Origin of the sequence: Desertibacillus haloalkaliphilus, from assembly GCF_019039105.1 — a bacterium.
Lineage (GTDB): Bacteria > Bacillota > Bacilli > Bacillales > KJ1-10-99 > Desertibacillus > Desertibacillus haloalkaliphilus.
On sequence record NZ_JAHPIV010000001.1, the window covers coordinates 1 to 57,671 of the forward strand.

53 protein-coding genes (1 of these 53 running past the window's edge) are annotated in these 57,671 nt (G+C 40.5%); 12 read left to right on the forward strand and 41 right to left on the reverse strand.

Going from position 1 to position 57,671, the window contains the following annotated elements:
• A partial coding sequence (locus KH400_RS00005; RefSeq protein ID WP_217221107.1) for a hypothetical protein occupies nt 1–243 on the forward strand: 243 nt, incomplete at its 5' end.
• A gap of 100 nt (nt 244–343) precedes the next feature.
• Here the strand turns inward: KH400_RS00005 and KH400_RS00010 are convergent.
• The 4 genes from KH400_RS00010 to KH400_RS00025 form a co-directional block, all read right to left on the reverse strand.
• Nucleotides 344–1,255: a fumarylacetoacetate hydrolase family protein gene (locus KH400_RS00010; RefSeq protein WP_217221108.1), complete on the reverse strand. Its 912-nt coding sequence runs from the start codon at nt 1,253–1,255 to the stop codon at nt 344–346.
• 158 nt (nt 1,256–1,413) lie between these two features.
• Entirely contained in the window at nt 1,414–2,208 is a 795-nt protein-coding gene (locus KH400_RS00015) for an ABC transporter ATP-binding protein (protein ID WP_217221109.1), read from the reverse strand.
• Complete coding sequence (locus KH400_RS00020) at nt 2,195–3,202, reverse strand: ABC transporter permease (protein WP_217221110.1); 1,008 nt, start codon at nt 3,200–3,202, stop codon at nt 2,195–2,197. The genes KH400_RS00015 and KH400_RS00020 overlap by 14 nt, the downstream gene beginning before the upstream one ends.
• A 30-nt stretch (nt 3,203–3,232) precedes the next feature.
• On the reverse strand, nt 3,233–4,261 hold the full coding sequence (locus KH400_RS00025) for an ABC transporter substrate-binding protein (protein WP_217221111.1): 1,029 nt from the start codon (nt 4,259–4,261) through the stop codon (nt 3,233–3,235).
• A gap of 370 nt (nt 4,262–4,631) precedes the next feature.
• Here KH400_RS00025 and KH400_RS00030 point away from each other — a divergent pair, with 370 nt between their 5' ends.
• A complete protein-coding gene (locus KH400_RS00030; RefSeq protein ID WP_217221112.1) occupies nt 4,632–5,414 on the forward strand; it encodes a carbon-nitrogen family hydrolase in 783 nt (260 codons plus the stop codon).
• A 66-nt stretch (nt 5,415–5,480) separates the two neighbouring features.
• Nucleotides 5,481–6,026 (forward strand): GNAT family N-acetyltransferase, encoded by a 546-nt coding sequence (locus tag KH400_RS00035; protein ID WP_217221113.1) that lies wholly within the window; start codon nt 5,481–5,483, stop codon nt 6,024–6,026.
• 91 nt (nt 6,027–6,117) lie between these two features.
• Here the strand turns inward: KH400_RS00035 and KH400_RS00040 are convergent, their stop codons facing one another.
• Nucleotides 6,118–7,254: a zinc-dependent alcohol dehydrogenase gene (locus KH400_RS00040; protein WP_217221114.1), complete on the reverse strand. Its 1,137-nt coding sequence runs from the start codon at nt 7,252–7,254 to the stop codon at nt 6,118–6,120.
• Between the two features lie 139 nt (nt 7,255–7,393).
• On the opposite strand from KH400_RS00040, the gene KH400_RS00045 reads away from it, so the two are divergent.
• The gene (locus KH400_RS00045) at nt 7,394–7,936 is read left to right on the forward strand and encodes an AbrB family transcriptional regulator (RefSeq protein ID WP_217221115.1); all 543 of its coding nucleotides are present in this window, start codon (nt 7,394–7,396) and stop codon (nt 7,934–7,936) included.
• Complete coding sequence (locus KH400_RS00050) at nt 7,914–8,402, forward strand: AbrB family transcriptional regulator (protein WP_217221116.1); 489 nt, start codon at nt 7,914–7,916, stop codon at nt 8,400–8,402. Before KH400_RS00045 ends, KH400_RS00050 begins: the two co-directional genes overlap by 23 nt.
• A gap of 69 nt (nt 8,403–8,471) precedes the next feature.
• Here the strand turns inward: KH400_RS00050 and KH400_RS00055 are convergent, their stop codons facing one another.
• Nucleotides 8,472–9,104, reverse strand: coding sequence for a hypothetical protein (locus KH400_RS00055; RefSeq protein WP_217221117.1), 633 nt, complete (start codon nt 9,102–9,104; stop codon nt 8,472–8,474).
• A 195-nt stretch (nt 9,105–9,299) separates the two neighbouring features.
• Here KH400_RS00055 and KH400_RS00060 point away from each other — a divergent pair, with 195 nt between their 5' ends.
• From KH400_RS00060 to KH400_RS00070, 3 genes are all read left to right on the forward strand, one after another.
• Complete coding sequence (locus KH400_RS00060; RefSeq protein ID WP_217221118.1) at nt 9,300–11,075, forward strand: B12-binding domain-containing radical SAM protein; 1,776 nt, start codon at nt 9,300–9,302, stop codon at nt 11,073–11,075.
• A 10-nt stretch (nt 11,076–11,085) separates the two neighbouring features.
• Nucleotides 11,086–11,832, forward strand: a complete 747-nt coding sequence (locus tag KH400_RS00065; RefSeq protein ID WP_217221119.1) for an NADPH-dependent oxidoreductase — start codon at nt 11,086–11,088, stop codon at nt 11,830–11,832.
• A gap of 155 nt (nt 11,833–11,987) precedes the next feature.
• On the forward strand, nt 11,988–12,638 hold the full coding sequence (locus tag KH400_RS00070; RefSeq protein WP_217221120.1) for a glycoside hydrolase domain-containing protein: 651 nt from the start codon (nt 11,988–11,990) through the stop codon (nt 12,636–12,638).
• Between the two features lie 19 nt (nt 12,639–12,657).
• On the opposite strand, the gene KH400_RS00075 is transcribed toward KH400_RS00070, so the two are convergent.
• From KH400_RS00075 to KH400_RS00145, 15 genes are all read right to left on the reverse strand, one after another.
• On the reverse strand, nt 12,658–13,572 hold the full coding sequence (locus tag KH400_RS00075) for a CBASS cGAMP-activated phospholipase (protein WP_217221121.1): 915 nt from the start codon (nt 13,570–13,572) through the stop codon (nt 12,658–12,660).
• Between the two features lie 91 nt (nt 13,573–13,663).
• The gene (locus tag KH400_RS00080; RefSeq protein WP_246589100.1) at nt 13,664–14,935 is read right to left on the reverse strand and encodes a M48 family metallopeptidase; all 1,272 of its coding nucleotides are present in this window, start codon (nt 14,933–14,935) and stop codon (nt 13,664–13,666) included.
• 67 nt (nt 14,936–15,002) lie between these two features.
• Nucleotides 15,003–15,776: a TatD family hydrolase gene (locus KH400_RS00085; RefSeq protein WP_217221123.1), complete on the reverse strand. Its 774-nt coding sequence runs from the start codon at nt 15,774–15,776 to the stop codon at nt 15,003–15,005.
• Nucleotides 15,769–16,383 carry an NAD(P)H-dependent oxidoreductase gene (locus KH400_RS00090; RefSeq protein WP_217221124.1) on the reverse strand — a complete coding sequence of 205 codons (615 nt, stop codon included), beginning with the start codon at nt 16,381–16,383 and terminating at the stop codon, nt 15,769–15,771. Before KH400_RS00090 ends, KH400_RS00085 begins: the two co-directional genes overlap by 8 nt.
• Before the next feature lie 107 nt (nt 16,384–16,490).
• On the reverse strand, nt 16,491–16,964 hold the full coding sequence (locus tag KH400_RS00095) for a bacterial transcriptional activator domain-containing protein (RefSeq protein ID WP_246589101.1): 474 nt from the start codon (nt 16,962–16,964) through the stop codon (nt 16,491–16,493).
• A gap of 413 nt (nt 16,965–17,377) precedes the next feature.
• Complete coding sequence (locus KH400_RS00100; RefSeq protein ID WP_217221126.1) at nt 17,378–18,097, reverse strand: SDR family oxidoreductase; 720 nt, start codon at nt 18,095–18,097, stop codon at nt 17,378–17,380.
• A gap of 198 nt (nt 18,098–18,295) precedes the next feature.
• A complete protein-coding gene (meaB, locus tag KH400_RS00105) occupies nt 18,296–19,438 on the reverse strand; it encodes a methylmalonyl Co-A mutase-associated GTPase MeaB (RefSeq protein WP_438821093.1) in 1,143 nt (380 codons plus the stop codon).
• On the reverse strand, nt 19,422–21,617 hold the full coding sequence (scpA, locus tag KH400_RS00110; RefSeq protein WP_217221127.1) for a methylmalonyl-CoA mutase: 2,196 nt from the start codon (nt 21,615–21,617) through the stop codon (nt 19,422–19,424). The genes meaB and scpA overlap by 17 nt, the downstream gene beginning before the upstream one ends.
• Entirely contained in the window at nt 21,614–23,737 is a 2,124-nt protein-coding gene (locus KH400_RS00115) for a methylmalonyl-CoA mutase family protein (protein WP_246589102.1), read from the reverse strand. The genes scpA and KH400_RS00115 overlap by 4 nt, the downstream gene beginning before the upstream one ends.
• Nucleotides 23,738–23,934: 197 nt before the next feature.
• Nucleotides 23,935–25,485 carry an acyl-CoA carboxylase subunit beta gene (locus KH400_RS00120; RefSeq protein WP_217221128.1) on the reverse strand — a complete coding sequence of 517 codons (1,551 nt, stop codon included), beginning with the start codon at nt 25,483–25,485 and terminating at the stop codon, nt 23,935–23,937.
• A gap of 45 nt (nt 25,486–25,530) precedes the next feature.
• Nucleotides 25,531–26,040, reverse strand: coding sequence for an acetyl-CoA carboxylase biotin carboxyl carrier protein (accB, locus tag KH400_RS00125; RefSeq protein ID WP_217221129.1), 510 nt, complete (start codon nt 26,038–26,040; stop codon nt 25,531–25,533).
• Nucleotides 26,041–26,058: 18 nt separating this feature from the next.
• The gene (locus KH400_RS00130) at nt 26,059–26,709 is read right to left on the reverse strand and encodes a TetR/AcrR family transcriptional regulator (protein ID WP_217221130.1); all 651 of its coding nucleotides are present in this window, start codon (nt 26,707–26,709) and stop codon (nt 26,059–26,061) included.
• A gap of 43 nt (nt 26,710–26,752) precedes the next feature.
• Nucleotides 26,753–28,093, reverse strand: coding sequence for an acetyl-CoA carboxylase biotin carboxylase subunit (gene accC, locus KH400_RS00135; RefSeq protein ID WP_217221131.1), 1,341 nt, complete (start codon nt 28,091–28,093; stop codon nt 26,753–26,755).
• 296 nt (nt 28,094–28,389) lie between these two features.
• Nucleotides 28,390–30,027 (reverse strand): diguanylate cyclase domain-containing protein, encoded by a 1,638-nt coding sequence (locus tag KH400_RS00140; RefSeq protein ID WP_217221132.1) that lies wholly within the window; start codon nt 30,025–30,027, stop codon nt 28,390–28,392.
• Nucleotides 30,028–30,151: 124 nt separating this feature from the next.
• Nucleotides 30,152–31,003, reverse strand: coding sequence for a dimethylarginine dimethylaminohydrolase family protein (locus KH400_RS00145; protein WP_246589103.1), 852 nt, complete (start codon nt 31,001–31,003; stop codon nt 30,152–30,154).
• Between the two features lie 196 nt (nt 31,004–31,199).
• Between KH400_RS00145 and KH400_RS00150 the strand changes: the two genes are divergently transcribed.
• Nucleotides 31,200–31,379, forward strand: a complete 180-nt coding sequence (locus KH400_RS00150) for a hypothetical protein (RefSeq protein ID WP_217221133.1) — start codon at nt 31,200–31,202, stop codon at nt 31,377–31,379.
• A gap of 268 nt (nt 31,380–31,647) precedes the next feature.
• Here the strand turns inward: KH400_RS00150 and KH400_RS00155 are convergent, their stop codons facing one another.
• The gene (locus tag KH400_RS00155) at nt 31,648–35,049 is read right to left on the reverse strand and encodes an efflux RND transporter permease subunit (protein ID WP_217221134.1); all 3,402 of its coding nucleotides are present in this window, start codon (nt 35,047–35,049) and stop codon (nt 31,648–31,650) included.
• A 283-nt stretch (nt 35,050–35,332) separates the two neighbouring features.
• Between KH400_RS00155 and KH400_RS00160 the strand changes: the two genes are divergently transcribed.
• Nucleotides 35,333–36,037 carry a phosphatase PAP2 family protein gene (locus tag KH400_RS00160; RefSeq protein ID WP_217221135.1) on the forward strand — a complete coding sequence of 235 codons (705 nt, stop codon included), beginning with the start codon at nt 35,333–35,335 and terminating at the stop codon, nt 36,035–36,037.
• A gap of 138 nt (nt 36,038–36,175) precedes the next feature.
• Here KH400_RS00160 and KH400_RS00165 read toward each other — a convergent pair whose 3' ends face one another.
• Nucleotides 36,176–37,342: a cation:proton antiporter gene (locus KH400_RS00165; protein ID WP_217221136.1), complete on the reverse strand. Its 1,167-nt coding sequence runs from the start codon at nt 37,340–37,342 to the stop codon at nt 36,176–36,178.
• Nucleotides 37,343–37,837 carry a cation:proton antiporter regulatory subunit gene (locus KH400_RS00170; protein ID WP_217221137.1) on the reverse strand — a complete coding sequence of 165 codons (495 nt, stop codon included), beginning with the start codon at nt 37,835–37,837 and terminating at the stop codon, nt 37,343–37,345. It lies immediately after the preceding gene.
• Nucleotides 37,838–38,050: 213 nt separating this feature from the next.
• Here KH400_RS00170 and KH400_RS00175 point away from each other — a divergent pair, with 213 nt between their 5' ends.
• Complete coding sequence (locus tag KH400_RS00175; RefSeq protein ID WP_217221138.1) at nt 38,051–39,070, forward strand: ion channel; 1,020 nt, start codon at nt 38,051–38,053, stop codon at nt 39,068–39,070.
• A gap of 53 nt (nt 39,071–39,123) precedes the next feature.
• On the opposite strand, the gene KH400_RS00180 is transcribed toward KH400_RS00175, so the two are convergent.
• From KH400_RS00180 to KH400_RS00235, 12 genes are all read right to left on the reverse strand, one after another.
• Nucleotides 39,124–39,375, reverse strand: a complete 252-nt coding sequence (locus KH400_RS00180) for a DUF3006 domain-containing protein (RefSeq protein ID WP_217221139.1) — start codon at nt 39,373–39,375, stop codon at nt 39,124–39,126.
• Between the two features lie 2 nt (nt 39,376–39,377).
• Entirely contained in the window at nt 39,378–40,502 is a 1,125-nt protein-coding gene (locus tag KH400_RS00185) for an MBL fold metallo-hydrolase (protein WP_217221140.1), read from the reverse strand.
• A gap of 151 nt (nt 40,503–40,653) precedes the next feature.
• Nucleotides 40,654–42,372, reverse strand: a complete 1,719-nt coding sequence (gene cysI / locus KH400_RS00190; RefSeq protein WP_217221141.1) for an assimilatory sulfite reductase (NADPH) hemoprotein subunit — start codon at nt 42,370–42,372, stop codon at nt 40,654–40,656.
• A 27-nt stretch (nt 42,373–42,399) separates the two neighbouring features.
• Nucleotides 42,400–44,232 (reverse strand): assimilatory sulfite reductase (NADPH) flavoprotein subunit, encoded by a 1,833-nt coding sequence (locus tag KH400_RS00195; protein WP_217221142.1) that lies wholly within the window; start codon nt 44,230–44,232, stop codon nt 42,400–42,402.
• A 394-nt stretch (nt 44,233–44,626) separates the two neighbouring features.
• On the reverse strand, nt 44,627–46,363 hold the full coding sequence (locus tag KH400_RS00200) for a methyl-accepting chemotaxis protein (protein ID WP_217221143.1): 1,737 nt from the start codon (nt 46,361–46,363) through the stop codon (nt 44,627–44,629).
• A gap of 298 nt (nt 46,364–46,661) precedes the next feature.
• Nucleotides 46,662–47,126, reverse strand: a complete 465-nt coding sequence (locus KH400_RS00205; RefSeq protein WP_217221144.1) for a chemotaxis protein CheX — start codon at nt 47,124–47,126, stop codon at nt 46,662–46,664.
• 42 nt (nt 47,127–47,168) lie between these two features.
• A complete protein-coding gene (locus tag KH400_RS00210; protein WP_217221145.1) occupies nt 47,169–47,528 on the reverse strand; it encodes a response regulator in 360 nt (119 codons plus the stop codon).
• Nucleotides 47,529–47,584: 56 nt separating this feature from the next.
• Nucleotides 47,585–48,028 carry a chemotaxis protein CheW gene (locus KH400_RS00215; RefSeq protein ID WP_217221146.1) on the reverse strand — a complete coding sequence of 148 codons (444 nt, stop codon included), beginning with the start codon at nt 48,026–48,028 and terminating at the stop codon, nt 47,585–47,587.
• A gap of 27 nt (nt 48,029–48,055) precedes the next feature.
• Nucleotides 48,056–50,131 (reverse strand): chemotaxis protein CheA, encoded by a 2,076-nt coding sequence (locus KH400_RS00220; RefSeq protein ID WP_217221147.1) that lies wholly within the window; start codon nt 50,129–50,131, stop codon nt 48,056–48,058.
• 278 nt (nt 50,132–50,409) lie between these two features.
• Complete coding sequence (locus KH400_RS00225) at nt 50,410–50,871, reverse strand: thioredoxin family protein (RefSeq protein WP_217221148.1); 462 nt, start codon at nt 50,869–50,871, stop codon at nt 50,410–50,412.
• Nucleotides 50,868–51,305 (reverse strand): disulfide oxidoreductase, encoded by a 438-nt coding sequence (locus KH400_RS00230; RefSeq protein ID WP_217221532.1) that lies wholly within the window; start codon nt 51,303–51,305, stop codon nt 50,868–50,870. The genes KH400_RS00225 and KH400_RS00230 overlap by 4 nt, the downstream gene beginning before the upstream one ends.
• Before the next feature lie 74 nt (nt 51,306–51,379).
• Nucleotides 51,380–53,062, reverse strand: a complete 1,683-nt coding sequence (locus KH400_RS00235) for a putative bifunctional diguanylate cyclase/phosphodiesterase (RefSeq protein ID WP_217221149.1) — start codon at nt 53,060–53,062, stop codon at nt 51,380–51,382.
• A 171-nt stretch (nt 53,063–53,233) separates the two neighbouring features.
• On the opposite strand from KH400_RS00235, the gene KH400_RS00240 reads away from it, so the two are divergent.
• Entirely contained in the window at nt 53,234–53,935 is a 702-nt protein-coding gene (locus tag KH400_RS00240) for an SDR family NAD(P)-dependent oxidoreductase (RefSeq protein WP_217221150.1), read from the forward strand.
• Between the two features lie 68 nt (nt 53,936–54,003).
• On the opposite strand, the gene KH400_RS00245 is transcribed toward KH400_RS00240, so the two are convergent.
• The 5 genes from KH400_RS00245 to pstA form a co-directional block, all read right to left on the reverse strand.
• A complete protein-coding gene (locus KH400_RS00245; protein ID WP_217221151.1) occupies nt 54,004–54,369 on the reverse strand; it encodes a YisL family protein in 366 nt (121 codons plus the stop codon).
• Nucleotides 54,370–54,472: 103 nt separating this feature from the next.
• The gene (locus KH400_RS25235) at nt 54,473–55,174 is read right to left on the reverse strand and encodes a CBS domain-containing protein (protein WP_217221152.1); all 702 of its coding nucleotides are present in this window, start codon (nt 55,172–55,174) and stop codon (nt 54,473–54,475) included.
• 119 nt (nt 55,175–55,293) lie between these two features.
• Nucleotides 55,294–55,956 (reverse strand): phosphate signaling complex protein PhoU, encoded by a 663-nt coding sequence (gene phoU, locus KH400_RS00255; RefSeq protein ID WP_246589133.1) that lies wholly within the window; start codon nt 55,954–55,956, stop codon nt 55,294–55,296.
• A gap of 3 nt (nt 55,957–55,959) precedes the next feature.
• Nucleotides 55,960–56,760 (reverse strand): phosphate ABC transporter ATP-binding protein PstB, encoded by an 801-nt coding sequence (gene pstB, locus KH400_RS00260; RefSeq protein WP_438821095.1) that lies wholly within the window; start codon nt 56,758–56,760, stop codon nt 55,960–55,962.
• Between the two features lie 48 nt (nt 56,761–56,808).
• Nucleotides 56,809–57,671, reverse strand: partial view of a phosphate ABC transporter permease PstA gene (gene pstA, locus KH400_RS00265; RefSeq protein ID WP_217221154.1) — the 3' portion only. 22 nt of this gene lie beyond the right edge of the window; only the last 863 of its 885 coding nucleotides appear in the window; its start codon lies beyond the right edge, outside the window; its stop codon occupies nt 56,809–56,811.

Genomic DNA, 57,671 nt, shown 5'->3' on the forward strand with positions numbered 1-57,671 from the left:
GGCATCATTCCAGGTGCTGGACCTGCTCCGTATCCAGGCATCATTCCAGGTGCTGGACCTGCTCCGTGTCCGGGCATCATTCCAGGTGCTGGACCTGCTCCGTGTCCGGGCATCATTCCAGGTGCTGGACCTGCTCCGTATCCAGGCATCATTCCAGGTGCTGGACCTGCTCCGTGTCCGGGCATTGCTGCGCCCTTACTATTGCAATTACAAGCCATTGAAATACTCCTTCCTAAAAAATAGTTATTTGTTTAGAAGTACAGTAAATCATATGTCAGCACCAGCGGTTATGTGTATAAAAATAACTTATATTCAACTTTTATGGCTTGTTTCAGTGACCTTTTTATCTCTCAACTTGGTTACGCAATATTCCTAATCCATCAACCTCTATTTCTATCACATCACCGGCATTCAAAAACTTCGGTGGGTTGAAACCTTTACCAACACCAGCTGGCGTACCTGTTGCAATGATGTCACCCGCCTCTAACGTCGTCCCTTTTGAAATCGTCGATATGATCGTCGCGATATCAAAAATAAATTGTGATGTATTACCGGTTTGTCTGATTTCTTCATTGACGCGCGTTTCTATGTTTAATGAATGGGGATCGTTAATTTCGTCACGATAAACGAGATAAGGTCCCATCGGACAAGATGTATCTAAACTTTTTCCAAGTAAAAACTGTTTGTGGCGCTTTTGTAGATCTCTTGCTGTGATATCATTTAAAAGCGTATAACCGAATACGTAATCAAGTGCATCTTCTTTGGCAATCGCTTTTCCCTTTTTGCCGATTACTACAGCAATCTCACCTTCATAATCAAGCTGATCTGTGACGTCCTGATGACGTAACACCGTTTCATTAGGGCCAATGACTGCTGTCGGTGCCTTAGAAAAAAGCATCGGATGTTCGGGAATATCTGCCTCACTACCCATTTCAATCGCATGAGCCGCATAATTTTTCCCTACACAGAAGATATTTTTACTCGGTCTAGGGATCGGTGCTTTCAGATGAACCCGCTCATCTGAAAGCTCATAGGCGACTTGTCCCTTCTTCTCATTCGAAACACCCTGCATCAACTCACGCACTTCGTTTGGAAACTTTTCACCTAATTGGATGCATTCTAGTAATGTTGCAGGCAATGTAACATCTCTTCCTCCTGCTACCTGTAATGCTCGCAAATCAATGATGCGGTTACCCTGATCATCAATAAGACCAATCTTTTCAATATCTTCTACTTTAAATGTAACAAATTTCATCCTGATCGCTCCTTGTCTGTTTTTACGTTCATTATCGCTTCTCTATAAATCATTCTGTTACTATTTCGCTATTCGACAAAAAATTCCTTTATTGAGCTATATCGAAGGATTCAGAAAAAAAGTGCTTCAAAAGATCGACTTTTGAAGCACTCCCTCATCTATCCTAGTACAGCCTTATCATTTGCAATCTGTGTTCCTCGAATTCTTTGAAACTCTTGAAGTAGCTTTTCAATCGTTAATTGTTGCTTTTGAGCACCAGCGACATCGAAAATCACCTGACCTTTATCCATCATAATCAAGCGGTTTCCTAAGTCAAGGGCTTGCTGCATATTATGGGTCACCATTAACGTCGTTAACTTAAATTCCTCAACGATCTCTCCTGTTAACGTCGTAATCAATTCAGCACGTGACGGATCTAGCGCCGCCGTATGTTCATCAAGTAATAAGATTTTAGGTTCAGTAAATGTTGCCATTAATAATGATAACGCTTGACGTTCACCACCAGATAGCAATCCTACCTTTGCAGTTAATCGATCCTCCAACCCTAAATTTAACGTTTGCAGATACTCTCGAAAGAGATCACGGCGCTTTTTCGTTACCCCCACCTTCAACGTTCGGCGTTTATTCCTTGCATACGCCATCGCAAGGTTCTCTTCGATTGTCATCGTTGGTGCAGTTCCTGCCATAGGATCTTGAAAGACGCGCCCAATCAGCTCAGAACGTTTATATTCCGGTAAATGAGTGACATCTTTATCATCGATAATCACTTCACCGACATCCGGTGTCAGTGCACCTGATATCACGTTCATCAACGTTGATTTTCCTGCACCATTACTCCCAATCACTGTAATAAAATCGCCTGAAGCAAGCGATAAATCAATCTGCTGCAGTGCCTTTTTTTCATCAAGTGTTCCTTCATTAAACGTTAGACTCACATGATTAAGATTTAGCAACGTGCTTCTCCTCCCCGTCGGCATCCAATTGTTTTAACGCGGCCCGTTTTTTAACTCGCCGTTTCTTTTCTCTTCTAGCTTCTATGATCTTTGGCGTTACGAGTGCTGCAACGACAATGATAGCCGTAATTAACTTCATATCACCCGTTTCTAAAAAGTCAACACGCAGTGCAAGTGTGACAACAATACGATAAATAATCGCACCGCCAATGACTGCTAACGTTGTTCTCGCAATCGTTTTCGTTCCAAATAAGGCTTCACCAATGATGACCGAAGCAAGGCCGATAATAATCATACCAATTCCCATACCAATATCAGCAAAACCGCCGTGCTGTGCGATTAACGCACCAGATAGCGCGACAAATCCGTTAGAAATACCGAGACCAACAATCGTCAACGAATCGGTATTGGCAGAAAAACTACGAATCATTCGCTTATTATCACCAGTAGCACGAATCGCAAGACCAACCTCTGTTTTTAAGAAATAGTCAGTTAAAAACTTAATCATCAACACAATCACTAACACAAAGAAAAGAATCGCCCAAGTTCGCGGGGTTTGTGAAAGCCCGATAGCTGTTGCAATCGAATTGAAAAACTGATCGATCCCAAGTGCTTGCCAAACCTCGGTAACCTTCGTAAATATCGTGTCTTGGTTTAACAATGGCAGGTTCGATTGACCCATGATTCGTAGGTTAATCGAATACAAGGCAATCATCATTAAAATCCCAGACAACAATGGATTAATCTTCCCTTTCGTATGCAAAATTCCTGTCAAGCAACCAGCAATAAAACCAGCGATAATTGCAGTGACGGTTGCAACAAGCGGGGAGAAACCATTAATGATCATGATCGCAGCTACACCTGCTCCCGTCACAAAACTTCCATCCACCGTTAAGTCTGGAAAATCAAGAATTCGAAAGGAGAGGTAGACTCCTAAAGCCATTAGTGCGTAGATGATCCCAGCTTCAAATGAACCAAAGATTGATATAAACATAGATTCCTCTCCCTCTCTTTTGTGTACCTTCTATTCTACAAGTTCCTCTACTAACTCATCCCATTCATCGTTCCACTCAATCCCTTGTTCCTCTAGAGCTGTTTCATTCATCATTAGACGTAAGCTTTGTGGATATTGGGCTGGAATGTCTCCAGCTGTTTGTTCCCCACTCAAGATTTTGGCAGCCATTTCACCTGATTCATAGCCAATATCAAAATATTCAAATCCATAGGCCATGAAGCCACCACGTCGAACAGAATCAAACTCACCAACGACCAACGGTATTTGTTGATCTTCAGCAAGACCAACCACAGATTCTAGCGCTGAAACAACCGTATTATCTGTGACGACATAAAAAACGTCTGCTCTTCCAATTAACGATTCAGCGGCTTGTTGTACTTCAGCTGAAGTTGATACACTTACGGTTACCGGTTCTAAACTACTGTCTTCCATCGCTTCTTCAACTAAATCAATTTGTACAATAGAATTCGCTTCACCTGAGTTATAAATCAAACCGACAGCTGAGTCAGGAAAATAAGTATCTAAAAATGCGACTGACTTCTCAATCGATTCAGGATGAAGGTCAACAACTCCGGTAATATTCTCTCCCGGCTCGTCCATTGACCCTACTAATCCTGCAGAAACAGCATCAGTTACAGACGTAAAGATAATTGGAATCTCATCTGTTGCATTTAACGCCCCTAACGCACTCGGCGTTGAATTTGCAAAGATTAAATCGACTTGATCAGCAACAAAGTTATTCGCAATTGTTCCTGTATTATTTTGATCGTTTTGTGCTGATTGGAAATTATAGGTAATATTCTCGCCTTCAACAAAGCCATTGTCAGCTAGAGCTGTTTTAAAACCTTCATAAGCAGCATCTAGTGATGGGTGTTCGACAATTTGTGTCGCCCCGACTGTATACATTTCTTCTGTTTCCTGCGGTGGTGCCTCGCTGTCTCCATCATTTTGAGCGGTTTCATCGCTCGTTCCACATGCTGTTAGTGCTAGCGCACTAATAACAGCTGACCCAAAAAGAGTACGTAATCCTTTTTTCATAATGTTATCCCCTATAATTTTTAAAATATTCTAATAGTTAGTAATAATAATAGTACATTGGCCTATTAGTTGTAAACAAAAATATTTTCTACGATAAAGCGTTTTAGCAAACAAGTAATAAAGGAATCAAGAACATTCAATCTTTTCCCCAAATTCAATTAAAATGGTAAAATAATAGTAGTGTGTAAAAAGATGCAATTTTACAAACATCACCTTATATTTAGGTGCGTGTTCAAAAGATCGAAGAAATTCGAGGCGGCGTAGCTAAGAGCAATAGGGACGTATGCTTTTCATACGAGTGCAGCGCACAGGAAAGCCAACTTGAACACCTTTAACCTAAACAAGTTACATTTCGAAAGGAGTACAATCAATGAAGCTAAAACTAGCACTCTTACAAATGGATATTTCTTTTGGGAATCCTGCTGAAAATTTCACAAAAGCACAACAAATGATTAAAAACGCCAGTAAACAGCAACCAGATGTTATCGTTCTCCCAGAGTTATGGACAACAGGATATGATTTAACTCGCCTAGATCAAATTGCTGACCACAAAGGAGAAAAGACAAAACGTGTATTTTCCGAACTTGCCAAGCAATACAACGTGAATATTGTCGCTGGTTCAATAGCTAATCAAACAAACGAAGGTACGTTAAATACGACTTTTGCCTTTAACCGTAAGGGAGAAATCATTGGTGAGTACAGTAAAGTTCATCTGTTTCGACTTATGGATGAAGAAAAATACTTAATTGCGGGGGATGACAAAGGAAGTTTTACGATCGAGGGGATTCCAGCAGCTTCTGTCATTTGTTATGACATTCGCTTCCCTGAATGGATTCGCCGACATGTCCTTGATGGAGCGAAGCTTATGTTCGTTACAGCGGAATGGCCAAAGGCACGTGTTGATCACTGGCGTACCCTTTTGGTTAGCCGAGCGATTGAAAATCAAACTTATGTGATCGCTTGTAACCGTGTTGGAAGTGATCCTAACAACCAATTTGCCGGCCATTCAATGATCATCGATCCTTGGGGTGAGATCATTTCTGAAGGCAATGAAAACGAAATGATTGTTTATGGTGAGATTTCTAGTGATGATGTGACTTCTATCCGCAACCGCATCCCAGTATTTGAAGATCGCCGTCCTCAGCTATACTAACGCTCAGTCACATTTGCACGCGTGCCTCATAAAATGTATGAACAATATGACAAAGAAGGGATGAATATGAGTTTACCTAAGCGCGTGCAAATCAAGCATGACCACACCATTCATTTACGCGAAGCTACTACACCCGATGCTAAACAGCTTCTTGACTTAAGCATTGCCGTTGCTTCCGAGGGCGACACATTGATTGGTACCACGAGAGACTTTCAATTCACTGTCGACCAACAAGTTGAAATGATCCATTTTCATAAGGATCAACCAAAACATATAATGATTGTTGCTGAAGTCGATCAGGAAATTGTCGGTGTCCTCAATTGTTACAGCGAAGCTGCCGAGCGAATGGCACATATCGGTAGATTCGGTATGATTGTCAAAAAAGGCTGGCGAGATGTCGGGGTTGGCAAACAACTGCTTGATGCCTTACTAACATGGGCAAAACAAGAGCCTCAGCTCGAAAAGATTTGTCTTGAAGTGATTGCAACTAACGAACGAGCGATTAACCTCTATAGAGCGTTCAACTTTTTTGAGGAAGGTAAACTAACAAGGCAAGTGAAGTATCATGACAGCGAGTATGCTGACTTACTATTAATGGCAACCTTAACATAATGGAAGAAGAGCGAAGAAAAGAGGTCCTAAAAGGTATATATTTCTTTTGGGACTTCCCCTTTCGCTCCATCTTCATTTGTACAACCTACCTCTACGGTTTTAAGATCACTTTTATACAGTCATCATGTTTCTCGTCAAAAATATCATAGCCTCGTTGTGCTTCTGAGAGTGGGAGTTTGTGGGTAATAATATCTGTTGGATCAAACTGCTCACGCTTGATCATTTCGTATAATTCTGGCATGAAATGAATAACTGGTGCTTGTCCCATTTTTAAGGTAATGTTACGGGAAAAGAAGTCACCTAACGGAAACATATTATATCTCGTTCCATAAACGCCTAAAATGCTGACAATCCCACCTTTACGAACTGCTTGGCTTGCCGTTTGTATTGCTCCCATCGCTCCACCTTGAAGCCCAACGGCTGATTCAATCATTTCAACGGCTGTTTTTTTACCATCCATGCCAACACAATCAATGACCGCATCGGCTCCGCCTTTGGTAATTTCTTTTAAGTAAGTTCCAAAGTCATCAATTTTCGTAAAATCAAACACTTCGACATGATTGGTACGTTTCGCATGTTCTAGTCGATATTGAACGTAATCAACGGCAATCACGCGTTTGGCACCCTTTAACCACGCAAACTTTTGCGCAAATAAGCCAACAGGTCCACAGCCGAGGACAATGACTGTATCGCCGTTTTTGATTTCCGCTTGTTCAACGCCCCAATACGCCGTTGGAATAATGTCTGATAAAAAAAGGAGACTCTCATCTTCTAATTCACAATCTTCTGGTACAACAAAAGGAACAAAATTGCCATAAGGAACGCGTAATAACTCGGCTTGTCCACCTGGATAGCCACCGAATGTACCTGAATAGCCAAAATAAGCCCCTGCTTGGCCATGAAGGTTTGCATTATCACATTGACTTTCTAATTCGTGTGTACAAAAATAACATTGACCACAAGCGATATTAAAAGGGACGACAACGCGATCGCCTTTCTTGACTTTTGTCACTGCTGGACCTACTTCCTCAACGATCCCCATCGGTTCATGACCGATAATATAGCCTTCAGGAAAGTTGGGCATCATTCCGTGAACTAAATGAAGGTCTGACCCACAGATCGCTGTACTTGTAACTGACACGAGAATATCGTCTTCTTTAATTAACTTTGCATCAGGAACCTCTTTAACTTGTACATCTTTAATACCTTGATACGTTACTGCCTTCATACTTAAGCTCCTTTAAGTGTAATAGTCAAGCTACGTTTAATCTCCCTCATTGCCTCTTGTTTATTCTTGTTTATAACACACCGACTAAAGTACACTAGAAGTGTACTTACCATTATTTTCATGGAGGCTTACACATTGTATGGACTTCTTTCAATTCCTATTATTTATTTTCTTATCCATCATTGGGGGTTATATCGGCATGTGGCTCAGACTCCCTGTAGGTTCAATTATCGGAGCGATGTTTGCGGTTGGACTTGCAAAAACATTTATGGTTCTACAGCTTGAACAAACCGTTGTCATATCTTTTTTTATGCAAACAACTCTTGGATTAATGGTCGGTTTAAATTTTTTGAGTTTATCACTTAATGAACTACGAAAATTAAGTATTAGCTTAGTGGCGATCACAGGTAGTGTTTTTGTGATGACAATTGGAATTGGCTATGTCGTTGCTACGTTCACCGGTCTTGATACCGGTCTAACGATTCTGTCTGCAGCACCAGGGGGTATGATTGAAATGGCAACAATTGCAAAAGCCTTATCAATGCACGCACCAATTGTGATTATGCTTCATTTAACTCGTGTATTGTCTGTGATGACGATTTTTCCAATTTTGCTCGAATTTATTTATAGACGACAAAACAAACATGGGGGAAATCAGCTTGAAACGATGGGTCACAACTAGCGCACTTGCATTACTCGGCGGAACGATCGGTTTTTTTAGCGGTTTTCCACTTGGTGCATTACTAGGATCCCTTCTTGTGATTGCAGCCGTACAGTTAAAAACGAAGCAATTACCACCGCTACCAAAAAAAATAAAACGAATCATCCAGATGCTGCTTGGCGGCAGTATCGGTTTGACATTTAATGAGGAAACGTTTGCGGCTTTAGCATCGGTTTGGACTGCGGCACTATTGATCCCACTTTTGCAAATCATGATCGCCTTTTTACTTGCTTACTTTTTAAAGACAACTCTTAAATTTGATCCGTTAACAGCGATTTGTAGTACCGCACCCGCTGGAATGACGGAAATGATTGTCTTAGCTGAAAAGTATCCGATTTCGGTTCCAACCGTTGTCACGATCCACCTATATCGTCTGCTCTTAATTGTTACCGTGACACCATTTATTTTGTACTACTTTTTCAACTAAATCGGTCTTTACCTACAATCACCATCGATATATACGAACCGTTTGCAATGAAAAAACCAACCGCTTCAATTACGGTTGGTTTTCTACAACTGAGATGTCAAAGGTATGGCTGTCATAGATCCGATTTAACTGTTCAGTTGCAAATGTAACAGCCTCTTCAATTGTACCTGTTTGATCAAGAGCTCTTTCAATCATCGCTACGACCTCGTCACTCAATCGCTCATCATAATAAATATGAAAGTTAAATCGAGTCTCACCTTTGTCAATGATTCTGGAAGCCTGCAAGTCATGATGATACGCTCGCAACTCTTGGTAATCATCGACATTGACGCGAACCGTGACATGACCCTCTGTCGTTTGAACTTCCCGAACATACCCATGCGAATAAATCCCGTCAACGATGACATAGTCGTTAGTTAATGACAAAATCTTTTGTTGATGATCCACCGACTCCACATGTTCCTCAGTCACAAAAACGTCATTCAAATAGACATGTTCAACAAACGTTTGCTCGATCACAAAAAACATCACAACTAACACCAATACAAATAAAAATGCGGGTACCGTTTGATATTTCTTATTTTTTTCTAAATTTTTCTTTTTTAACATTTTTGCTAAACTATAAGAGAAGAGCGTTGTTAAAACAATAAAAATAAGTGCATAAATTACAATTAATGTCCATTGTGATGTTAGTAGCGTCATTTCATCAAATCCTTTTTCTTTTTTCCATTCTTAACAATAACAACATTGGCTAAGTCAATGCAACTCATACTTACGACCTTGTCGCCCGACATGTGCTCTTATTCACTGCTCATATGTACTTTTCGAATGATTTTTCACAAATGAAGCGATATGATATGATACTAGAAGTCTAATGATTGAATCGAGGGATAAACATTGAAAGTAATTGCAACGACATTAAACGCAAAATATATTCATACATGCCTAGCATTACGCTGCTTAAAAGCCTATGCAGAACCTGATTTACCTGTTGAGATTGTTGAATATACAATTAAAGATCCAGCTATGAATGTCGTATCCGATTTATATAGCAAAGATCCAGATGTCATTGGCTTCTCATGTTACATTTGGAACATAGAAGAAACAATCGAAATTGTAAAAATGCTAAAAAAAGTAAAGCCAGAGGTAAAAATCGTCCTTGGTGGTCCTGAAGTCTCTTATGATGTTAAGGATTGGCTTGAACGTATTCCTGAAGCTGATTATATCGTTGTCGGTGAAGGCGAAGAAACGTTTAAACAGTTACTTGAAGAATTAAATAGTGAAGAGAAGCTACATATGGTATTTGGTCTTGGGTATCGCAAGAATGGTGACGCTGTTGTAAACCCACCTCGCCCAAAACTAGATTTAAACCAGATTCCTTCACCATACCGTTTCCAAGAAGACAGAGCAGCTCTTAACAAGCGAGTGACCTATTTTGAGACAAGTCGCGGCTGTCCATTTAGCTGTCAATTTTGCCTATCATCCATTGAAGTTGGGGTTCGCTACTTTGATATTGAACGTGTCAAAGATGATTTACTCTATCTAATCAACAGCGGAGCAAAATTAATTAAGTTCGTGGATCGTACCTTCAACATCAAACGAGATTATGCACTGGAGATTTTTCAGTTTTTAATCGATAACCATGGCGGTGCTGTCTTCCAATTTGAAATTACAGCCGATATTATGCGTCCTGAAGTCTTAGATTTCTTAAATGAACATGCACCACCAGGCATTTTCCGTTTTGAAATTGGGGTCCAATCAACCAATGATGAAACGAACGATCTTGTGATGCGAAGACAAAACTTCGAAAAGCTAAAACGCACAGTCGCCCTCGTCAAAGAAGGAGGTAAAATTGATCAACACCTTGATTTGATTGCAGGGTTGCCGGAAGAAGATTATCACTCGTTTCGTAAAACCTTTAACGATGTTTTCGCCCTCCGCCCTGAGGAATTACAGCTTGGCTTTTTGAAAATGCTGCGCGGTACAGGTTTACGTTTGCGTGCTGAGGACCACGGTTACGTTTACATGGATCATTCACCTTATGAAATACTCGGTAACAATGTTCTTCCGTTCTCGGACATCATTCGTATCAAACGTGTCGAGGATGTTCTTGAGAAGTACTGGAACGACCATCGCATGGATCATACCATCGAATTTTTAGTTGAACATGAATTTGATTCAGCATTTGATTTCTTCCAAGCCTTTGGAGACTATTGGGACGAAAAAGGCTGGTCTCGCATTGGTCACCAACTAGAAGATCTCTTCAGACGCTTGCATCAGTTTTTGACGGATCGAAACGAAACAAAGCACCTAGAAACCATTATTGGGTTGCTTACCTATGATTATTTTCATAATCATAAGCATAAGCCAAGAACGTCTTGGACGACGTTTGCATTAACGAAAGAAGAGCAATCCAACTATTTAAAAGTGTTAGCAAGCCATCCAGAGTTTGTATCTAGCGAGTTTCAAGCCCTTGGTCTTTCCGAAAAAGACCTTCATAAACATACGATGATTGATGTTCTTCCATTTGACATCCACCATTATTTAGTAACAGACGAAATCAAACCAGCTGAAACTCTACTGATTGCCTATTATCACCCGAAAGAGTTACAATTGTATCCGTTTAGCTGCAAGCTATCTTCACTTTTAACACATATCAAAAATGAAAGGTAGGGGCCCTAAGATGAATGAGGTTATTCGTACATTAACAAATCACAGATCGATACGTACTTTTACTGATAAACAAGTCCAAGAACAGGATATCGATGCGATCGTAAAAGCAGCTCAAGCTGCACCTTCCTGGGTCAATGGACAGCAAGTAACAATTATTTCAGTCACCGATGAACAAAAGAAGCAAAAGCTCTCAGAGCTTGTTGGTCATCAGGCAAGTGTCGCTCAAGCACCACTATTCTTTGTTTTCTGTGCTGATTTTTACCGAACAAGTATCGCTTCAGACATTGAAAATGAACCACTTCATGCCGTTTGCGACATTGACTCTTTACTTGTCGGTGCAACAGATGTAGGTCTCGCTCTAGGCAATGCAATCGCAGCGTCAGAATCTCTTGGATTAGGTATTGTACCGATTGGTGGTATTCGCAGAAACGCATTAGAAGTCATTGAATTATTAGAGCTACCAAACTATGTAATCCCAATTTCTGGACTATGTATCGGTTATCCGAACGAAGATCCAGGTCAAAAACCACGCTTTCCAAAAGAAGCGATTCTCCATGAAGAAGTTTACAATACGGCCGATACAAAACAGCAAGTGATCGACTATGATCAGACAATGTCGATGTACACACGTGAACGCACCAATGGTGAAAGCGATGATGGCTGGACGAAACGAATCGCTGGATTTTACAATAAGCAGTACTATAAAGATGTTCCAGCAATGTTAAGAAAACAAGGCTATGATATCAAAAATTTATAACGTTAAAACTCAAATACTTCTCACCCTCTTGGGCTTTCTATCTGGAAGCAAGAGGGTTTTGTTTGTCTTTTTATTTTTTTAAAAGATTCCTTACTAATACAAGTCTTTTTTTCATACATATACAAAGACGAAAATAATGAGTTGGAGTGAAGCCTATGCCACCTTACAGATGGGGAATTGATTCTGCCGCAGCTGCTGATATGAACCTATTTGAATGTGTTGTTGATAATTTTGGTTACCCTGATTATTGGGGACGATACTTAACGACGGTTCCGGGTGTTAGTGAGGGTCTGAGTGAAGAGGAGATCCGCTTCCTTCGCGGTAGTGGTGTACGAATTATGCCGATTTACAATGTCTTTCGCCAGTCCGTCATATACGCTCGAGGAAAGGAAGATGCGAGGCGAGCAATACGAAATGCACGGCGTCTTGGCATTCGCCAAGGAACAGTGATCTTTGCCAACGTTGAACACTTTTTTAATGTTGACGCCGGATGGATTCAAGGTTGGGTCGATGAAATGTACCCGAGTGGTTATAAACCTGGATTTTACCACGATCCGGTTAGAGGTCAATTTAGCGATGCGTATTGCCAAGCGATTGAAGAAAGTGACCGCGTACGTACACAATCGATTTTGTGGAGTGCTGAACCCGAGCCTGGTGTAACAACTCGAGCAAACAAACCTGAATTTAATCCTGCGACACCGCCATGTGAAGCGAATGTTTGGGCATGGCAATATGGACGTGACGCTGACGAGTGCCCAATCGATACGAATTTGATTGACCAACGTCTATTTGATGACTTATGGTAACAGCACATACCAGAACTTATCAATTTAACCCAAGAAATCGGTTCATATCCTGTTTCTTTTCTTCATAGACTTGATTAGCTAACGAAATCAATGATTCAGTCTGTGTCACATCATCAAAAGGTACTTCCCCAGATAACTTTTCATTAACCCGATAAAATTGCTCACCGAGTAAAAGCTGACAATGGTAAGACAAAGATTCTGAAGAAAGGTGTAAGGCGAAATCAAGTAGCTTAGGTGTGACTGTAAATGGTCGCCACTTAATCGGAAACCACTTTCTAATCCCCCATGCATGGCCTTTTTTGGGCGAGAAGCGAATATCCTGCTGACCTGTTCCTAATGAGAAAATGTGAATATCCTCTAACTTTTTATGATAATGATGGAGTGCTTCAGTTAGGCAAAGTAATGACGGGTTATTTGCCCACAAGCCTCCATCAATCGTTAATAATTGTTTAGTTGTATTGGGTGGAAAGTAAAGCGGTGCAGAGCACGAAGATAGTACGGCATCCCATAAAAACACCTCTTGGTCCTTTGCTTCGCTTTCCTCCCCAAACTTTGTACGATACACGTGTGGTTCTCCGTGGGTAATGTCGACGGACGGAATTAACAAGGGCTGATGGATATCTGCTAGCATTGTATCCCCCAATTCTTGCTTCAAAAACCGTCGCAAGTGCTTATCCGTATAGACTGTTTTAAACAATCCAAATTGCGCTTGCTTTACAAAAATTTGTTTCCCATACGTTCGATAACGCTCTAATAAGTCAGCCATTGGTTTTCCTGTTGCAATCGCCCCCGCAATGATCGCCCCTGTACTTGTACCAGCAATCATGTCAAACAACTCATGTATTGGTCGATTATGATCTTCTTCTAAACGCTTGAGAATTGCAACAGGAAACACACCACGTATTCCACCACCATCAATTGCGATAATCTTCATAAGTCCTCCACCTGTTCTTCCAGTGCTCAGATTCGTCTACTAGATAGTGTCTCCTGTTCGTGATATTTCTAATACAACGTCAAAAATCGAGCTAATCTTTTAGGTGGATATCTTCAATAGCTGTTTGGTCAAATTGACTGATACGTTCGATCATTGGCGGATGTGTGTAGCGGAACCACTTCACAAGTGTTGGTGGACTCACATCACTTAAACCCGCGATCGTTAGCTGCTGAAACGCATCGATCGCAGCCTCTGGATCACCTGTCATCTCAATCGCATAGCTGTCTGCTTGATATTCATACTCCCGGGAAACAAGGTTCGAAAACGGACTCACTGCAAACGAGAGAAGCGAGAAAATGAGCAACAAGATCGGCACTGTTGCTATATCTGACGGTGTAGTAATACCTAAACGTTCTCCAAAGCGTTTGACACTCCAGTTGAGGAGTCGGTACCCAAGATATAGTCCAAAGAACGACAAAACGATTGAGCCGACCACTAGCAGCGGTAAATGATTCAATACAAAATGTCCGATCTCATGAGCCATTACAAATAACACAGCCTCTTCGCTCATCACCTCTAACGTTGTATCCCATAACACGATGCGTAGATGATCACCAATCCCAGTCACATAGGCATTGAGGGCATTTGTTTTTTCAGACATATTAACTTCATAGACGCGGTCGGCAGCAATATCTGCATCAGCTGCTAACTGCAAAATCTGTTGCTCGAGCTGCTGATCTTGGATCGGATAAAAATCATTATAGAGAGGATCGATAACGACCGGCTGCATGTACATCATCACTAATGTAAATGGTATCGATAATAGCCATGTATAGAACCACCAACGCTTTTTGCTGACTTTCATTAATTGATAAATGACGACGACCATGATTGTCAATAGTATGACCCCTACCCAAAAGCTTATCAGTTCCTCTCTGAACCAATCAGAAAACAACTGTGTTGAGACCTGATATTCTTTTGCTAACTGATAGTTGTACCATTTAAGTGGAAAAGTAAGAGCCCAAGTTATGAGGGAAAGCAACGTTACGTAAATGGCTGTATGTACGATAGAGTACCTTGTGACATCCCCTGACCATGTTCGGAAGCGCTGCGATAAACCTAGAATGAGAACAACTAAGTAAATCAGCCACTCTAATGGAATATTAATGAAATAGATCAAATTGCGAAACGTCGCGAACTCTTGTGATAACGTCAACTGTTCTGCTGTCATAAATGTCTGTGGATCAGCCGCGGTCCCAACGAGTGTTTCTGGAATGCTCGTGTCCACACGGAACAAATACCAGCTGATGGCAAGACTATATACAAGAAATAAGAGTAGAAAAACAAGTAAATGTTTGCGCAAGGTCCACCTCTCCCTTGATCCTGTCATTAACTCAACCTACTCTATTCTTATAAAGCTTGTTTGCTTTTCATGCTTCTTTTCTGTAAAAATGAATTGTATTTGCTGTTAGTTGTAATTGAACTTCACTAACTGACAATTCTTTGACCTCCGCTAGTTTATGTATTACATCCCACAAAAATAAAGGTGTCGTTGCTTTTCCCTCAAATGGTCCATTAAACCGCCATGGTCCATCGGTTTCAATCAGCAGCTGATCAAGCGGAACACGGCTAGCCAGCTGCTGATCTCGCTCACGATAAACAACTTCAGGAGTAACAGATATAAAATAGCCAGCTTCTATCATCTTAGTTAACGTATCAGCGTCAGCTTTTAACCAATGAAAGTGAGCTGCTTTTATCTTATGATGCTGAAGGACGGCCAATGCCCGTTTTGCTTTATCATGAACAGCATGAATTGCAACAGGAAGCTGTTGCTGTTTGGCCTGTTGAAGAAATTCACTAAATACGTTCAGGTGCTTCTGCCATTCCCTTTCATTTAGCTCGGCTATACTATAATGTGGCAATCCGATCTCACCGATCGCATCAATCAAATCACGTTCGTTATTTAAAAGCGAAAAGATTTCATTGAGCTCATGATCGGTTGGCGGTTGCTGTTCCGGGTGATAGCCAATAGCAGCGATAATAAAATTAGGAAATTCCTGCTTAAGTCGTAACGTTCGATAAGATGAAGCTAGATCGGTGGAAACCGCTACAACTTGTGTAATGCCTGCATCTTGCCAGTGATCGATCATCAATTCAAGCTGATCATGTGGATATTTATCGAGATGAAGATGTGCATCAATCATTTGTTTCCCTTCTTCCCACTGACTTACTTATTTTTTTTGCAAATGCGTCAGCTGCAGCAAACATTTGCTCATATTCTGTTCGACTAGCAAGAACAACATTTCCAAAATGGAGATGATCAATGACCTCTAATCCACAAAATGAAAAAATACCATCACCTAAGGTTTGATAGATACTTTTGAGCATTCCTGTTTGCTGATACTCTTCTTTCGGTGTCCCCGACGTACAAATGGTCGCTACCTTTTTCCCAGTTAGTTTTGGAATTGGACATTCGCCATCAAGTTCATATGCAAATCGGTAAGAAAAAACACGATCAATATAGCCCTTACCTAGTGCGGGAAGTCCCGCCCACCATACCGGAAACACCAATGTAATCACATCTGCTGCTTCGATGTATTCGTGTTCTGCCTTTACATCTTGTCTGTACATGCCATGAAACGATTCCTCATACTCGGTTTGAGTGAGCAAGGGATCAAAGTTTAGTTCATATAATCGTCTGACAACGACATGTTCACCTAGTTTTACAAGCGCAGATTCATAGGTCCTTAATAGAGCTCCATTGAAGCTATCTCGAGTTGGATGCATATAAATAATCAAATGATTGGCCATAACTTCCGTCTCCTTTGCTTCAATTATAGTACCTGATAAATCTCAAGATCCATTTTCAAACATAAAAAACGCCAAAAAAATAAGTAGTGTAACCACACTACATCAATCTATTGCCTTGCGATCGTCATCGCTTCTTTCATCATTTGAACCATCTGTGTTGTTGCTACACGTGGTTTTCGATTAAGGTGTTTCTTTAAGCGCATACAGCAATCTTCATATAAGTTAAAGGCTTTTGATAACTTATTTTTACGATAATAACTATACATTAAGAGTCGATATGCCTCTTCCCATTTCTCATCAACTACTAATATAGTTTCACAAACTTCAATCGCTTTATCAAATTGTTCCTCTGCCACAAATAACTGGGCAAGTTTTTCAGAAGCTTGTAAGTATAACTGAGTACGGTCTTCGGTATGAGTTGATGTAACTGGAGGTACATGCGCAAGGTCGAGTATGCTTAGCGCCTGAATCAATTTCTGCTTTGCTCGATCACGGTTTCTTTCTTCAAGACCTTCATCAATTAAATCCTTAAATGTACGTTCATTGAATAGCATAGGAGCGTGCTCGTTCGCATGTTGCATATAAACACCTCTTTCCATAACTTTTAATAGAAAGCGCTTTCCCTATTTACAAAAGAAAAAGAAGGTACTTCATACTTCATTCGCTTATAAGTTTTCTCAATATTTAATATTTTAACACAATTTAACTTTTATTTGGAGTCAAATCAATAAGAAAATCTAATTTATCCCTATATTTATGCAGAACTCTAGTGTTAGTTGGTTAGTAATTAGTCGTTAGGAAAAAAACTGACTTCCCAGTTCCTCCATTAACTTCTTTCAAACTAATTTATTCGTTATAACCAAATGTTTCCGAGTGGGAAACATTCCCTTCACTTATCAACCACCGTTCGTAATGGCACCACTCCGAGGGAACTCTGAGCGGATCCACACTAATGATGGCTCTGCTATTTTAATTCTAGCAGAGCCACTTTTAACTACACTCGTGGATATTCCTGGATGAGCGGGTGTAGCATCATTTCATCGATGACGACATGTTTTGGAGCGCTCGCCATATATACAACAGCATCAGCGACGTCATCGGCTTTTAGCCAATCTTCCTTATGAGGTTCACCTTGCTTTGATTGATTAAAATACGTATCGATCATTCCCGGATTTATCGTACCAACACGAATGCCATACTCCCTTACTTCTTGTGCTAATGACCCGGAAAAGGCCTGAACGGCATATTTTGTGGCGGTATAGGCCGTTCCTTTTGGCATCGTACGTCTCCCAACATCAGAAGAGATCGTAATAATCGTTCCTTCTTCCCTCTCCTTCATATGAGGTACGACAGCTTTTGAACACAAAAATACGCCTTGTACATTAATGTTAAATAGTCGTTGCCACTCTTCAAGCGTGATATCTTCGATGTACTTAAAGAGACCTACCCCAGCATTGTTTACAAGGGTATCAATCGAACCGAACTGCTTGAGTGTAGCCTCTACAAATGCTTCAACATCACTTTCTTCTGACACATCTGCTTGACAGGCAAGCGCACGATAGCCAGCTTGTGTTAACTCTTCTGCAACCTCATGAATGTCAGATGAACGTCCAACAATCGTTACGTTCATGCCTTCTTTTGCTAACTTCCAAGCAATCGATTTACCAAGACCTCGAGACGACCCAGTTATAATCGCCGTTTTATTTTCTAACATATCATTCATTCCCTTCAGATGACACTTTCGTGTTGTAGTGTTCCCATCCATTATTTTGACATAACAAAAATACAAGCACAAAACAACTGCCTGTATGATTGCTCGTATGGTCAATGCTAATCAGCTATTATAGACAACCGTTTAAGGGCTGTTCCTAAAGATTCATTCATCCCTTAGGACAGCCCTTAAACACGCACACTAACGGTCATATAAATCAAGTAGTTGTCTCACCGCAAGCGTAGCTGATGCCTTCCCATCAATGACATTTTGTTCAACCATTGGCATGCTCTTTACAACCTCTGGGTGTTGATAAAAGCGTGACATCAGTTGGTCTTCGATTAATGTTTTCATCCAATCTAATGTTTGCTTCCGCCTACGCTCCTCAAAGAGACCATTTTTTACTGTGATCTCTTTATACTCATGAACAACATCCCAAATCGTCGGCACTCCTTCACCCGTTAACGCAGAGACAGTATAGGCTTTCGTCTCCCATCCTTCTGTTGCTGGCTGTAAATAATGGAGCAAACGATTGTACTCAACCTTCGCATTTAAAGCGGCTTGTTTATTTTGTCCATCCGCTTTATTAATGAAAATCGCATCCGCAATTTCCATGACTCCTTTTTTCATGCCTTGGAGCTCATCTCCAGCCCCGGTTAACATTAATACTAAAAAGAAATCCACCATCGAACGAACCGTGATTTCACTTTGTCCGACTCCAACCGTTTCAACAATGATAACATCAAACCCAGCAGCCTCACAGATCAATAGCGTTTCTCGGCTTTTTCTAGCGACTCCCCCGAGCGTACCGCTAGAAGGGGATGGTCTGACAAAGGCATTTTTATTCCTTGATAATTGCTCCATCCGCGTTTTATCACCGAGGATACTTCCTCGTGAGACGCTACTCGATGGATCGACGGCTAACACGGCAACTTTATGTCCACGCTCGCAAAGCATAGAGCCAAAGGACTCGATTAACGTACTTTTCCCTGCTCCAGGAACACCGGTAAAACCAATCCGAACTGAATTTCCTGTATGGGGCATTAACTGTTGTAATACCTCTTGTGCGATCTCCATATGGGCTTGTGAGTTACTCTCAACAAGCGTAATCGCTTGAGCAATGATCGCTCGGTTTCCTTCTAACACACCATTAACATAATCATCGACCGTTAACTTGCGGCGACGAGGGATAGAGCGAGCTGGACGTGTCTCTTTGTTTGACTCTTTTTCGCGACTCATTCCATCATGTCCCCCTTCGATCCCATCCAAATAATTCGTCGTAAACGCTTGATTTGGTTGTTTGGGTGTCCATTCTGGCCGGTCTTTTTTATTCATTGCCGTCATCTTCGTACCCTAAGCGACGATTAACCTCTTCTAAAACCTTTTGTGCTGCCACTGGGATTACTGTACCTGGTCCAAAAATAGCCGCTGCGCCATTTTCCTGCAGGTAGTCATAATCTTGGGCTGGAATAACACCACCAATAACAACAATGATGTCTTCACGACCAAGCTTTTTCAACTCTTCTACCACTTGTGGAAGCAACGTTTTATGGCCTGCTGCAAGTGAACTCATTCCGAGCACATGAACATCATTTTCAACCGCTTGCAAGGCAGCTTCTTCCGGAGTTTGGAATAACGGACCGATATCGACATCAAATCCCATATCAGCAAACGCCGTTGAAATCACTTTCGCACCACGATCATGACCATCTTGCCCCATTTTAGCAACCATAATCCGAGGTCTACGCCCTTCATTAACCGCAAATTCATCGGCCATCTCACGTACAACTTTTACTTCTTCTTCCTCACCAAACTCTGAGCTATATACACCACTAATCGACCTAATCACCGCCTTGTGACGCCCGACAACCTTTTCATAGGCGTCAGAGATTTCACCTAAGCTTGCACGTGCACGAGCCGCTTCAACCGCAAGCTCTAACAAGTTACCTTCACCTGTTTCAGCTGCCTTCGTAATTGCATTAAGGGTAGCATCAACTTTCGCTTGATCACGTTCAGCTCGTAATGTTTCTAAACGACGAAGCTGTGCTTCACGAACCGCTGTGTTGTCGATATCAAGGATCTCTAATGGATCTTCTTTCTCTAACCGATATTTGTTCACACCGATCACCGCTTCTTTTCCAGAATCGATGTGTGCTTGACGACGGGCTGCCGCTTCTTCAATTCTCATTTTCGGAAGACCTGTTTCAATCGCTTTTGCCATTCCGCCAAGTTCTTCAATTTCTTCGATATGTGCCCACGCTTTTTTAACGAGTTCTGCAGTTAACGATTCGACGTAATATGAACCGCCCCACGGGTCAAGCACATTTGTAATTCCTGATTCATCTTGTAAGTAAAGTTGTGTATTACGGGCAATTCGCGCTGAGAAGTCAGTTGGCAACGCAATTGCTTCATCAAGTGCGTTCGTGTGCAACGATTGTGTATGCCCCAGCGCTGCTGCCATCGCTTCTACACACGTTCGAACAACATTGTTGTACGGGTCTTGCTCCATGAGGCTCCATCCCGAGGTTTGTGAATGCGTTCGTAACGCTAGTGATTTTTCATTTTTCGGGTTAAATTGCTTCATTAATTTCGCCCAAATTAAACGACCGGCACGCATTTTTGCCACTTCCATATAGTAGTTCATGCCAATCGCCCAGAAAAACGATAACCGCGGTGCAAACGCATCAATATCAATGCCAGCTTTTAGTCCGGTTTTGACATATTCTAATCCGTCAGCTAATGTGTAGCCTAATTCAATATCAGCCGTTGCCCCTGCTTCTTGCATATGATAGCCAGAAATACTAATACTATTAAACTTCGGCATATGCTTTGACGTATATTCAAAGATATCAGCAATCGCTTTCATAGATGCTTCTGGAGGGTAAATATACGTATTACGAACCATGTACTCTTTTAAAATATCATTTTGAATCGTACCAGCTAACTGTTCCTTTTTAACTCCTTGCTCTTCTGCTGCCACGATATAAAACGCCATAATCGGAAGAACAGCACCGTTCATCGTCATTGATACCGACATTTGATCAAGCGGAATCCCATCAAAAAGGATTTTCATATCTAAAATCGAATCTACCGCGACACCCGCTTTACCAACATCACCGACAACTCGTGGGTGATCGGAATCATAACCTCGGTGAGTTGCAAGGTCAAAGGCAATCGATAACCCTTTTTGCCCTGCCGCTAAGTTACGACGATAAAATGCATTACTTTCCTCAGCTGTCGAAAACCCAGCATATTGCCTTACCGTCCATGGCCGCGCTTTATACATAGCTGGATACGGTCCACGGAAGAATGGAGGAATCCCAGCTACATAATCAAGGTGTTTCATGCCTTCAGTATCTTCTTTCGTATATAACGGTTTCACGTCAATTTGTTCAAGCGTCTTAAAGAGAAGGTCATCGACGGGTTTCCCTGTCACTTCTTCTGCTTGCACTCGCCATTTTGCTACATCTTCCATTTCGGACGGTTCTTTATATACGATTTGTGAAAAATCCGGTCTACTCATGATAGCGTGACTCCTTTCTCTTGTTGAAGCTTTGCAAGCACTTCGTAACAATTTGAACCGATGTGGATAAAACCATCTAAACCTGCTGCTTCAAACAATGCTCTATCTTCTTCTGAAGGCTTTCCTGCTAGGAACACGGATGTCTCTGACTTTGATTCTTTCACTTGTTTCGTGATTGGAGCTACCATCTCTTGATAACTCTCATCTTTTCCGCAAATGACAACGATTTCAGCATTTGCTTCTAGCGCTGCTTCTGCTGCCTCATTTGCTTGATCAAAACCATCATTTTTGATCACTTCAAACCCACCAACTTCAAAGAAACCAGTAATAAAGTCAGCACGTGCTTTGTGGCTTGGGATTGGACCAAGGTTTGCCAAGAACACCTGTGGTCGCTTACCTGTTTTCTCATACATCTCTTCTGTTTTCTTCCGTAACTGTTCAAACTTCTCTGCACCGCGCCCTTGTGGAATCGCTGTTACTTCTATCGAATTCGTTGTCTTGCCAAGAGCTTCTGCGAGATCAGCAATCGTCGCTCCTTCTTTTGCAGCCCGAATCGCTTGCTCGATCCGGTCGGTACCTGTTGCCTGCTTTACTTCAACAAGATTGTAAACACGTCCCGCTTGTTCAACTGCTGCAATATGATTAGCAATGGCTGATTGATCATCTTCTGGCTTAATGTTGACTGGCTTTTCAGTCATATTGGCATACATGTTTGTACCTACAAATTTATCCTTGCGATGCTCAATATTTTTGGCTCGTTTTTCACGTACCTCAGCTACTTTCGCTTGTGGTTGCCCTGATTGTAGCGCTTGAATGATGCCACCAGTTGCTTCAATGTCTTGGAATACACTCCAAATCTTGTTCGCTAACTCATCCGTTAATACTTCTACATACCATGAACCACCTGCTGGGTCCGCTGTTTTGGTAATATGAGCTTCTTGCTGTAAGATGATTTGCGTGTTGCGAGCAATTCGCCGCGAGAACGCCGTCGACTTCTGGATCGGTTCATCAAATGGGCTAACGTGTAGACTATCAACGCCACCGACCGCTGCTGCAAATGCTTCCGAAGTACCGCGCAACATATTTACATACGGGTCATAGACAGTCTTCGTCCATGCCGACGTTCGCCCATGGATGATCATTTTTTGTGCCTCTTTATTGCCTACAAATGCTTTTACTATCGTTGACCAAAGTGTACGGGCTGCACGAAGCTTTGCAACCTCAATGAAATAATCAGATCCAATAGAAAATGAAAATCGAATTCTTGGGGCGATGTCATTAACATCCATACCACGCTCTTGTAATGCTGCTACATACTCTGTTGCAGTGGCAAGCGCATAGGCAACTTCCTCTACCGCACTTCCTCCACCATCATGATACGGATGACCTTTGACAAGGATCGTTTGTAGTTCTGGAGCTTGTTGTTTTGCCCAAGCAGTTACGTCAGCCATCAAGTCATAAGCCGTATCCAAATCATAAGAAAGTGAGCCAGTGCTCACCAATTCAGCAATCGGATCCATGCCAATGCACCCTTTTACTTCTTTTACCTTTTGCTCCTGCAAGTACGCAGCAACAAGCGTTAGAATAGGTACTGACACCTCACCTGAATCGATATGAACAGGAACACTGCCTAAGTCAATGTTAGAAAGCGCTTGCTTAACATCTGCTAGTGTTGAAACCGATAATCCGTCTACTCCAACATTTTCTTGGTCTTCATTTGCATTCTTTCCTGCACGTGTCACTTTATCTAAGCGTATATTTAAAACCGTTTGCCCTTTACTTAAGTCATGGCGACTCACTTCGTTAAAAGCAATTGGTGTTGAAACGGCAATTTCTTGAGCAACTTCCCATGCTTTTTCTGTAACTTGCGTACCACGTGTATAAGGACGATGGCCCGGAAGTTGAGACAGGTTCTCTTGATCTGGCAAGTCTTCATCACGGTACATCGGTTGAAGGTCAATACCTTCATACGTTTTTGTAATTAACTTTTTTTCGAATGAGGCCCCCTTAAGGGACTTCTCGGTTACTTTTCGCCATTCTTCATAGGTTGGTATTGGAAATTCCCAAAATTGTTCGAGATCCTTCTTTACGTTATCTTTGCTCATAACAAAATGCGGCAAGAGTTCTAACTCATATCAATCAAGTTTTTTTCGAACCCTTACCGCTCACTCCCTTCTATTTATAGTTTAGTAGTTAATAGTTTTTTCTTCTCTCTCACCGTGCATTCAAGGTCTCACTCCATGAATCTCCTATCTTACTTCTCTATATCTCTTTATCTATGTGCAAATCATATAAGCACCTATCTATTAACTATGAACTATAATGGAATGTTTCCATGCTTCTTATATGGTAAGTCTTTTTTCTTATTACGAAGCATTTCAAGCCCCATCGCTAAACTCTTTCTCGTATCACGCGGATCAATCACATCATCGACAATTCCGTTAGCCGATGCGACGTATGGGTTAGCAAACTTTTCACGATATTCTTCGATCTTCGCTGCTCTCGTCGCTTCCGGATCGTCACTTTCACGAATTTCTTTTGCAAAAATAATATTTGCCGCTCCACCTGGTCCCATAACAGCAATTTCTGCATTCGGCCATGCAAAGACAAGGTCAGCACCGATCGCTTTACTATTAAGAGCAACGTAGGCCCCGCCATACGCTTTACGTAAGATGACTGTAATCTTCGGAACCGTTGCTTCTGAATAGGCATATAAAATCTTCGCACCGTGACGGATAATTCCACCGTGCTCTTGTTGAACACCTGGGATAAACCCACTAACATCCTCAAACGTGATTAGTGGGATGTTGTAGCAATCACAGAAACGGATAAAGCGAGAACATTTGTCAGATGAATCGATGTCTAAGCCACCAGCCATCATCTTTGGATTATTGGCAATGATCCCAACAGTCTCACCGTTGATACGTCCAAACCCAACGACAATATTTTTGGCAAAGTTCGGCTGAACTTCCATGAAATCTTCATCATCAACGATCCGGTTAATCACTTTACGGACGTCGTATACTTTTGTTCCATCAACTGGAACGATATCTATTAACTCATCAATGCGCTCACCGATCGCTCGCGCTTCTTGTGGTGCTTTCACCGGTGTTTTTTCTTTGTTATTTGGAGGCAGGAATTCAATGAGACGTCGAACCTCGTTTAGAACCTCCTCTTCGGTTGAACCTGTAAAATGGGCATTCCCACTTACCGTAGAATGAACACGAGCACCACCAAGATCTTCACCATTAATTTTTGCTCCGGTTACACTCTCGATTACTTTTGGTCCAGTAATAAACATTTGGCTCGTCTTCTCAACCATAAATACAAAATCTGTAATCGCTGGCGAGTAAACAGCCCCACCTGCACATGGACCCATAATTACTGAAATTTGTGGAATCACACCTGAATAAATCGAATTTCGATAGAAAATCTTTCCGTATCCATCAAGTGAGAGTACGCCTTCTTGAATACGTGCACCGCCTGAATCATTCAAGCCGATGATTGGGGCGCCGTTTTCAGCAGCGAGATCCATAATTTTAACAATTTTCTCAGCATGCATTTCACCAAGTGCACCGCCAAAAACGGTAAAGTCTTGAGCAAATAAGAAGATTAGTCGCCCATTGACTTTTGCATACCCAGTGACGACCCCTTCCCCTGGCGCTTCACCAGCGCCAAAGTCTAGACCACGATTTTCAATGAAGGGGTTTATTTCAACAAATGTATCTTCATCTACAAGAAGATCGATACGCTCTCTTGCTGTTAACTTCCCGCGCTCATGTTGAGCATCGATCCGTTTATCACCACCGCCGAGCTTTACCTTTTCCCGGCGTTCTTCCATAATTTCAATCTTATCGAAAATATCCATATGGCTATTCCTCCATTTCCGAATTTCAGTTCAAATAGTTACGACTTACGATTGTTTAACGAGGAATAATGGCTGACCATATTCAACAAGCTGTCCGTTTTCAACAAGGACTTCAACAATTTCACCGTTAACTTCAGCTTCTAGCTCATTCATTAATTTCATTGCTTCAACGATACAAACAACAGAATCTGTTGATACTTTGTCACCCGCTTTTACATACGGATCAGCGTCTGGAGATGGCGCAGAATAGAACGTTCCAACCATTGGAGATGTAATCTTGTGAAGAGTCTCATCGTCAAGATTAGCTGCTGGTTTCGCTTCTTGTTGCTCCTCTTGTTTTGGGGCTTCTTCCTTTACTGGTGCAGCTGGCGCTGGCGCCGGTGCTTGCGTTTCTTGGACTGGAGCTGGCGCCGGCGCTGCTGTTTGATCAACCGTTACTGCGCCTTGTTTACGAATCGTAATTTGCTCTTTGCTTTCTCCCTTAATAATTAACTCTCCTACCGTTGAACGATCCACCGCACGAATAAGTTCTTTGATTTCATTGATTTTTAACATGTTAAGCACTCCTTTAAATCATTGGTTTATTTGTTGTGTGTGCTGCTTTGTCTTCAAGAAAAAGCGAGCATATTCTTCCTTTTCCAACGCCTCTTTCGTTAACGTTGAATGTAAGACGAGGTCGGCATAAATTTCTGCGATCTCTTCAATCGAGTAGCGACCCGTTGATTTATACCATTTATACGTCCAGTTTATCATACCAAAAATCGCCATAGACATGATAGGGACTGGGAGCTCTTGACGAAATTCTCCACTATCAATTCCCTCGCGAACGACCTTAAACATCATTTCTTTATACTCGTCACGCTTCTTTTTGATTTCATCAAAATAATCTGGCGATAGGTATAGACTTTCTTGATAAAAAACTGTCACATGTGCACGGTACATATCAAACATCATAACAAAAGACTTGACCGTTTCATATAACCGTTCCGTCGGTGTATCAAAATTTTCATATGCCTCATGTGCTTTATCGAGGACATAGGTGATAAATGAATCATGAATCGTATAGAGAAGCTCATCTTTCGACTTGAAATTGTGGTAAAAGCCACCTTTTGAGGTCTTGCTTTCCTTTACAATCTTATCTACCGTCACTGCATGAAATCCCTTCTCCTCAAAGAGATGCAGCGCTGCATCCATGATGCGCTCCTTTGTTGTTTTTTCGGCCATACCTTATTCACCTACTTTAGCCATCAAACCTGTTTCATTGCTTTTAAACCTTGTTATCTTCTAAAAACTTCGTATTAAAGTCACCAGCGACAAAATCTTTATGCTCTAACAAGCGTAAATGGAACGGGATTGTCGTATCTACACCTTCAACGACGAATTCACTTAACGCTCGTTTCATACGGTCGATCGCTTCTTGACGATCCTTCCCATGAACGATTAGCTTTGCGACCATTGAATCATAAAACGGTGTAATTGTGTACCCAGGATAAACGGCACTATCGACTCGAACACCTAGCCCACCTGGTGGTAAATACATGTCAATTTTCCCTGGTGACGGCATGAAGTTCTTATCTGGATTTTCAGCATTAATACGGCATTCAATCGACCAACCATTGATGGTAACCTCTTCTTGCGAGAATGACAGCTTTTCACCAGCTGCAACTGCGATTTGTTCTTTAATAAGATCAATTCCTGTAACTAATTCAGAAACTGGATGCTCCACTTGAATGCGTGTATTCATTTCCATGAAATAGAAATTTTTATGTTTATCTAATAAGAATTCAACCGTACCTGCACCACAATAATTAACAGCTAACGCTGCTTTGACAGATGCATCGCCCATTTGTTGACGTAAGTCTTCATCTAACGCAGGTGAAGGAGCTTCTTCGATCAGCTTTTGGTGACGACGTTGGATCGAGCAATCACGTTCACCGAGGTGAGCAACATTACCGTATTGATCAGCGATAATCTGGATTTCAACGTGTCTTGGCTCCTCAACAAACTTTTCTAAATAAACACCAGCATTACCGAAAGCGGTTTCAGCTTCTTGCTGAGCCATGGAAATCGCATTTTTTAAATCTTCTTCAGTTTTAGCGACGCGCATCCCTTTACCACCACCGCCAGCCGTTGCTTTTACCATAACTGGGTAGCCAATTTCTCTTGCTGTTTTCATCGCTTCATCAATGTCTTCAATGATTCCATCTGTACCTGGTACAATCGGTACATTTGCTGCTGCCATCGTATCACGGGCAACTGCTTTTGCTCCCATGCGATTAATCGCATCAGGCGATGGTCCAATGAAGGTAATATCATTCTCAGCACATTTCTCTGCAAAATCAGCATTTTCTGCTAAAAATCCATAACCAGGATGGATTGCATCAACATCGGCATTCATCGCTACACTTAAAATGTTGTTCATATTCAAGTAACTATGTGTTGATAAATGAGGTCCTATGCAATAGGCTTCATCGGCAAGTCGAACATGTAACGCTTCTTTATCTGCTTCTGAATAGACAGCTACTGTAGCTACACCCATTTCTTTACATGCACGGATGACTCGAACTGCTATTTCACCACGATTGGCAATGAGTACTTTTTTAAACATCCTCTCATCCCTTTCATTCTCAACTAACAATCGATTAACTAAGACCGACTAGTCAGTCTGAATCTTATATTTGAATTTTAGGAAAATAATTAACATTTGTCAATAGCTTTATAAAAAGTCATTCAGAAATATCAAACGATTCCGACATGTGTTGACAAAAAACGATAAACCAGCCGTTTTGAATATCCTCGTCCTCGACACACAGATCACATGCAACAAAAAAGGGCCGCGGCACCTACTTCTCAGTTCATGTTGGTGCATACAGAACTTACAGTAGTTGGACTCGACCCCTTCATCTATTTGATTTCAGCAAAAACTTGATAATTCATCTCTGGGTTTTTCTTTGCTTCATAAAGCGCAAGATCAGCATTTTTAATCAGTTGCTTTACTTTCGTTCCATCAGTTGGATAATAGGACACTCCCATGCTTGAAGTCGTTTTAAACGAGTGCTCACCAATCTGCCATGTCTTTTTCAATTCCTCCATACAAGCCTCGACGACCTCTAATGCTTCATCCTTCGTTTCTAATCCCGGGATTAACAGAATAAATTCATCCCCACCAATGCGAGCAACTGTGTCATTCGCTCGTACACTTTGTTGCAAGCGACGCGCAATACCTTTTAATAATTCATCGCCCACATCATGACCCATCGTATCATTGATCTGTTTAAACTTATCACAATCGAGCGCGACAACAGCAATCATTTGTTCTAATCCTACCGCTTGTGTTAATGCAACCTCAATGCGATCGTGCAATAACCTTACATTCGGTAATTCAGTTAGCGGATCATGATAAGCCATTTGTGTAAGCTTTGATTCAAGATGCTTACGCTCACGAATATCACGCCCAGAGATTACCACTTGTTTATGATTTTCATAAAAAGAAGCTAATGCCCCTTCAACTTCGATCCAAATCCAATGACCTTGTGCATGACGAATCCTCATTTCATATTTCAAACTGGCTTGTCCAGTTACTAAAGCAAGTAACTGCTTATGAAAGCCAGGTAAATCATCCTTATGAATTAAGTTATAGTACCAGTGCCCCTCAATCGCACTAGCTGAGAAGCCTAACACTTGCTTATACGATGGTGAAGCATATGTAACAACCCCGTCCAAACTAATGACAGAAATTAAATCACGGGAATTTTCGGTGATCATTTGATAAAGAGCTTCGTTTTTTTCTAACCGCTTCTCTAAGTCTTTCTCGTAGCTCTTATCTGAAATTGTCACAATAATGTTTGTATGGTTTACAGGGTTAATCGTCATTGAAACATCAATTCGACTGCCATTTTTACGTTGTAACTTCGTCTCAAAGCGATCAATTCGCTCCCCAAGGCGTGCCTTAACCATAATCATAAGCAGCTCTTCTTTTAGAAATTCAGGGATAAATGGAAGCCCTTGTCCAACAATGTCAGCTTCTACCCATCCAAATACGTTTTCAAAACAATTATTTACTTTTTCAATTGTTCCATTCATATCTTGGATAACGATGGCATCCTCTGATCCATCAAGCAATGCCTCAATCATTTCATCGTATTGACGGCTTTCTTGTTCATGCCTAACTCGTTCCTTTTGATCTGTTGCTATCAACATAAACTGCTTTTCATCATCTAACATAAATAACGTACCATCAATCAGTTGGCTGTTGCCAAATTCAATTTGAAACGTTTGGGATACTTCGCTATGTTCTAGAGCATATTGACCTCTTTCTACTAGTGCTCGTACGAGCTCACTTGGTAGCCCCTGCTCCGTTATGATATCATCTTTATCACCTGACAGTTGAAAATAATCAGCCCCCGCTTGATTAAATTTATTTACAGTTAGCGTTCCATCCTCTGTTATGTTCATAAACAGGATAATCTCAGAAATGCTCGGCAAAATCATTTGCTCTAACACATAATCACTAGCCGCTGAAGTTGTAATCATATTTGACATTCTTATCTTCCTTTACTATAACGTAACTTACTAGCCTATTTTAGCATCTTTTGTGGTCGTTTGTATGTACTACAAAAAAAACCACCCCATCAATTTATCCATGGGATGGTTCCTTCTCATTTGGTCAATTCGATCGTAGCATTGGCATGGTAATACAACGAAATGCGCCGCCTGACTTTATAATTTCCGATATATCTACCTCGATAACAGTAAAACCATGATCTCTCAATTTTTGATTCACGTGTTTATTTCTAGGTAGACTAATGATTCTTCCTTCTCCTAACACAAGAACATTGGTACCTAATGTAAATTGCTCTTCCTTTGAGACTTCAATTAATTTATACCGCTTAGCGAATGCCTTGACCGTCTGTTCATCAAATGCTGGAGGGTAGATTAATGCTTCATCTTTTGAAACGATATTAAATACACAATCAAGGTGCAAATACTGCCCGTCAAATGGAATCAATTCGACATTATAATTTGGAAGTTTCTTTTGCAACTCGGTAATCGCTTTAACACCTGTACGTAGACTATCACCTATAAAGATCGTATCGCCATCGATGAGAACATCACCACCCTCGATGGTTCCTGCTTCAAAATTGTGATAAGGAAGTTCCTGCTTCTTTAACCAACGCATAAGAATCTCTTCTTCCCCTTGTCGGATTTCCTTTTGTAGCTTAGCAATAAATAACGTTTCACCTAAAGTAAAGCCAATATCTCGTGTGAACACTTGCTCGGGGAATTCGCCGTTCGTAGGCAGTAATGACACCTCGACACCAAGTTCTTCAAGCTTTTCCACCAAATCTTTGTGTTGTTTTAGGGCTACCTTCTTATCGATGTTTTCTTCTATGTAATGTGCTTGAATTTCATTAATGGCTTCATCAATATGCATAAATTCCGGTTTACACAAGACCACTCGTTCTAAACGGTCGTATTCCCGATGGACACCTATGTTTTCAGATTGATTTTGTCCCAAAGCATTACGCCCCCTTTTGTCTGTTTGTTATGTTGTGTTTGTATTGTACCCGTTCTATCGTAAAATATTTGAAAAGCTTGTCACCTGGAACGGTTAAGAAAAAAATCGTAAAAAAGTAAAAAGAACTCACGTAAATCGACAGAGACAGCATATACTAATGACAAGAAATCTTAACACTGTAAAGGGTGATGAACCAATGAGTTTTACGCCTGTACGAATGAAACGCCTTCTCACTCACGACCGTTTTTTACATCACACATTTGAGGAGTTAAAAAACAAAGGTGTCTCAGACGAGGACGAAGCGTTAAAAATGGTGTTTAACAGTTATGTTCTTAATCATCCAATGAAAAAAAATGCTTATCACTATTTAACGTAAATATGAAAGTTTGTTATGACAAAGCCATGCGCTCCCCGCATGGCTTATGTTACGTACATAAAAACAAACCTTAAACAAATTATACCAATTATCTAGTGCTTTTACCTTTGTTTTCCAGAAAAATTTCAATCACTTTACCCTTACACCGAATGTTCACATAGCAATCCAATCCATGCAAATGTAGTATATCTTTTATGATAGACTTGCCTTCCATTGAATTTAGCAGAACTGCGAAGGAAGAACAGGCAAAGAGGACATCCCGGATCTTTTACTGATCCCTTTGTTCTTTTCTGCGATAATTCTCAACAATCTCTCCTAATAACTCAATTAATTCTTCCTTCGTACGATCTTTGATTGGCATTTGTTTTTCATCAGACTTAGCATAAGGCACAGAAGTTAAGTCCATTTCTTCCTTCACTTGCACGCCTTGTTCATCCCCTTTGCCATTAACTTTATGATGAATGTTTTCTGCAAATGAAGACCTCTTACGATGACTTCTTGGTGGTAACTGGGCTTCCTCATAGAGTTCACCTTCGATCCATTGGTACGCATCTTTTCCGCTTTCCTGCTTCCTTAGCTGATAGACGGAAATGGTTTGACCATCTGCTGTGACAACTTTCTTATTCCTTCTTCTTGTTCGTTTATCAAACAAGCTATAAACGACAGGGATGACAAATAACGTTAGTAACGTACTACTGATTAATCCGGCGATGACCGTGATCCCAAGCGGTTGTTGTATTTCTGTCCCTTCTCCTATCCCAAGAGCCAATGGAACTAACCCGAGAATCGTTGTTGTAGCTGTCATTAAAATCGGACGAATGCGATCTTTTACAGCCTCAACAATCGCTTCTAAACTGTCTAACCCGCTTCCTTTCTTTTGATTGATATAATCGACCAAAACGATGGAATTGTTGACAACGATACCTGCCAGGACAATCAGCCCGATCAAGGCCGTGACACTAATCGGTGTTTGCGTGATCGTCAGTCCAATGGCAACCCCAATAAGGACAAGTGGCACAGAAAACATGATCACTAGCGGGTATTTAAAGGACTCAAATTGAGCAGCCATGACTAAATAGACAAACACTACCGCAGCAACAAGTGCTAATGATAGGTCACTAGTCGCATCTTCTAGTAATTGTTGATCACCGGTAAAAGCAATGACCGTATTTTCATCTAGCTGCATCCCATCAATATGGTCCCTTACTGTTGCCGTAAACTCCCCTAACGAAGTCGTTGTGCCAAATTGAAGGTGAAACTCGACCGCATCTTCTTGAGCAACTCGATTAATCGTTGCTGGTCCTTCTCCCTCTTCGATCACGGTCACATCAGCTAACGATGCAAAGGTACCATCTTGCTTTCTTAATCGTAAGTTTCCTAAGCTTTCAATATCATCTAATACAGATTCATCATAGCGGACCGTGACTTCATAGATGCCATCATCTGGCACGACAAGCTGAGTAGCCGTTACTCCTCGTGTCACATCACCAACGACTTGAGCAATTTGTGCCGGCACAAATCCTTCCGCTCGAGCTGCATCAGGGTCGACAACAATTTGGATTTCATTTGTCGTATCGGTACGATCACTACGAATTTCTTCTACGTCTGATAGTCCAGATAATTCAGCATATAAATCCTCAACCGCCTCATCTAACCGGTCTTTCTCAACATCACTCACGTAAAACGTTAATGTATTTGGGCTACCACCGAAGGAAGCTTGTAAATTCAAGGAAAGATCAGCTTCACCTGCCGCACGCTCCAAATCACGACGGATTGACTGAGCAAACTCAACCGTTGACTGGTTCCGCTCCCTTACTGGTACCATCGATACGTGAACTTGGGCTTGATGACTTCCTGAGATCCCAAAAAGCGAAGCTTCTGCCCCTTCTGATCCCGTCACCGTTAAATAATCTTGAATTTCTTGTCGTCCAGCAAGAACAGCTTCAATATCTTCAACAACTGTAAACGTATCTTGAAGCGGCGTGCCACGCTCCATTTCAAGATCAACCGTGAAAAATCCTTCATCAGAAGCCGGTAAAAACTCAGTTCCAACTGTCGTAAGGCCAAACGCCCCTAACACGAGCAACCCACCTGTTATCGCTACAACTGCTATTCGGTGACGGAGTGACCAACGAACAGAGCGTTCGACCGCTACAAGAAAGGGAGACGTTCTTCTACGCTCTTCTACGTTCTCTTTCGGAGACGTTAACACTCGACTCACAATCATCGGTACGACGGTTAAAGCAACAACCAGCGAAGCAAATAAACTAAAAGAAACCGTTAACGCAAACTCTCGAAACAGATTACCAATGATACCAGTAATGAAAACAACTGGTAAAAAAACTGAAACCGTGGTTAGCGTTGATGCTGTAATGGCAGCTGCTACCTCTTTTGCTCCATCACGAGCAGCATGTTTCGGTTCTTTTCCCATCGACAGATGACGGTAAATGTTTTCAATGACGACAATTGAATTATCAACAAGCATTCCGATCCCAAGTGCTAGCCCACCTAAGGTCATAATATTTAAACTGAAATTCGAAAAATACAATAGCACGAACGTAACGATCACAGAAAAAGGAATAGCGATCCCGATGATTAATGGGCTGCGAAGATTTCGTAAAAATAAGAAGAGCACAAGCATCGCAAATAGCCCACCAAAAAGTAAGGCCGTTGATACATTACCAATTGCCTCTTCAATAAACTCACCTTGGTCAAATAAAACCGCTACATCTAATTCACGGTAACGACTAGTATGTAATAGTTCATCTAACCGTTGATTAAATTCACTCGATACAGCGGCAGTATTAGCATCTGCTTGCTGTTGTACACTTAATAGCAAGGATGGTTCCTGATTCGTTCTTGAGATCGATCGTATTTCTTCCGGGACAATCTCTACGGTTCCTACATCCGCAACTGTTATCTCTTCATACGTTTCTGGATCGATGGCCACAACCAAAGACCGAATGTCTTCAGTACCTTCAAGCGTTGACATGACTCTTGTTGTTAATCGGTGATCACCACTTTGCACGGTGCCCCCTGGCAATGTAATGTGGTGCGATTGAATGAGTGAGACAATGTCCTCTTGGGCCAATTGGAAAGTCTCCAATTGTTCTTGGTCTAGCTGTACTCTGATGTGTTCAACGATTCTTCCGGATGTATCAATGTTTGCTACTCCATCAATTTTCACTAGCTCTCGTTCAAGGTCAGTCACTAACTCCTGAAAGTCGGTCACTTCTTCCCCCATTGCTAATGAAAGCTGAATAATCGGAAGCTGGGATGGATCAAAGGTTAAAAACCGCGGTTGATCTCCCCCTTCTGGGAGTGGCGTTTGATTAATACGGCTAATCACCTCATTTTCAATCTCACTAATTGACGTTGCCCATGAAAATTCAAGTAAAATCATGGACGACCCTTCCATTGATGTTGAACTAATCGTATTAAGTCCAGAGAGTGTTGATAATTGGTCTTCTAATGGTGTCGTTACACGGTCAACGACTTCCTCCGGACCAGCATTTGGATAGCTCGTTACAACTGCACCAATTGGAGGATCAATTTCTGGAATCAATGTTAGCGGTATATTAAATAACGAAATAAAACCGAGCAATAAAAATAACAGCATCGCAACAATCGTAAAAACAGGTCTTCGGATTGAAAAGTTAGTTAATTGCACTCCTTCTTATCCTCCTTGTTCTATCCTCTATAACAGGGACTCACTCGAACATAGAGAAAGAAGATCCCCCTTCTCGATATCACTTGTTCTTATCTTTTAAGATGCTTAAAAATTTACTGAACTACTCATTTCTAGTCCGCTAATTTTTTTCCACCTTTTGTCACTTAAATCGATTTACTTACAATTGTCCTCATATTATCGTCACAAATATGTCTAGAGGACTAATGATTTTTGTTCTCTCTTGTATTACGATGAACTAGGAAATAAACGTAAGGAGTTTTCTATGGTAGCAAACCTTCTCAGAAAAAAACGGACCACGTACGTGTCAATACTTATATCTTCATTGCTGATCTTTATCTATCTATCAGCATCAACCCAAAGGAACCAATTAACGTTTCTAGATGTCTATCTCCTTAACTTGAGTGAACAGCTATCTGCTCCTTTATTTGAAGATATCTTTTCATTTGTCACACTGTTTGGCTCAGTTGAATTGATTGCAATTCTGTCTATTTTTCTTTTAAGTTTTCTCTTGTTCAAAAAAAAGGATTTTCGCATGATCGCTGCTTTTATTACGATCATGGCTGGGAGTGTACTCGCAAACTTCATTCTAAAACTCGTTTTTCAACGGGAACGTCCAGGGGAGACGAGCTATTTTGAAGTGTTCGGATTTACAATCGAACTTGCATCCTATAGCTTTCCAAGCGGCCATACGATGAGGGCTTGTATCTTCTACGGTTTCTTGATTTATCTTATTTATCATTATCAAATCTACCAATCAAAAGGAAAGCAAATCGCAGCAGCTTCCCTATTTGGTTTGATTCTTGCAGTTGGCTTCAGTCGGGTTTATTTAGATGCTCACTTTCCATCTGATATCGTCGCTGCTTTCTACGCATCACTGGCATTATTTATGTTGTTTTTGCTCAGCATAGACCGATTTAAAATTAGAGAACAAGATAGGACCATCATCAAAAATAATGAAAACGGCTAAAATAAAAGATAGGTGTTCTAAAAGGTTCATTTACCTTTTAAAACACCTATTACTATGAAAAGATTTGTTGTAGTCGTTAAACCGAAAAAGCTTACTCTAGTAATACTTCCTTCCCCTCGTTACTTTTAAAATTATAGATTATCCTGGTAGCTTAACTTTTTGAACTTTTGATTTTTCACCATATACTTTTTTGGCAATCTTAGGTGCTAGTTGAAACAAAAGAATGCCACTCATTGCTGATAATAAAATAAATGCACTACTAAAAACCTTAATTGAACCTGTCGCAAGGCTAGCAATAATAATGGAAAATTCTCCTCTTTGTGTCAACGAAAATCCTGCCCGTAAAGCTACACGCTTTGTTAAACCATACCATCTACCACCAACTATACCGACAATAATCTTTGCAATGATTGACCACAAAAGTACAATTGCTAACAACCCAAGCATCGGTATTCCCTCTTCAAACGTTATTGTCGTCCCAAAATATAAGAAGAATAGTGGTAATGTTAAGTCTCGGATCGGAACGATTAACTGCTCCAACTGATGAGTTCTACGTACCTCTGCTATCATAATCCCAGCTAAAAATGCCCCAAGCACCTCTGATAAATCAAGATATAAAGCTAACCCGCCATAGGCCAAAGAAACCCCAATGAGCAGCATGATAAAAATATCATCACTCATGTGCCGATCAAAAAAGGTTCCAAGTTTAGTAAAAACATACCTACCAATCAAAATGGCTCCAACGGTTAGGACAATGACTTTGACTACTAATATAGATAATGAACCTGCAGTTAAAGCCCCTCCTGCGGTTAAACCAACTAAAATGGCAACAAGAACAGGCGCTACTAAGTCCTCAAAAATCAATAACCCAAGAATAAATTCCGACTCAGGGTTAGCCATCCGTTTTGAACTTTCAAGCAATTTTGCTGTGATTGACGAGCTTGTTGCATAAACCACACCTCCAATGAGAAACGACATTAACGGATCGATCCCCATCAGTAGACAAATACAAGTAGTAACACCGAGGCTCAATGCAACATCCAACGACCCAGCTGGTGTAACTTTCTTGGCTACCTTTGCCAATTGCTTAATTGGAAACTCCATTCCTAACATAAAGAAAAGAAGAACAATACCAATTTCACCAACGAAATGGAGTAGTTCTGAGCCACTCAATAGTCCGCTAAGTACAATCCCTAAAAGGATATATAGAACAATTTGCGGAATTTTCATTTTTAAACCGATGTAACCAACAATAAATAAAAGGAGAAGAACTAAACCCGCTCCTAATAATTCAGGAAGTCCCACCTAATCGGTCGCCTCCCCTTCGCAAAGTTTTTCAAAATCAGCAATCTGTTCACTTTTCCCAATTGCCATAAGTGTATCCCCACTTTGCAATATTTCATCAACCCCTGGACTTGCAATCACTTCTTGATCCCTAAAAATACCTACAATTGAAACACCTGTACGTTTACCAATTTCTGAATCACCAATAGATTTATTGGTTAATGGTGACCGTTTTTTTAAACAGATCCATTCCATAACGATTTGGCTTTTAAACAACTTCATTTTGTCACTATCTACCGGCTGAAACACAGCACCTAATAACTGTGCGCCTAGTTCCCTAGTTTCATCGGCTGATAAATCCATCGAGAAGTCTGCTTCATCATCATCAGCATCTTTAAAAAAGTACATTTCACGTTTTCCTGTATGGTGAATGATGAGAACGATCATACTGCCTTCAGCCGTCAAAAATGACATCTTCTTTCCGATACCTGGCAAATCAGCCATCTTTACATTCATGATAATCTTCCTTTCAAAACCATTCTATTATTAATCCTTTCGTTATTATACATGATAATCATAGAGGGAATAAAATGTTATCAAGTTTCTCTAGACACTGATTCATTTTTTGCCCCCTAAAGATTTAATTTAATATTTATTTTTCTTATAAATTCAAATCATGATGGAAAGGATTATAAAAGTTTACGAAAAACGTAATGGAGGACACCTTCAATGCTTTTTATATTTGATTTAATGAAAATCGCTCTAAAGATTAAAAAGCTGACCCTTTTTTTCGTCACGGTTCTCTTTTTAGCTGCTAGTTCATTTATTATTCATTGGATCGAACCAGAAGTCTTTACCGACCCTTTTATCGGTTTTTGGTATGTGATGACAACAGTAACAACAACTGGATATGGAGATTTTGTTCCACAAACGACATTTGGAAAAATCTTTGGACTGATCTTATATTTTTTTGGAATCGGGTTAATTGGACTAGTGATTGGAAAGATTGTCGAGAGCTTTGATATTTATCGAAGGTTAAAGGAGGAAGGAAGATTGACGTTTAAAGGAAGCGATCATTACGTGATCGTCGGTTGGTCTAATAAAGCGAAACATACAATGTACGAAATTCTTGATGTTGACGACGAGGCTAGAGTTGTTTTAATTGATTCACTACCACAAGCACCGATGGATCATGAGAAGCTCTACTACATTCAAGGACAGGCAACCGATAAAGAGACATTAGAAAAGGCTAATGTCTTAAATGCAACGGCTGTACTCATTTTCACACAGGATAATGAAATTAACCCTGTAGCCGCAGATGGGACTTCACTTTTAACGGTTTCAACGATCGAAGGCTATGCTCTAGAACAAGAGAGAGACGTTTATACCATCGTCGAAATCTTAAAGGAAGAGCATATCCCAATGTTTAAGCATGCAAATGTCGATGAATTTGTCCTTGCTGACGAAGCTCTATCTGACCTTATGGCAAAGTCAGCGATTCACAAAGGCTCTAGTCGATTAATTATGAAACTTCTCAGTCGAAAAAGCGGTGTCGACATAAGGAAGATTAACAAACAACAGAGATGGAGTACATACAATGATGCTTACGAAGATTTAAAAACACTTGGTGCAAACTTGATTTCAGACCGAAATGACTTCGATATATTAACAAAACTAGATCAACCGATTCCAGCAGATGCCGAACTATATATTATTTGCACGAAAGAAATGTATAAAAAACTAACTTAAAAAGAGGCTAGGGACAAAAGATTTTACCTTTTGTCCTAAAACCTCCCTTTTCTTTACCGTTTTTTTGATTGGCGACGTAGTCGTACCATTTTTTCTTGAATTCGCTTCTTGTTGTCTAGGGTCTCCGTTGTATCGATCCGTACGTCCTCAAGCTTACCTTCTTCTATTCTTACGAGTAACCACGTACCTTCTCTTGCATTCTCTGGTAATTGATGAACCGGTAAAATAACCTCATCTTGTCGATTGCCAACGAGAAGTACAGCTGAACTATCATCAACAATTCGATCCAAAACAGCTTTTTCCATGACTAAGCCCCCTCTTTTACACAAGCTAGCCCCTGCTCCTTAATCTCAGCGAGACGCCCATCACCAATTCCGTTGATCCGTTTTAAGCCATTAATCGTATGATGAGGACGCAACTCAATTAACTGATCAGACCGTGCCTCATCAATATGAATGATGTCAGCAAGTTCCTCTTTCGATGCTGAATTAATATCGATACATAATGCTTGAGCTGTCTCTTCCACTTCCTCAACTACTTCTGGCTCACTCTCATCAATTGTTCCTGTGTACTCTGTGACAACTTCATAGTCAACGCCATCCGTTTCTACAATAATCGTCCCATGAACATCTGTACCATATAACTCAATGTTCATCGTCCGTATACGCTCAACGACCTCTGTATGAGGGTGGCCATAGCTATTATCCTCACCAGCCGAATAAATCGCGATTTCAGGATCAACCGCCTCTAAAAACTCACTCGTATTAGACGTACTTGAACCGTGATGACCGAGCTGAAAGATTTCAGCCCCCACATCATGACCTCGAGCGAGGATGTCAGCTTCCCCCCATTCCTCAACATCGCCGGTAAATAAAAACCGGACATCGCCAAACTGTATACGCATACTAACAGAGCCTTCATTAAGGTCATCAATCAGTTCCTCAGGGTGAATCACTTCAATAGTAGCTGCGCCAAATGTGTGCGTTTCTCCTGCTCGTGGCTCATGATAATTTGCCTCAGAAGCGAGAGCCGCATCAAGGACATGTTCAAACGTTTGTGACGTATGAAGGTCTCCACTCATCCAAATTTCCTCGACATCAAAACGTTCGATGACTTGATCCATTTGTCCAATATGATCGGCATGCGGATGCGTTCCGACTAGGAGGTCAAGGCTTGTCACACCTACACTTTGTAGGTATGGTACAACCTCATCACGATCATGACGTCCGGCATCAACCAGAATTGAAAAATCCGGACCGAGAAGTAGTGTGGCATCGCCTTGATCAACATCAATAAAATGGACCTCAAGATTTTGCCGTGTACTTTCTTCAGTCACGACCTCTGAGTTCTCATGGTCATTGCTTCCTCCATTACACGCAACGAGAATGAAGGTTAACATAACAAATACAACGATTTGGAAACTTCTTTTCATACAATCCCCTTTTCTCTTTCAATAATCAATATGTTAGTATACAGCAATCAACACCCGATGAAAAGTTGGTAGTAAAAACAAAAAAAGAGTGCCTTAAAGGTCTGAAATGACCTTTTAAGACACCCTTGTTATAGATGATTACCTAGATGAATTAGTCATGGAAGTTCGTTCCATCTGTTACGGCCTTAATAACGCCAGCACGGATGACGAAGTCCCCAAAGTGTTCCCCTTCTTCTCGTTCTTTTGCATAACGAGCTAAAAGGACACGAAGTTCTTTTAAAATTTCTTCTTCGCCGATGTTTTCACGGTACATCTTACTTAAACGGCTACCATCAAAGGCTGCACCAAGATACATATTGTACTTTCCTGGCGCCTTACCGATAAAGCCAATTTCACCGAGGGCATGACGGGCACAGCCATTTGGACAGCCTGTCATACGAATCGTAATTTCTTTATCACGAAGACCATTTTCATCAACAATCGCTTCAATTTTATCGATTAATGTTGGCAAATAACGCTCTGCTTCAGCCATCGCTAACCCACACGTTGGCAATGACACACATGCCATTGAACTACGACGTAATGCAGAGTACTTCTTGCCATCCGTTAATCCGTATTGTTCGATGAGTTCATTTACTTTTTTCTTCTTCTGACTCGTCACATTTGCAATGACAAGGTTTTGGTTCGCAGTTAAACGAAAATCACCCGTATGAACCTTCGCAATTTCACGAAGACCTGTCATTAGTTGATAATCATCACTGTCGATGATTCGTCCACCTTCAACGAATAGAGTGAAATGCCATCTGCCATTTATGCCTTTGATCCAACCATAACGGTCACCATTATCGTCGAAGTGGTATGGCTTTGCTTCAGCTAATGACCAGCCAAGTCGCTCTTCTAACTCTGCCTTAACATTGTCAAGACCGAGACGATCGACTGTATACTTGAAGCGTGCATTCTTACGTTCAGAACGGTTTCCGTAATCACGTTGAATCGTAATCACTTTTTCCGCTACATCATAGATTTGTTCTGGCGTACAGAAGCCAATTACTTTTGCAAGTTGTGGATACGTCTGTTTGTCACCATGTGACATTCCCATACCGCCACCGATGGCTACATTAAAGCCGATCAGTTTACCGTCTTCAACGATCGCAATGTACCCGAGATCTTGCGAGTAAACATCGATATCATTAGATGGTGGAACCGCAATCCCGATTTTAAACTTACGTGGCAAATAAAGCGGTCCATACATCGGCTCGGCTTCTTCCACATCAGGCGTTCCTGCGACCTTCTCTTCATCTAACCAAATTTCGTGATAAGCTCTTGTACGCGGAAGGAGATCATCACTTAATTTTTTCGACCATTCGTAAACTTCCTCATGAATCTCTGATTGATGTGGATTTGGATTGCACATCACATTTCGGTTCACATCTCCACAAGCAGCAATGGTATCCAACATCGACGCATGAATCTCTTGAATCGTCTTTTTCATGTTCCACTTTAAGATGCCATGCATTTGAAATGCTTGACGAGTCGTCAACTTCAATGTCCCATTTCCATACTTTTGCGCCAGATCATCCATAACGAGCCATTGCTTAGGTGTTGCGACACCACCAGGCGTACGGACACGAAGCATAAATTGATAGGCAGGCTCAAGCTTCTGCTTTTGGCGCTCATTACGTAAATCGCGGTCATCTTGCAAGTAACTACCATGGAATTTCATTAAGCGATTATCATCATCAGAAATTCCTGAGCTAATTTGATCTAACATTGATTCCTTTAATGTCCCGCGTAAATAATCACTTTCTTCTTTTATACGTTCTACATCACTTGGTCGTCCATCAGGTGCTTTTAAAGTTTTATTAACCATGTTAAAAAAACTCCCTTCAATCTAAAATCAATATATATCACGTTGGTAACGCTTTTGTTGTTTCATCTCAGCTAGGTATTCCTCAGCTTGCGCTTGACTCATATTTCCTTCTTTTTCAATAATCTCAAGCAACGTCTGATGAACGTCACGAGCCATATGTGTCTTATCACCGCAAACGTAGACGATCGCTCCTTCTTCGAGCCAAGCGAACAATTCTTTACTATTTTCCTGCATACGATTCTGGACGTATACTTTTTCGTCACCGTCACGAGAAAAGGCAACATCCATTCTTGTCAGTACCCCATCTTTTAACCATTGCTGCCATTCCGTTTGATAAAGGAAGTCTGTGACAAAATGCTGATCTCCGAAGAACATCCAAGACTTACCTTCAATCTCCATTTCTTCACGCTCTTGCATAAACGAACGGAACGGCGCAACCCCTGTACCAGGGCCTACCATAATAATTGGAGTCTCTGGGTTCTCAGGTAAATTAAAGTGTTTATTGGGTTGTATGTAAACCGGTAACGTATCACCTGGCTCCACTCGCTCCGAGCATTGTACGGAGCAAACACCTTTTCGCTCACGACCATGCGCCTCATAGCGTACAGCACCAATCGTAAGATGTACTTCATCTGGGTTGGCTGCGAAACTGCTAGCAATTGAGTAGAGACGTGGAGGAATTTTGCGTAATAATGTGACAAACTGCTCAGCTGTCCCTTTCCATGGGCCGAAGTCACGGATAAAATCTAGTAAATCACGTCCATGTAAATAATCTTTTAATCTTTCTTCATTTCCAGGTGCAACTAATTCTTTTAATTTACCATTATCTGAAATCTCAGCAGCGTTTCTAAGTAATGGTTTCGTAAGAACGGTGATTTCAAAATGTGATGTCAATGCTTCCGAAAGCGGAAGAACATCCCCTTCTTTATTAATGGTCACCTTTTCAGAAGGATCCCATTTCATTTCTTTGATGATTAAATCAACAAGCTCTGGGTCATTTTCTGGGAAAATTCCGAGCGTGTCACCTGGTTCAAAGCTCAAGCCAGACCCTTCAAGTGATAGCTCGAGATGACGAGTTTCCTTATCTGAACCACGACCATTAAGGTTGATATTTTCAAGCACTTCTGCTTGGAACGGGTTCTTTCTTGAGTAAACGACTTCTGGCTCTTGCGGTGTCGTCGGAGCGGTAGTTGATTTTTCTGCAGTGGGTTGACTTTGTGCTCCTTCTAATTCTGAACGAACACCTTCGATCCATTTTGCTGCTGGTTCATCAAACTCAACATCGCAATCGACACGTTTAAATAATCTCTTTCCACCAAGCTCTTCCAGTCGCTTATCAAAGTCGATCCCTGTTTGACAGAAAAACTCATAAGAGCTATCACCTAGAGATAATACAGAAAAGCGGAGACCATCAAGCTTTGGTGCGCGTCTGCCATGTAAAAATTCATGAAAACTCAATGCGTTATCTGGCGGGTCGCCTTCTCCATGTGTACTCACAACAATAAGTAGGTTTTCTAGCTTTTTTAAATTCTTAGGCTTAAAATCACTCATCGATGAAACAGTAACGTTAAACCCTCGACCTTCTAACGTCTTACCTGCCTGTTCAGCCAAGCCTTCTGCATTTCCCGTCTGTGATCCATAAAGGATCGTGACATCTTTAGAAACGGGTTGTGCAGGAGGTTGTGCAGGTGCTGATTCGCCTGAAGGTACCTCTGTTGTTTCTACGTTTGCGTTCGACTGTGATGCGGCTAAATACCCGCTCAGCCATACTTTTTGTGCTTCTGTTAACGTTGGCACAAGGCGGTTGAGGAGCTCCGCCTGTTCCTGATTAAACGGACTATTAATTACCTGAAATTGCAACAATCTCCACCTCACAAAGGATTAAACTTTTCTATTACTATTTAAAAATTGCATTCACTACCAGAGTGAAAAAATAATTTATTTTATCATATACCTATAATTCCTATTAGTCAAATTGGTTTTATGAATCTAGATTACTTTATCCCTTGATAGATCAAGCTTTTTAAAGTTTTGAAAATTTTTGTCGAAGTTCGTTTGCTTATCTAGTTATACTATTGATCTATCGTTCGCAGACGAATAAAACAATCGTTCTGCTCAAGCGTGACAACGACTCTATTTTATCATATTTTCCTAATAGGATGGCAATTATTCAAGTAAGAAATCGATAAATTCTGAGTTTTTTCAACGGTTTTTACCCTTCTGAGATAGAACCTCCTCCCCTTAAACGATCGATCTATTCTTTTCTTTCTGTAACTGTAAAGCGTTCCGCCAATGACAATAGTGATTTAGCTAAACGAGCAAGCCTTATACCTTGTTGGTGTAAACGGTCCATTTCCTCCATTTGATTATCACTGATGGCCAGCATTTCTTCAGTACTAGCTAGCGTTTCTTGTGATACAGAGGAAACTCCATGTGACGCTTGCTCTAATTCCGGTAGCATGCTTTCTAATTCGGTAAGTTCTTGTTGCATCTCTTGGATGTGTTGGCTTACCCCATCTATTTCTGACATTAATTCAGAAAAGGATATTTTTGAGTCATTTGCTCGTTGTTGATTTGCTTTTATCATAGTGAGCATGCTATCAAATTCTTCTGATGCTTCTTTCGTTGCCTCTTCCATCAATGAAATTGATTGTGTAACTTCTTCTGTCGCTTTCGTTGATTGTTCAGCAAGCTTTTGAACTTCACTTGCTACTACCGCAAATCCTCTCCCCGATTCACCAGCTCTTGCTGCTTCAATCGTTGCATTTAAAGCAAGTAACTTCGTTTGTCCAGCAATATCCTCAATGAGACCAATAACCTTAGAAATTGTAAATGAATATTTTTTTACCTTTTGGATCGTTTGATTCATATCATCAAACTCGTTAGCAAACTCCTCGTTCACTCTAATAAGCTGATGTATATGTTTTTCACCTCGTGTTGCCGATGCATTCATATCTTTAGAACTAACGTAGACACTGCCCATCGTCACCGTAATCTTTTCTACTTTTTCATTCATATCTTTAAAATGCTTATCACTCAATTCTGAACTACTTGCTGTTTGCTCGGCCCCTTCCTTTACAACATTTACAGCCTCAATCACTTGTTGGCTCGAGTCAAGCACATGTTCAGACGTTCCTTGTAGGCCAATACCAGTTCGTTCCAACTCTGCGGTTGTCTCTTTCAGATCTTGGATAACGACACGCATGTGATACATCATTGCCTCATAACTTTTATGCAGTGATACAATTTCTGGTAACGTTGTCTTTATTCGTATAGAATGATTAAGATTACCCTCCCTTACCCGTTTCATCGTTTGACGAAGTACAGTTAAAGGGCTTGTTAATGTTCTTACAAAAAGGATCAGAATACATGTTACTAGTATAATACTCGTTCCCATCGTTATCAGCATAAATTCGGCCATTTCATTGACAGTTTTCATATAGGACTGTGTTGAAACAACAACTGCATAAATTCCGTCAATTTCCTGCATTTCCTTAAACGTTATTGTAAATTCCTCACCATCGTTAAACGTCTCGTGAATAAGACCGTTCATTTCTCGCTTTACCGTCGTTAGGACCGATTCTGGCAATGGAGGAAGTTGATGAGCACTTAACTCAAAAGGAACAACTTCATCATTGGTTATGTAGAAAAACTCAGCATCAATACCCTCCTCATTAAGTTTTTGCTGTTGAGTTCGAATATTACGTTCAAGTTGTTGCATGAAGTAGTCCTCATCACTCACATACAAAAATTTCAAATTTTCCGCTATGTGCCCCATTAACTCCACTTCACGAATTAACCGATTTTCAATATTGTTCATCGTCATTTCCTTTGCCTTAATATAAGAACTTATTCCTACAGCACTGATAGATAAAACTAGTAAAGATACAAAGAGAAGTAAAAGACGACTTTTCAAACTCATTCGTTGCAAAACTCGACGGACGAAATGGACATGACCACTCTTCTGTTGTTTACTCACTAACGTATTCAATGCATACCTCCATTAATCTATATCTTTTGACTTGTTTCAACACATGATAACAAGCAACTATTAAGAGGATATAAATATTTAGTAAAATATTGGTCAATTTGCAACATACCCCCAAATAGACTCCTTCTCCGTCGTACAACTATCCTTATGTAGGCATGGGTGGTAAGTCTTCCGTTAACTGGTCCCTTGTTCGGTAGTGCACTACTAACAGCAATTTACAAAAAAAAGTATCCCCTCCTACAAACACGTAGAGGGGATACCTTCCATATACAGTATGGTGTTAGCCATACTCTTTTATTTAACGTTCTTGCTTAATTGATACATGGACATTAATGGCACCGATAGTACTTTCAAGCGGTAATGATACAAATGTTTCAGCCGATCGAAATTTGGAGCTTCCTTCATTAATCACAGGAGGTGTGACATCTATAGTACATGCTTCTTTTGAAAGCTCTGTTGCTGTCGTCCCAGCAATCCAGTTGCCAAACTCCTGAATCGCACTCCACCCCATATCATCAATCGCCTCAATTGTCATTCCACCCATCATCGTACCGATAATCGATTTCGCCGTATCAGCCTCCATTGAACAAATGATTTGACCTTCTAACTGACCATTAACACCAAGAATAACAGAAATCGCTTTCGCGGGAACGCTCGTATCTTTTATAACCACTGGCTCATTCATCGATACTTCCACACCTAGATGGCTTGTTAAGATCGATTTTGTCGCACGAGTAATCGCATTAATATGATTATCTTGCATTCAATATGTCCTCCATAGAATTGTTTAACATAGGACGCTAACCTATCCTAATACCTTTTGAATTGCTTCTAGAACACGATCCGCTTGGAACGGTTTAACGATAAAGTCTTTTGCGCCGGATTGAATCGCATCAATAACCATAGACTGCTGACCCATCGCTGAACACATAATGATCTTTGCATCAGGGTTAATCTTACGAATCTCCTTTAATGCTTCAATGCCATCTTTTTCCGGCATTGTAATATCCATCGTTACTAGATCTGGTTTAAGCTCTTCATACTTTTGGACAGCCTCGTCGCCATTGGCTGCTTCGCCTGCCACTTCATAGTTATTTTTCGTAAGGATATCCTTAATCATCATTCTCATAAAAGCTGCATCATCAACAATTAATACTGAAGCCATGTTAACACCTCTTTAATTCTTTCTAGTAATAAAACTTAACGTTCTCAATCTATGATTTACTCATATAAAATCTTTTCTAAGTTTAATAATGTAAATAAACGATTATCTAGTTTCACAACGCCACGTAAATAATTTTCCTCAACGCCACCAACAACTTCTGGCGTCGGCTCAATTTTCTCATTTGGTATATCAATGACATCATTAGCGCCATCAACAATAAAGCCAATTTCAATATCTTCCTTCGAAATCACCAAAATACGAGTTGCATCATCAAATGGTTTCTCTTCAATTCCAAATCTTTTTCTTAGATTTATGATCGGCGTAATCACTCCTCGTAGGTTCATTACACCGGTGATATAAGGGAAAGTTCTCGGAATTCTCGTAACTGGCTGCATTCGTTCAATCGACTGAATGTAATCCACTTCAATCGCATATTCTTCATCTTTCAATTGAAAGACGATCACTTTTAATTCATTTTTCGTCGCGCTATCATTCGCCATCGACATGATGCCTCCCAACCTAATAAATTACTTAATAAGAGCATTGGTATCTACAATTAGGGCCACTTGACCATTTCCTAATATCGTCGCGCCAGATATTGCAAATACATTTGTTAGGTAATTACCTAATGATTTTAGGACGATATCATGTTGCCCAATGAGAGACTCAACGACAAGTCCGGCCACTTTTTCCCCTTTATTGACGATCACTAAGGAATAGAATTCTTCATCTTCCTCGTCTGTTGGAATCTCAAAAATATCTTTGAGGAACACAAGAGGAACGACTTTCCCTCTAAAGTCAATCACTTTTTGATTATGAGCGCTATATACATCCTTCTTATTCACAATGGCAGTCTCAACAATCGAAGACAAAGGAATCGCATACTTTTCTTTTTGAATTTCAACAAGCATCACATCAATAATCGATAATGTTAACGGAAGTTGAATTGAAAAAACAGAACCCTTCCCTAGTACAGAATCAACGGTAACGACACCACCTAATGATTCGAACGTAGAACGAACAACATCGAGACCAACGCCACGGCCAGATACGTCAGTTACTTTGTCAGCGGTACTAAAACCAGAGGCAAATAACAGCCCATAAATTTGTTGATCTGACATTTTACTTGCGTCATCTTCAGTAACGACACCATTATCTAACGCTTTCTTTAAGACCTTATTACGGTCAATCCCTGCACCATCATCTTCAATTTCAATAAAAACATTATTGCCACTGTGGTATGCCTTTAAGACGACTTTACCTTCTTCAGGCTTTCCAGCTTGACGGCGCTCATCAGGCGTCTCAATTCCATGATCAATCGAATTTCGAATCAAGTGAACGAGCGGATCACCGATTTCATCGATAATGGTTCGATCAAGCTCCGTCTCTGCACCGATAATTTCAAGATTCACTTTCTTCTTTAAGTCCTTTGAAAGGCTGCGTACCATTCGTGGGAAACGATTAAAAACCTGCTCAACAGGCATCATCCGCATATTTAAGATGATTTCCTGAAGATCACCCGAAATTCGACTCATCCGCTCAACCGTTTCATTAAGTTCGTTGTTTTTCAATTCACTAGCAATTTGTTCAAGTCGTCCGCGATCGATCACGAGTTCCTCAAACAAGTTCATTAAGACATCAAGTCTTTCGATATTGACTCGAATCGTTTTGTTCATATCCGTTGGGGTACGTTTCTCTTGATTTTGTTTCGGTTGTTTCGTTGCTTGTGCTGGCTTTGCTTCTTCTTTGGAGGCCTCTTTTTCCTTTGGCTTCGTTTGTGGTTCAGTAAGCTCTTCTACCTCAAGGGCCTCTTTTTCAGAAGATTGTTTTTTTAATTGAGCAACATCAAGTTTATGTACATTAACATCAGTAATTTCAGAGACTTTTCCAATTCTAGCGGCTATTTCATCAGCATCTGTCTTTGATAAGAATGTGACGACAAACTCCTCATCGAATTTTTCTTCCTCTAATTCTTCTACGGACGGAGTTGATTTAATAATTTCACCAATTTGCTCTAATACTTCAAAGACCATAAAGACTCGGGCAGCTTTAAGCATCGTCCTTTCATCAAGCGTGACTTTCACTTGATAAGCGGAATACCCTTGATCACTCGACTGCATAAGCACTGTCAGCTCAAACTGGTCATACGTCTCTGAAAAAGCGTCAGCAGGAGCAGATGGCTTGTCCTCACTAGCCGCTTCATTATCCTCCATAAGTGGTGATTCACCTTTTTCAATTTTTGCAAGTAAACTAATAACAGTCGAAACATCCCTTTTCCCATCACCACCGTTAGAGATATCAACGACCATTGCCTCTAAGTCATCAACAGCATTAAAAATAACATCGACAATGTCCGATGTAGCTTCTAGCTTTTGGTTACGAATTAAGTCCAATACATTTTCCATGTTATGTGTTAGGTTCGCTAAATCTTCGTAGCCCATCGTTGCTGCCATTCCTTTTAATGTATGGGCAGAACGAAAGATTTCACCAACAATGGAAAGGTCATCTGGTTGACTTTCTAATTTTAATAAGTTGTCATTTATCGCTTGTAAATGCTCCTGACTTTCATCAATGAAAACATCTAAATATTCGGAAGTACTCACGACCTTATTCACCTCAATATTTTACAAATCAAACGCTAAATCCCTAATGTTTACTATCTATTATAATAGCACATCTCACTAAAAATAAGTATTTTTTCATAGCGATTCGCAAAATTAACACAATACAGACTTTCTTACTACTAATATGTAAGGTCATTCGGTTCCTGTAATAGAGACAATAATTACGCATCATGCTAACTTTTTAGAACCTACAAGGAACCGTTGCAATCTAAAGTAGAAACCTCATAATTAGTTACATAGACCCACAACCAATCAACCTACTCCCATTGCGTAAACCACTGTTCATACTCACTTGCATCTACATAACCGATGCGACCGACTTCTTGTCCATTTTCATAACGTACGACAGTCGGTGTTTCTGTAATATCAAAGGTTGCCCACCCGCCTTCAAATTCTAGTAAATTAAAGAGCTTCATATCAAGTCCCATCTCCTCAGCCATTGGGACAATAATTGGAGATGTCTGCTCACATGCAGGGCATGTTGGACTGTAATAATAAATCGTCATCGATTCTTGTGCGTTTAAGCGCTCAATTAACTCATCGGGTAAGATAATATTTTCATAGATTGGATCATCAAGCTGATTTATCGTCGCTGAATGCAACGTTTCTTTCTCAAACGGATTTCCCTCCACTCGTTGTTCATTTTTTGTATTTGTCACAAATGCTAAAGCAGCAAAAAGGACAATGATAACACCTAAAAAAATCACTATTTTTTTCATGATTTACGAATCTCCTTTTTTACGTTTATTAAAAGTACGACATGAATAATAAAAATAACAATAAAAGCAACCAACGACAAAAATGGGATCGTGATAAAACCAAACCAATTGATATATTCAAAGGTACAAGGAATTAATCCACAAGAATCATCTGTGCCGATCGTTGAGACTTTTTGTTGAAGATAATGATAGAAAGCAATGCATGCACCTATAAATGATAAGACAGAAACGTAAATCGATTGCATCATATCCTTTCTTATCACCGCAATCGCTAAAATGATCGCAAGCGGGTACATAAAAATTCGCTGAACCCAACAAAGTTCACATGGCGTAAAGCGCATGACCTCTGAAAAATAAAGACTACCAGCTGTGGCTACAACGGCAATTGCCCACGAGATAAAAAGTAACCCTTCCATTTTTTTATTTGCATTCATCACTGATCGGCCTCCATCTTTATCTATTTTATTGCTTCGTTTCCTTTGGAAGGAAGACCACCCTAGGTCAGGCGCTAGCGATCGTGTCGTCGTTTTACAAATGAATCATATTCGCTTTCCGCAAGCGGTTTACTATAATAATAGCCCTGCACTACATCACAGCTATGTTTCATCAAAAAGTCCAATTGTTCCTTTGTTTCCACACCTTCTGCGACGACTTGCAATTTGAGAGTATGGCCTAAGTTAATAATCATCGGAATAATTGCTTCATTATTAGTGCTCATACCAATGCCATCAATAAATGATTTATCAATTTTCAACTCATCAATTGGGAATATACTTAAATATTGCAAAGAGCTATAGCCGGTACCAAAGTCATCAAGACTAATCGTAATACCTAACTGTTTTAACTCATTTAAAATTCTAAGTGTCCGATTAAGATCAATCGTTACACTCTCGGTAATTTCTAAATCTAGTAAGTGCGGTGGAATTCCAGTTTCGTCGATAATCTCAGCAACGCGTTCAACAATATTTTTTTGCATAAATTGACGCAATGAGAGATTCACTGAGATTGGTATTTCCGGATATCCTTCATCAATCCATCGTTTTTTTTGCTTACAGGCCTGACGTAATATCCATTCACCGATAGGGACAATTAACCCCGTCTCCTCTGCAATCGGAATGAATTTAGCTGGTGGTACGAGACCGTTATTAGGGTGATGCCACCTGACTAGCACCTCTACACCAGTCAGCGCTTTCGTGCGTGTGTCAAATTGCGGTTGATAATAAAGCTCAAATTCCTCGCGTTCAAGCGCCTTCCTCAAGTCGTTCTCTACTTGAAACCATTCATTGAAACCACGATTCATTTCTGCTGAATACAATTGTATACGTTCAGCACCGTTTGCCTTCGCTCGGTACATCGCTGCATCCGCGCATTTAATTAATGTTTCTGCATTGGTTCCGTTTTGAGGTAAGGCAGCAATTCCAATGCTCGATGTTAATGTGAACTCATACCCCTCAATATCAAGTGGCAGACTAATGACATCGCGAATTGATTCAGCCACAGCAAATGCCTCGTCGAGGTGGTCCATTTGGGGGATTAACAAGATAAATTCGTCTCCCCCCATGCGTCCAAGGAACTCACTGTTACAGAGACATTCATTGATACGTTTCGTAATTTCCGTTAAGGCAAGGTCACCAAGCACATGCCCTAGCGTGTCATTAATCACTTTAAAACGGTCAATATCAACGAACAGAACGGCTAATTGTTCTTCGGTTTGAATTGCTGCTTCGATTGACTGTTCGAGACGCTCAATAAATAAGCGCCGGTTCGGTAACTCCGTTAAAACATCATCGCCAGTGCGGTTGATCATTTGCCCCTCTTTCGATGTTTCTAGAGACATATATTTCACGACCGTATAGACTGCAGTGACATCCGTGCCTTTAGTAATCGGCACAAACGTTATTTCAACAGTAACCTGATGTGCGGCGACAACGAGCTGTGCAGAGACTTGTTGCGACTTACCTCCTGACAGCTTCGAAAAAGCCGCCTGGACTTGTTCTTTGTCCTTATCCGCCACCCACTGGTCAAATGGAGCTCCGGTCAAGGTCGCTTGAGTTTTCATTAAACGTTTCCATTGATGATTAACAGCGATAACACGCCTCTTCGGATTAAGTAAAAGCACAGCATCTATATGGGCTTCACTTATCTTTCTAAACCACTGAAACTGATGTTCTTCATCTCTTTGTTCCCTCATGACTCCCACAACTTTCTTCAGTAATTTTGCTACTAATATTCTTATATTTTAACATAAACTTTCTTGAGAATATCACTTGACCGTTCTTGTTTTTGTTTTAAATTTTCAGAATATATTGACTTTTAATTCGTTTTTGTATAGACTAGAGAACATATCACTAAAGTAAAGGAGATGAAAGCATTGAGAAATCAAGTGGTTATCATTACCGGGGCTGCATCTGGCCTTGGAAAAGAGACAGCAATCGAATTCGTTAAAGCAGGCGCACAGGTTGCTATCTGCGGTCGCAGCAGCGAAAACATCAAAGCTGTCGAAAGCGAACTGCTGGACATTTGCCACCCAAATCGTGTGCTAGCTATGCGCGCTGATGTATCAACTGAAGAAGATGTTCAACAATTTGTCAATGCTACGATCTCCAAATTCGGACGTATTGACACCCTCATCAACAATGCAGCAATCTTTGAAAATTACAGCATTGTCGATAGTTCCATTGATTCCTGGTACCATCATATCGATAACAATGTGACAAGTGCCTTTTTAATGATGAGAGAATGTATCCCATTCATGCGAGAGAATAAGTTCGGTCGAATTATTAGCATTACTTCCGAATTAGCTAGGCATGGGGCAGCTGGGTTTGGTGCCTACAGTGCCAGCAAAGCAGCTCTCGAGACGTTAACCTCTTCTGTAAATGACGAGGAATATCATAACGGGATTTCAACAATACTTTTTAATCCTGGCGTCATGAAAACTGGGCTCCATTCATATGGAGAAGATCCAAAGACAATCGCCCCAGCACTTGTTCGTCTAGCCTATAGTAATAAAGACCACTCTGATAGAGTTGTTACGATCGATGACTTGCAAGTTCTAGAGGCATAATCATATAGCAACTTCTTTTTCATATCAGATAAAAAAAACACAGAGCAATTTTGCTCTGTGCTTTTTTATTAAAAGTAAATCACTCTAAATCCAAGTAAGACGACAATGATTAACGAAACAATGAGTTGAATCCAATAGTATGTCGTTTGCTTACTATCAAGCACACCTTTTTGAGTTCGTACTAATAAAATTTCCATCACATAAATTAACCATAAACCGATAACAGCTTTAATCGAAAAGTTCAGTGGAAAACCAAGTTGGAAGAGCATACCAAGCCCTGAAACGACCATAATCACATAAAACAGGCGTAAAATCATATGGGTAATTTTTTGACCTTTTGCCTTACCCGCTCTTAATAATATGTAACTAATGATAAATAAAAGTACGAGCAGTGCCCAAGATCCAATATGGGACTGATAAAAAATATTGTACACAGTTAGTTCCTCCTACAGGATTATAGTTTGTCCGTATTCATTATAATATAACTGCGGTTAGATACAAAACAATAAGGCCAACGTTTACAAATTGTTCACCGTATTATTCAAAACGAATGACATCATGTGGAGTAATGATCCCTAACAACGGATCATTTCGATCACCACTTTCAGTTATAAGTACAGCATGTAAGCGTGTCATCTTCATATCCATTTGACGAACAAAATGTTCCTTTACCTCATAGAGGTTTTCATTCTGACTAACAAAGATTACATGATTAATATGTTTTTCAAAAGCCATCACATCTAATAAACGCACATCCATGAGATTGGGGCATTCAACTAACTGGTTGGCTAACCACTTGGCAATGCCGCTTTCTGTCAACAATCCATAAAACCCTTGATGATCATAGATTGGAAATTGTGTATATAAGCGTTGATTAATGATATCTAGAACAACCATTAATGGGTCATTGACATGAAAGGTAGCAACCTTACATGCAAAGCTTGGAATCACTTTTTTTGGTTTTGTTAGTTCTTTACCGATAAATTCAATGTCTTCAACAACTTCGCTATGTGGTTCAGCGATAATAAAGCCAGGGTCAACACGTTCATGAACGATCGCATTCCGAAGTTCGGCATACTTTTTTAAATCACCTTCAAATTTTTCAACAATTGGGTTACGCTTTTTTGCGATATCGACAACCTTTATAAACGAATAATGGCGATGCAACTGCAACTGTTTTTTTAATGTTTGTTCAATCGTATTAAATGCGGCAAGAAACCGTTCAGCATTTGAACTCACTCATCTCACTCCCTAGGTGTACACTCAAGTTTGGTGACGTATATCTATTCTTTATCAATAGAAAAAACCCTTTTTACAATTAAAATCAAAAGGGTTTTCAAGACTTATGAGACTAGCTATTAATTCAAGTCAAAGTGCTGTCCGTTTGCTTCATAGACAATCCATTCTGCTATATTTGTTGCATAATCGGCAATCCGTTCAAGGTAGCGCCCAATGAAGGCGAGATGAACCATTTCCTTTGTCTGTTGTGGCTCGGTTGATTGAAAAAACAAGCCTTTAATAAACTCACCATATTTTTGATCAACGTGATCATCGAGTGCTGCAATTTTTTGTGCTTGTAAAACATCACCCTGCTCATAGCCATCAAGAGCGCGCGAATACATTACTTTGGTATCCTCTCCAATTGCATATAATTGTTTATACCATTCCTCATGACCCTTCGACCTCTCTAGTCTCTTTGACGTTTTTGCAAGATCAACAGCTAAATCAGCGATACGCTCAAGGTCACTAGCCATTTTTAAAGCAACGATTAATGTTCGTAAATCAGTTGCTACAGGCTGTTGTTTTGCAATCATCAATGTGACCGTATCATTTATCGCTAACTCTAATTGGTTAATCTTATCATCATTTTTAATCACGGCATCCAATTGTTCCTTATCATTCGTTTGAAATGCAGCTAACACTTCTGTTAGTGCCTCACCGACTTTACTCCCCATGTCAACAATACTCATTTTCACTTGATGAAGTTCAGAATCATAGCTTTTGCGAATATTCATTCCCATCAATTAACCAAACCTTCCAGTAATGTAGTCTTCTGTACGTTTATCTGATGGATTAGAGAATATTTTACTTGTTTCCTCATACTCAATCACTTCCCCATTAAGGAAAAACGCCGTCTTATCAGAAATTCGTGCCGCCTGTTGCATATTATGAGTCACAATGACAATACTATAGTCTTTTTTAAGATTTTGTACGAGCTCTTCTACCTTTAAGGTTGAAACAGGATCAAGAGCTGAAGTCGGTTCATCCATTAAGATGACATCGGGTTCAATCGCTAAACAACGCGCAATGCATAAACGTTGTTGCTGACCACCCGACAACCCGTACGCATTCTCATGGAGTCGGTCCTTGACTTCATCCCAGATCGCAGCCCCTCTTAAGCTTGTTTCAACGATCTCATGTAAAACCTTTTTGTTTCTAATTCCATGAATTTTTGGTCCATATGCAACATTTTCAAAAATTGATTTAGGAAATGGGTTCGGCTTTTGAAACACCATACCTACTCGAGTACGTAGATCTTCTACTTGATAAGATTTATCAAAAATATTTTGACCTCGATATAAGATCTCTCCAGAAATTCGAACACTTGGTACCAATTCAACCATGCGATTTAATGTTTTAATATAAGTAGACTTTCCACAACCTGATGGGCCAATAATCGCTGTTACTTCATTTTCACGAATCGGTAGGTTAATATTTTTTAATGCCTGGTCCTCACCATACCATAGGTTTAAATCCTTTGTATGATAGATGACTTTTTTCGTTGCTGAAACTTGGTTTCTTTCAGTTTCATCTTCCTTAACCATTTCTTCTTGTTTAAGCATCGTTACCGCCATGATTATCACTCCATCCCTTTAGAATCGTTTTTGAAACTTATTTCTGATCAAAATCGCAATTGAATTCATCGTAAACAAAACAACGAGTAAGACAAGAATCGTTGCAGCTGCAAGGTTTGCATATTCTGCAACAAGCGCTGAATCAATCGTCCAATAATAGATTTGCATCGGTAAGACTGTAAACCGATCTAGGATATCTCCTGGAAACGGAATTAATAATGCAGGAATTCCAAGAACAACCAGCGGTGCGGTTTCACCAATCGCTCGGGATAATGATAGAATCAGCCCGGTTAAAATTCCAGCCAGTGATGCAGGTAAGACAACGTTTTTCACCGTTTGCCATTTTGTTGCTCCCATTGCATAAGATGCTTCCCGCAAGTATTGCGGAACGGCTCGAATCGCCTCTTGGCTTGCAACAACGACAATCGGAAGAACTAATAATGACATCGTTAATCCACCGGCTAACACAACTGATCCTAAATCAAAATTCCGTACAAAGATCGTTAAACCTAATATTCCAAAGACAACGGAAGGTACACCCGCTAAATTCGAAATGTTCGTTTGAATAAATGATCGTACTTTTCCTTTTTTTGCATACTCTTCTAAATAAATCGCTGTTCCAACACCTAAAAACATTGTAACTGGTGCGACAACAGCCATTAACCATAACGTACCAAGAATCGCTCCCATAATTCCTGCCTTATTAGGATCGTTTGAGAATTTACCTGTTAGAAAATTCATATCGATCCAGCCAAAACTCTGAATGAATACCTGACCGATCAGAATGACTAAAATCACGAGTCCGAATAAAGCAGAAAGAAGAAATAAAGATTTCGCTAGTTTATTGATCAATACACGACTGTTCATTTTCTTTTGTACTT

Coding starts and splice junctions, on each gene's coding strand:
- KH400_RS00055 (WP_217221117.1), bottom strand. CDS start 9,104: ATGACGCTACTAACATCACAATGGACATTAATTGTAATTTATGCACTT.
- KH400_RS00215 (WP_217221146.1), bottom strand. CDS start 48,028: ATGGCGAATGATAGCGCGACGAAAAATGAATTAAAAGTGATCGTCTTT.
- KH400_RS00035 (WP_217221113.1), top strand. CDS start 5,481: ATGAGTTTACCTAAGCGCGTGCAAATCAAGCATGACCACACCATTCAT.
- KH400_RS00130 (WP_217221130.1), bottom strand. CDS start 26,709: ATGGCCGAAAAAACAACAAAGGAGCGCATCATGGATGCAGCGCTGCAT.
- cysI (WP_217221141.1), bottom strand. CDS start 42,372: ATGGTTAATAAAACTTTAAAAGCACCTGATGGACGACCAAGTGATGTA.
- KH400_RS00040 (WP_217221114.1), bottom strand. CDS start 7,254: ATGAAGGCAGTAACGTATCAAGGTATTAAAGATGTACAAGTTAAAGAG.
- phoU (WP_246589133.1), bottom strand. CDS start 55,956: ATGGGAATGAATATTCGCAAAAGCTATGATTCTGAACTTCATCAAGTG.
- KH400_RS00020 (WP_217221110.1), bottom strand. CDS start 3,202: ATGTTTATATCAATCTTTGGTTCATTTGAAGCTGGGATCATCTACGCA.
- KH400_RS00070 (WP_217221120.1), top strand. CDS start 11,988: ATGCCACCTTACAGATGGGGAATTGATTCTGCCGCAGCTGCTGATATG.
- KH400_RS00210 (WP_217221145.1), bottom strand. CDS start 47,528: ATGGCTTCAGTATTAATTGTTGATGATGCAGCTTTTATGAGAATGATG.
- KH400_RS00185 (WP_217221140.1), bottom strand. CDS start 40,502: ATGAAAAGAAGTTTCCAAATCGTTGTATTTGTTATGTTAACCTTCATT.
- accB (WP_217221129.1), bottom strand. CDS start 26,040: ATGTTAAAAATCAATGAAATCAAAGAACTTATTCGTGCGGTGGATCGT.
- KH400_RS00095 (WP_246589101.1), bottom strand. CDS start 16,964: ATGCAACATGCGAACGAGCACGCTCCTATGCTATTCAATGAACGTACA.
- KH400_RS00025 (WP_217221111.1), bottom strand. CDS start 4,261: ATGAAAAAAGGATTACGTACTCTTTTTGGGTCAGCTGTTATTAGTGCG.
- KH400_RS00010 (WP_217221108.1), bottom strand. CDS start 1,255: ATGAAATTTGTTACATTTAAAGTAGAAGATATTGAAAAGATTGGTCTT.
- pstB (WP_438821095.1), bottom strand. CDS start 56,760: ATGGTTAAGGAAGATGAAACTGAAAGAAACCAAGTTTCAGCAACGAAA.
- KH400_RS00090 (WP_217221124.1), bottom strand. CDS start 16,383: ATGGCCAATCATTTGATTATTTATATGCATCCAACTCGAGATAGCTTC.
- KH400_RS00150 (WP_217221133.1), top strand. CDS start 31,200: ATGAGTTTTACGCCTGTACGAATGAAACGCCTTCTCACTCACGACCGT.
- meaB (WP_438821093.1), bottom strand. CDS start 19,438: ATGACGGCAATGAATAAAAAAGACCGGCCAGAATGGACACCCAAACAA.
- KH400_RS00160 (WP_217221135.1), top strand. CDS start 35,333: ATGGTAGCAAACCTTCTCAGAAAAAAACGGACCACGTACGTGTCAATA.
- KH400_RS00205 (WP_217221144.1), bottom strand. CDS start 47,126: ATGCAAGATAATCATATTAATGCGATTACTCGTGCGACAAAATCGATC.
- KH400_RS00140 (WP_217221132.1), bottom strand. CDS start 30,027: ATGTCAAATATGATTACAACTTCAGCGGCTAGTGATTATGTGTTAGAG.
- KH400_RS00240 (WP_217221150.1), top strand. CDS start 53,234: ATGAAAGCATTGAGAAATCAAGTGGTTATCATTACCGGGGCTGCATCT.
- KH400_RS00225 (WP_217221148.1), bottom strand. CDS start 50,871: ATGAAAAAAATAGTGATTTTTTTAGGTGTTATCATTGTCCTTTTTGCT.
- KH400_RS00100 (WP_217221126.1), bottom strand. CDS start 18,097: ATGTTAGAAAATAAAACGGCGATTATAACTGGGTCGTCTCGAGGTCTT.
- scpA (WP_217221127.1), bottom strand. CDS start 21,617: ATGAGTAGACCGGATTTTTCACAAATCGTATATAAAGAACCGTCCGAA.
- KH400_RS00120 (WP_217221128.1), bottom strand. CDS start 25,485: ATGGATATTTTCGATAAGATTGAAATTATGGAAGAACGCCGGGAAAAG.
- KH400_RS00235 (WP_217221149.1), bottom strand. CDS start 53,062: ATGAGGGAACAAAGAGATGAAGAACATCAGTTTCAGTGGTTTAGAAAG.
- KH400_RS00030 (WP_217221112.1), top strand. CDS start 4,632: ATGAAGCTAAAACTAGCACTCTTACAAATGGATATTTCTTTTGGGAAT.
- KH400_RS00075 (WP_217221121.1), bottom strand. CDS start 13,572: ATGAAGATTATCGCAATTGATGGTGGTGGAATACGTGGTGTGTTTCCT.
- KH400_RS00230 (WP_217221532.1), bottom strand. CDS start 51,305: ATGAATGCAAATAAAAAAATGGAAGGGTTACTTTTTATCTCGTGGGCA.
- KH400_RS00085 (WP_217221123.1), bottom strand. CDS start 15,776: ATGATTGATGCACATCTTCATCTCGATAAATATCCACATGATCAGCTT.
- KH400_RS00180 (WP_217221139.1), bottom strand. CDS start 39,375: ATGGAAAAAGCTGTTTTGGATCGAATTGTTGATGATAGTTCAGCTGTA.
- KH400_RS00170 (WP_217221137.1), bottom strand. CDS start 37,837: ATGAATGTAAAGATGGCTGATTTGCCAGGTATCGGAAAGAAGATGTCA.
- KH400_RS00065 (WP_217221119.1), top strand. CDS start 11,086: ATGAATGAGGTTATTCGTACATTAACAAATCACAGATCGATACGTACT.
- accC (WP_217221131.1), bottom strand. CDS start 28,093: ATGTTTAAAAAAGTACTCATTGCCAATCGTGGTGAAATAGCAGTTCGA.
- KH400_RS00045 (WP_217221115.1), top strand. CDS start 7,394: ATGGACTTCTTTCAATTCCTATTATTTATTTTCTTATCCATCATTGGG.
- KH400_RS00175 (WP_217221138.1), top strand. CDS start 38,051: ATGCTTTTTATATTTGATTTAATGAAAATCGCTCTAAAGATTAAAAAG.